At 70.4% G+C, this 53,514-nt stretch carries 57 protein-coding genes and 1 tRNA gene (2 of these 58 cut by a window edge); 32 read left to right on the top strand and 26 right to left on the bottom strand.

All coding sequences use genetic code 11. The features are described from left to right. From GN153_RS01910 to GN153_RS01920, 3 genes are all read right to left on the bottom strand, one after another. Positions 1–911 carry the 5' portion of a hypothetical protein gene (locus GN153_RS01910; protein WP_159899216.1) on the bottom strand. It extends 178 nt beyond the left edge of the window, so the window shows 911 of its 1,089 coding nt (coding positions 1–911); it begins with the start codon at positions 909–911; its stop codon lies beyond the left edge, outside the window. Positions 912–1,013: 102 nt separating this feature from the next. After that, positions 1,014–1,496: a Rieske (2Fe-2S) protein gene (locus tag GN153_RS01915; protein ID WP_159899218.1), complete on the bottom strand. Its 483-nt coding sequence runs from the start codon at positions 1,494–1,496 to the stop codon at positions 1,014–1,016. Next, a complete protein-coding gene (locus GN153_RS01920; RefSeq protein ID WP_159899220.1) occupies positions 1,493–2,563 on the bottom strand; it encodes an amidohydrolase family protein in 1,071 nt (356 codons plus the stop codon). The genes GN153_RS01915 and GN153_RS01920 overlap by 4 nt, the downstream gene beginning before the upstream one ends. Positions 2,564–2,646: 83 nt before the next feature. Here GN153_RS01920 and GN153_RS01925 point away from each other — a divergent pair, with 83 nt between their 5' ends. From GN153_RS01925 to GN153_RS01935, 3 genes are all read left to right on the top strand, one after another. After that, on the top strand, positions 2,647–4,353 hold the full coding sequence (locus GN153_RS01925; protein ID WP_159899222.1) for a CoA-transferase: 1,707 nt from the start codon (positions 2,647–2,649) through the stop codon (positions 4,351–4,353). 129 nt (positions 4,354–4,482) lie between these two features. After that, positions 4,483–4,992: an HTH domain-containing protein gene (locus GN153_RS01930; protein WP_159899224.1), complete on the top strand. Its 510-nt coding sequence runs from the start codon at positions 4,483–4,485 to the stop codon at positions 4,990–4,992. Positions 4,993–5,083: 91 nt separating this feature from the next. Then, positions 5,084–5,365, top strand: coding sequence for a hypothetical protein (locus GN153_RS01935; protein ID WP_159899226.1), 282 nt, complete (start codon positions 5,084–5,086; stop codon positions 5,363–5,365). Between the two features lie 99 nt (positions 5,366–5,464). On the opposite strand, the gene GN153_RS01940 is transcribed toward GN153_RS01935, so the two are convergent. The 5 genes from GN153_RS01940 to katG all read right to left on the bottom strand — a co-directional run bounded on the left by GN153_RS01940 (position 5,465) and on the right by katG (position 10,823). Next, a complete protein-coding gene (locus tag GN153_RS01940; RefSeq protein WP_159899228.1) occupies positions 5,465–6,616 on the bottom strand; it encodes a DUF3179 domain-containing protein in 1,152 nt (383 codons plus the stop codon). 126 nt (positions 6,617–6,742) lie between these two features. Further along, positions 6,743–7,432 carry a cytochrome c biogenesis CcdA family protein gene (locus GN153_RS01945; protein ID WP_159899230.1) on the bottom strand — a complete coding sequence of 230 codons (690 nt, stop codon included), beginning with the start codon at positions 7,430–7,432 and terminating at the stop codon, positions 6,743–6,745. A gap of 2 nt (positions 7,433–7,434) precedes the next feature. Next, positions 7,435–8,010 (bottom strand): TlpA family protein disulfide reductase, encoded by a 576-nt coding sequence (locus tag GN153_RS01950; RefSeq protein WP_159899232.1) that lies wholly within the window; start codon positions 8,008–8,010, stop codon positions 7,435–7,437. Positions 8,011–8,097: 87 nt separating this feature from the next. Continuing rightward, the gene (locus tag GN153_RS01955) at positions 8,098–8,595 is read right to left on the bottom strand and encodes a metallophosphoesterase (RefSeq protein ID WP_159899234.1); all 498 of its coding nucleotides are present in this window, start codon (positions 8,593–8,595) and stop codon (positions 8,098–8,100) included. Between the two features lie 86 nt (positions 8,596–8,681). Continuing rightward, positions 8,682–10,823: a catalase/peroxidase HPI gene (gene katG / locus GN153_RS01960; RefSeq protein WP_159899236.1), complete on the bottom strand. Its 2,142-nt coding sequence runs from the start codon at positions 10,821–10,823 to the stop codon at positions 8,682–8,684. Between the two features lie 197 nt (positions 10,824–11,020). On the opposite strand from katG, the gene GN153_RS01965 reads away from it, so the two are divergent. After that, entirely contained in the window at positions 11,021–12,076 is a 1,056-nt protein-coding gene (locus tag GN153_RS01965; protein ID WP_159899238.1) for a type II glyceraldehyde-3-phosphate dehydrogenase, read from the top strand. Here the strand turns inward: GN153_RS01965 and GN153_RS01970 are convergent. Then, entirely contained in the window at positions 12,073–12,348 is a 276-nt protein-coding gene (locus GN153_RS01970; RefSeq protein ID WP_159899240.1) for a hypothetical protein, read from the bottom strand. The two genes, GN153_RS01965 and GN153_RS01970, sit on opposite strands and share 4 nt — an antisense overlap. 68 nt (positions 12,349–12,416) lie before the next feature. Next, positions 12,417–13,649: a phosphoglycerate kinase gene (locus GN153_RS01975; protein ID WP_159899242.1), complete on the bottom strand. Its 1,233-nt coding sequence runs from the start codon at positions 13,647–13,649 to the stop codon at positions 12,417–12,419. Positions 13,650–13,834: 185 nt separating this feature from the next. Here GN153_RS01975 and GN153_RS01980 point away from each other — a divergent pair, with 185 nt between their 5' ends. After that, positions 13,835–14,248: an Hsp20/alpha crystallin family protein gene (locus tag GN153_RS01980; protein ID WP_159899244.1), complete on the top strand. Its 414-nt coding sequence runs from the start codon at positions 13,835–13,837 to the stop codon at positions 14,246–14,248. Between the two features lie 29 nt (positions 14,249–14,277). Here GN153_RS01980 and GN153_RS01985 read toward each other — a convergent pair whose 3' ends face one another. After that, complete coding sequence (locus GN153_RS01985) at positions 14,278–15,144, bottom strand: ATP-grasp domain-containing protein (RefSeq protein WP_159899246.1); 867 nt, start codon at positions 15,142–15,144, stop codon at positions 14,278–14,280. A 121-nt stretch (positions 15,145–15,265) separates the two neighbouring features. Between GN153_RS01985 and GN153_RS01990 the strand changes: the two genes are divergently transcribed. Next, on the top strand, positions 15,266–15,949 hold the full coding sequence (locus tag GN153_RS01990) for a class I SAM-dependent methyltransferase (protein ID WP_159899248.1): 684 nt from the start codon (positions 15,266–15,268) through the stop codon (positions 15,947–15,949). A gap of 289 nt (positions 15,950–16,238) precedes the next feature. Here GN153_RS01990 and GN153_RS01995 read toward each other — a convergent pair whose 3' ends face one another. Next, positions 16,239–16,769, bottom strand: a complete 531-nt coding sequence (locus GN153_RS01995) for a 50S ribosomal protein L16 (RefSeq protein ID WP_159899250.1) — start codon at positions 16,767–16,769, stop codon at positions 16,239–16,241. Between the two features lie 173 nt (positions 16,770–16,942). Between GN153_RS01995 and GN153_RS02000 the strand changes: the two genes are divergently transcribed. From GN153_RS02000 to GN153_RS02005, 3 genes are all read left to right on the top strand, one after another. Beyond that, the gene (locus GN153_RS02000) at positions 16,943–17,950 is read left to right on the top strand and encodes a glutathione S-transferase family protein (RefSeq protein WP_159899252.1); all 1,008 of its coding nucleotides are present in this window, start codon (positions 16,943–16,945) and stop codon (positions 17,948–17,950) included. Positions 17,951–17,974: 24 nt separating this feature from the next. Continuing rightward, positions 17,975–18,142: a hypothetical protein gene (locus tag GN153_RS17415; RefSeq protein ID WP_201287789.1), complete on the top strand. Its 168-nt coding sequence runs from the start codon at positions 17,975–17,977 to the stop codon at positions 18,140–18,142. 70 nt (positions 18,143–18,212) lie between these two features. Further along, positions 18,213–18,962 (top strand): DUF429 domain-containing protein, encoded by a 750-nt coding sequence (locus GN153_RS02005; RefSeq protein ID WP_159899254.1) that lies wholly within the window; start codon positions 18,213–18,215, stop codon positions 18,960–18,962. 48 nt (positions 18,963–19,010) lie between these two features. Here the strand turns inward: GN153_RS02005 and GN153_RS02010 are convergent, their stop codons facing one another. Further along, positions 19,011–19,406, bottom strand: a complete 396-nt coding sequence (locus tag GN153_RS02010) for a pyridoxamine 5'-phosphate oxidase family protein (protein WP_159899256.1) — start codon at positions 19,404–19,406, stop codon at positions 19,011–19,013. A 123-nt stretch (positions 19,407–19,529) separates the two neighbouring features. On the opposite strand from GN153_RS02010, the gene GN153_RS02015 reads away from it, so the two are divergent. Continuing rightward, positions 19,530–19,892 (top strand): hypothetical protein, encoded by a 363-nt coding sequence (locus GN153_RS02015; RefSeq protein ID WP_159899258.1) that lies wholly within the window; start codon positions 19,530–19,532, stop codon positions 19,890–19,892. A 50-nt stretch (positions 19,893–19,942) separates the two neighbouring features. On the opposite strand, the gene GN153_RS02020 is transcribed toward GN153_RS02015, so the two are convergent. Continuing rightward, positions 19,943–21,268 carry an amidase gene (locus tag GN153_RS02020; RefSeq protein ID WP_159899260.1) on the bottom strand — a complete coding sequence of 442 codons (1,326 nt, stop codon included), beginning with the start codon at positions 21,266–21,268 and terminating at the stop codon, positions 19,943–19,945. 105 nt (positions 21,269–21,373) lie between these two features. On the opposite strand from GN153_RS02020, the gene GN153_RS02025 reads away from it, so the two are divergent. Next, the gene (locus GN153_RS02025; protein WP_159899262.1) at positions 21,374–21,517 is read left to right on the top strand and encodes a hypothetical protein; all 144 of its coding nucleotides are present in this window, start codon (positions 21,374–21,376) and stop codon (positions 21,515–21,517) included. 52 nt (positions 21,518–21,569) lie between these two features. Here GN153_RS02025 and GN153_RS02030 read toward each other — a convergent pair whose 3' ends face one another. Together GN153_RS02030 and GN153_RS02035 are read right to left on the bottom strand one after the other, a co-directional pair. Beyond that, complete coding sequence (locus GN153_RS02030; RefSeq protein ID WP_159899264.1) at positions 21,570–22,181, bottom strand: universal stress protein; 612 nt, start codon at positions 22,179–22,181, stop codon at positions 21,570–21,572. Positions 22,182–22,286: 105 nt separating this feature from the next. Then, positions 22,287–23,018, bottom strand: coding sequence for a GNAT family N-acetyltransferase (locus GN153_RS02035; RefSeq protein ID WP_159899266.1), 732 nt, complete (start codon positions 23,016–23,018; stop codon positions 22,287–22,289). A 345-nt stretch (positions 23,019–23,363) separates the two neighbouring features. On the opposite strand from GN153_RS02035, the gene GN153_RS02040 reads away from it, so the two are divergent. The 5 genes from GN153_RS02040 to GN153_RS02060 all read left to right on the top strand — a co-directional run bounded on the left by GN153_RS02040 (position 23,364) and on the right by GN153_RS02060 (position 27,700). After that, positions 23,364–25,688: a transglutaminase TgpA family protein gene (locus GN153_RS02040; protein ID WP_159899268.1), complete on the top strand. Its 2,325-nt coding sequence runs from the start codon at positions 23,364–23,366 to the stop codon at positions 25,686–25,688. Between the two features lie 121 nt (positions 25,689–25,809). Next, the gene (locus GN153_RS02045) at positions 25,810–26,007 is read left to right on the top strand and encodes a DUF7557 family protein (RefSeq protein ID WP_159899270.1); all 198 of its coding nucleotides are present in this window, start codon (positions 25,810–25,812) and stop codon (positions 26,005–26,007) included. Beyond that, positions 26,004–26,393, top strand: coding sequence for a PIN domain-containing protein (locus GN153_RS02050; RefSeq protein WP_159899272.1), 390 nt, complete (start codon positions 26,004–26,006; stop codon positions 26,391–26,393). The genes GN153_RS02045 and GN153_RS02050 overlap by 4 nt, the downstream gene beginning before the upstream one ends. 259 nt (positions 26,394–26,652) lie before the next feature. Then, complete coding sequence (locus GN153_RS02055) at positions 26,653–27,150, top strand: type IV pilin (protein WP_159899274.1); 498 nt, start codon at positions 26,653–26,655, stop codon at positions 27,148–27,150. A 124-nt stretch (positions 27,151–27,274) separates the two neighbouring features. Further along, the gene (locus GN153_RS02060; RefSeq protein WP_159899276.1) at positions 27,275–27,700 is read left to right on the top strand and encodes a GNAT family N-acetyltransferase; all 426 of its coding nucleotides are present in this window, start codon (positions 27,275–27,277) and stop codon (positions 27,698–27,700) included. A gap of 488 nt (positions 27,701–28,188) precedes the next feature. Here the strand turns inward: GN153_RS02060 and GN153_RS02065 are convergent, their stop codons facing one another. Further along, positions 28,189–28,476, bottom strand: coding sequence for a ribbon-helix-helix domain-containing protein (locus GN153_RS02065; protein WP_159899278.1), 288 nt, complete (start codon positions 28,474–28,476; stop codon positions 28,189–28,191). 162 nt (positions 28,477–28,638) lie between these two features. Here GN153_RS02065 and GN153_RS02070 point away from each other — a divergent pair, with 162 nt between their 5' ends. Continuing rightward, the gene (locus GN153_RS02070; protein WP_159899280.1) at positions 28,639–29,955 is read left to right on the top strand and encodes a pyridoxal phosphate-dependent decarboxylase family protein; all 1,317 of its coding nucleotides are present in this window, start codon (positions 28,639–28,641) and stop codon (positions 29,953–29,955) included. A gap of 57 nt (positions 29,956–30,012) precedes the next feature. Here GN153_RS02070 and GN153_RS02075 read toward each other — a convergent pair whose 3' ends face one another. After that, positions 30,013–30,180, bottom strand: a complete 168-nt coding sequence (locus tag GN153_RS02075) for a hypothetical protein (protein WP_159899282.1) — start codon at positions 30,178–30,180, stop codon at positions 30,013–30,015. 100 nt (positions 30,181–30,280) lie between these two features. Next, positions 30,281–30,721: a CBS domain-containing protein gene (locus GN153_RS02080; RefSeq protein ID WP_159899284.1), complete on the bottom strand. Its 441-nt coding sequence runs from the start codon at positions 30,719–30,721 to the stop codon at positions 30,281–30,283. 221 nt (positions 30,722–30,942) lie between these two features. On the opposite strand from GN153_RS02080, the gene GN153_RS02085 reads away from it, so the two are divergent. Then, positions 30,943–31,689: a zinc-ribbon domain-containing protein gene (locus tag GN153_RS02085; RefSeq protein WP_159899286.1), complete on the top strand. Its 747-nt coding sequence runs from the start codon at positions 30,943–30,945 to the stop codon at positions 31,687–31,689. An 83-nt stretch (positions 31,690–31,772) separates the two neighbouring features. On the opposite strand, the gene GN153_RS02090 is transcribed toward GN153_RS02085, so the two are convergent. Together GN153_RS02090 and GN153_RS02095 are read right to left on the bottom strand one after the other, a co-directional pair. Continuing rightward, a complete protein-coding gene (locus GN153_RS02090) occupies positions 31,773–33,410 on the bottom strand; it encodes a potassium channel family protein (RefSeq protein ID WP_159899288.1) in 1,638 nt (545 codons plus the stop codon). A gap of 283 nt (positions 33,411–33,693) precedes the next feature. Continuing rightward, positions 33,694–33,767 (bottom strand) — tRNA-Phe (locus tag GN153_RS02095). A 103-nt stretch (positions 33,768–33,870) separates the two neighbouring features. Here GN153_RS02095 and GN153_RS02100 point away from each other — a divergent pair. Then, entirely contained in the window at positions 33,871–34,893 is a 1,023-nt protein-coding gene (locus tag GN153_RS02100; RefSeq protein ID WP_159899290.1) for an NADP-dependent oxidoreductase, read from the top strand. A gap of 96 nt (positions 34,894–34,989) precedes the next feature. After that, positions 34,990–36,015, top strand: coding sequence for an NADP-dependent oxidoreductase (locus tag GN153_RS02105; RefSeq protein WP_159899292.1), 1,026 nt, complete (start codon positions 34,990–34,992; stop codon positions 36,013–36,015). A gap of 64 nt (positions 36,016–36,079) precedes the next feature. On the opposite strand, the gene GN153_RS02110 is transcribed toward GN153_RS02105, so the two are convergent. Beyond that, the gene (locus tag GN153_RS02110; RefSeq protein WP_159899294.1) at positions 36,080–37,162 is read right to left on the bottom strand and encodes a geranylgeranyl reductase family protein; all 1,083 of its coding nucleotides are present in this window, start codon (positions 37,160–37,162) and stop codon (positions 36,080–36,082) included. A gap of 177 nt (positions 37,163–37,339) precedes the next feature. Between GN153_RS02110 and GN153_RS02115 the strand changes: the two genes are divergently transcribed. The 11 genes from GN153_RS02115 (at position 37,340) to GN153_RS17615 (ending at position 48,173) form a co-directional block, all read left to right on the top strand. Next, positions 37,340–37,618, top strand: a complete 279-nt coding sequence (locus GN153_RS02115; protein WP_159899296.1) for an NADH-quinone oxidoreductase subunit J — start codon at positions 37,340–37,342, stop codon at positions 37,616–37,618. Next, positions 37,615–37,917 (top strand): hypothetical protein, encoded by a 303-nt coding sequence (locus tag GN153_RS02120; protein ID WP_159899298.1) that lies wholly within the window; start codon positions 37,615–37,617, stop codon positions 37,915–37,917. The genes GN153_RS02115 and GN153_RS02120 overlap by 4 nt, the downstream gene beginning before the upstream one ends. Further along, a complete protein-coding gene (nuoK, locus tag GN153_RS02125) occupies positions 37,918–38,223 on the top strand; it encodes an NADH-quinone oxidoreductase subunit NuoK (protein WP_159899300.1) in 306 nt (101 codons plus the stop codon). Between the two features lies 1 nt (position 38,224). Beyond that, positions 38,225–40,276, top strand: coding sequence for an NADH-quinone oxidoreductase subunit L (nuoL, locus tag GN153_RS02130; RefSeq protein ID WP_159899302.1), 2,052 nt, complete (start codon positions 38,225–38,227; stop codon positions 40,274–40,276). Further along, on the top strand, positions 40,276–41,802 hold the full coding sequence (locus GN153_RS02135; protein ID WP_159899304.1) for a complex I subunit 4 family protein: 1,527 nt from the start codon (positions 40,276–40,278) through the stop codon (positions 41,800–41,802). Before nuoL ends, GN153_RS02135 begins: the two co-directional genes overlap by 1 nt. After that, entirely contained in the window at positions 41,802–43,289 is a 1,488-nt protein-coding gene (locus tag GN153_RS02140) for an NADH-quinone oxidoreductase subunit N (RefSeq protein WP_159899306.1), read from the top strand. The genes GN153_RS02135 and GN153_RS02140 overlap by 1 nt, the downstream gene beginning before the upstream one ends. A gap of 46 nt (positions 43,290–43,335) precedes the next feature. Further along, positions 43,336–44,397 (top strand): hypothetical protein, encoded by a 1,062-nt coding sequence (locus tag GN153_RS02145; RefSeq protein ID WP_159899308.1) that lies wholly within the window; start codon positions 43,336–43,338, stop codon positions 44,395–44,397. 75 nt (positions 44,398–44,472) lie between these two features. Next, positions 44,473–45,450 (top strand): phosphomevalonate decarboxylase MvaD, encoded by a 978-nt coding sequence (mvaD, locus tag GN153_RS02150; RefSeq protein WP_159899768.1) that lies wholly within the window; start codon positions 44,473–44,475, stop codon positions 45,448–45,450. Between the two features lie 61 nt (positions 45,451–45,511). Next, positions 45,512–46,624 carry an NAD(P)/FAD-dependent oxidoreductase gene (locus tag GN153_RS02155; RefSeq protein ID WP_159899310.1) on the top strand — a complete coding sequence of 371 codons (1,113 nt, stop codon included), beginning with the start codon at positions 45,512–45,514 and terminating at the stop codon, positions 46,622–46,624. An 86-nt stretch (positions 46,625–46,710) separates the two neighbouring features. After that, a complete protein-coding gene (locus GN153_RS02160) occupies positions 46,711–47,937 on the top strand; it encodes an acyl-CoA dehydrogenase family protein (RefSeq protein WP_159899770.1) in 1,227 nt (408 codons plus the stop codon). 104 nt (positions 47,938–48,041) lie between these two features. After that, complete coding sequence (locus GN153_RS17615; protein WP_236544733.1) at positions 48,042–48,173, top strand: zinc ribbon-containing protein; 132 nt, start codon at positions 48,042–48,044, stop codon at positions 48,171–48,173. 104 nt (positions 48,174–48,277) lie between these two features. Here GN153_RS17615 and GN153_RS02165 read toward each other — a convergent pair whose 3' ends face one another. Continuing rightward, positions 48,278–50,098 (bottom strand): L-aspartate oxidase, encoded by a 1,821-nt coding sequence (locus GN153_RS02165; protein ID WP_159899312.1) that lies wholly within the window; start codon positions 50,096–50,098, stop codon positions 48,278–48,280. Between the two features lie 165 nt (positions 50,099–50,263). Further along, the gene (locus GN153_RS02170; protein WP_159899314.1) at positions 50,264–51,352 is read right to left on the bottom strand and encodes a DoxX family protein; all 1,089 of its coding nucleotides are present in this window, start codon (positions 51,350–51,352) and stop codon (positions 50,264–50,266) included. Positions 51,353–51,479: 127 nt separating this feature from the next. Between GN153_RS02170 and GN153_RS02175 the strand changes: the two genes are divergently transcribed. After that, positions 51,480–52,283 (top strand): creatininase family protein, encoded by an 804-nt coding sequence (locus tag GN153_RS02175; protein ID WP_159899316.1) that lies wholly within the window; start codon positions 51,480–51,482, stop codon positions 52,281–52,283. A gap of 24 nt (positions 52,284–52,307) precedes the next feature. Here the strand turns inward: GN153_RS02175 and GN153_RS02180 are convergent, their stop codons facing one another. Together GN153_RS02180 and GN153_RS02185 are read right to left on the bottom strand one after the other, a co-directional pair. Then, on the bottom strand, positions 52,308–53,084 hold the full coding sequence (locus GN153_RS02180; protein ID WP_159899318.1) for an ABC transporter permease: 777 nt from the start codon (positions 53,082–53,084) through the stop codon (positions 52,308–52,310). A 2-nt stretch (positions 53,085–53,086) separates the two neighbouring features. Continuing rightward, on the bottom strand, positions 53,087–53,514 hold the 3' portion of the coding sequence (locus tag GN153_RS02185; protein ID WP_159899320.1) for an ATP-binding cassette domain-containing protein. Its footprint extends 601 nt past the window's final position; 428 of the gene's 1,029 nt are visible here — the last part of the coding sequence; its start codon lies beyond the right edge, outside the window; the stop codon is at positions 53,087–53,089.

Consider the following 53,514-nt stretch of genomic DNA (forward strand, 5'->3'; position numbering starts at 1 on the left):
GCCTCCAGCGTCCGCAACCGCCGTGTGGCCTGGTCCCCCGACTCGTACAGCTCGACCGCCATGATGTATTCGCCGTCCGGCCCGGCGTACCTGCCAACGGCACCGGACTGGAAGCCGTCGGCGCTGGCGTCGACGTCGTCGACTGTCTGCCGGGCGAACCGCTCCGTATCGGGCGCCAGCACCTCCTCGGGAGCACCCGTCGGCTCGGCACACGGTCCCGACCCGCCGCCCTCCGGCGTCGGTGTCTCCGTCTCGGCCGCCGGCTCCGCCTCGACGAGCAACTCGAGTTCGGTAGCGCAGGACCGGCTGACCCCGGGGGAGGCCGCAGCGAGCTCCCGGATACGCCCCTCCCGGCCGGGCGGACCGCCGACGAGGACGACGTACCGCCCGATGCTGGCGCCGACGGCGGTGACTTCCTCCGTCGAGGAGATGAGGCTGGCGGCGTTTTCGAACCGCCGGGTGGCCCGGTCCTCGTCGTCGTAGCGTTCGAGCGCGATGTTGTACTCCTCGCCATCGGCGGTGTAGGTGGCGCTGACGCCGGACTCGAGCCCCTCGACGCCGGCCTGGGTGTCCCGGACGGTCTCCCGGGTCAGCGGTCCCGCCTCCGGGGGGAGCAACTCCCGGGGTGTACCGGAGGGCTCGGTACACGCCCCCGACCCGCCGCCGTCCGGCCGCTCGGTCGCCGTCTCGGTTTCTGTCTCCGCGGGTGTCGGCGTCGCGTCCGCTTCGGCCCCGGTCCCGGCGTCCGTCGCCGTCTCCGTCCCGAACAGACCGCCGCCGTCGTCCGTCGAAGCGTTGCCGCCCCCGCCCAGCGCGCTCTCCAGGTCGGAACACCCCGCGAGACCGGCGGCACCGCCGACGACAGCCAGCCGGAGATACTCCCGGCGAGTCGTCCCCTGTTCCCGTGCCATGCCGCGGACATGTGCGACTGGTATTATAAAGACGGTGAAAGGCACGGGATTTCGGACGGTGGGACACGGGCAGGCTCCCGGCACTCCGGGACAGGGGGGTGTTCAGACGTACACCACCACGACGTCGTGCTCGACCTCGACGTCGTAGGTGTCGACCGGGGGTTCCTCGCCCGCCAGTTCGGTCCCGTACTCGCAGGTCTGTGAACACCCGCCGGTGTCCGGCTGCGACGGCTCGACCGCCACGTCGTAGGTTCCGGCCCGGACGTGGGGGTTGAACACCGACTCCCCGGTCTCGAGGTCGAACTTCCAGCCGTGCCAGGGACACCGGAGTACCCTGTTCTCGCGGGTGAGCTCGTACTCCCCGACCGCGGGGGCTGTCACCTCGCCGGTGAGCTGGCCCTCACAGAGCGGGGCGAGCTGGTGGGGACACGCGTTCGCGATGGCGAAGAGGTCACCCTCGACGTTGAAGACACCGACCTCGCGGCCGTCGACCGCCACGACGGTTCGTGACCCGGGCGGGAACTCGGTGGCCGGGCAGACCTCGACACGCTCCCGGTCGCGGCCTGTCCCCTCGCCGGCGGTCATAGCCCGTACAGCTCCGCGGCGTTCTCCCGGAAGATGCGACGCTCGAGGTCCCCGGGGAGCGACGGGAACGCGAGGCGGGGGTCGTCGGCGTCCCAGTGGGGGTAATCGGAGGCGAACATCACCGTCTCGCGGGCGTCGACCATGTCGAACATCTGGCGGAGGTGGTCGGGGTCGTCGGGCTCCGGGAGCGGCTGCGTCGTGACGCGGACGTGGTCGGTTATGTACTCGCTCGGCGGGCGCTCCAGCCAGGGTGTCTGTTCGCGGAGGCCCCGCCAGTCCTTGTCCAGACGCCACCGGAGGTACGGCAGCCAGGAGAACCCTCCCTCGGTCAACACCAGGTCGAGGTCGAACTCCTCGAAAACGCCCTCGAGGAGCATACTCGTCAGCTGTCCCATCAGGCTCGTACTCGTGAGCGCGTGGCGCTCGAAGTAACTCGACGGATAGCCCGCCGGTGTGTGGGGCGGGCTCGTCCCCATCCCCTCCGGCCCGATGTGGAGCGCGACCGGCAGGTCGTGTCTGGCTGCCGCCTCGTAGATGGGCCAGTGCTCGCGGCGGCCGTAGGGGGTCCTGCCGACGCTCGACATCTGGACCTGGACGATGTCGGGGTGGTCGCCCAGCCGGTCGATCTCGTCGGCCGCACGCCGGGGTGCCTGGGGCGGGACCACGAGCCCGCCCTTGAAGCAGTCGTCGCGCTCGAGCCAGCGCTCGACCAGCCAGTCGTTCTGTGCGCTGGCCAGCGCGGCGGCGTAGTCCTCGTTGGGCGTCACTCCGAGCGTGAGCATCCCCGTCGCGTTGAGGACGACGTACTCCACGTCGTAGGGCTCGATGTGTTGCTCGAGCATCAAGTCGGGGTCGGAGCCGGCCGGGCCGCCGGCCGCGTTGGCGTCGTCGCGCATCAGCCCGACTGGACTCGGCCACGGGTTCGTCGGCACGTCGATCCCCCGTCCCTGCCAGTGGGCGGGGAGATGCTGGACGACCTCCCCGGGGTCGGCCCACATCTGGTGGACGTCACAGTCGATGAGCGAGAGGTCCGTCGTCCCGCGCCCCGGAGTGGTGTGTGAACTCATACCGGCCCTACCGGCGAGGTAGTCATTAAACTGGCCCCGGCCTGCACCAACCTACAAGAGCACCGGGGGTGTCAGTCGCTGGCATGGACGTCACCACCGACCTGTCGACCGCAGTCGACGAGCACATCGAGCCGGGCGACACGCTCCACTTCCGGGGCGGCTACCAGTTCTCCTACGCGACCGTCCACGAGCTGGTCAGACAGTGCTGGAACTCCGGCGTCGAGGAGGACTTCACGCTGGTGGCCATCGGCGCGGGCACCTGGGCCGGCCCGCTCGTGCTGGCCGACGCCGTCGACCGGCTGGAAGTCGCCTTCGCGGGCCTCGGCTACCCCGCGCCGGGCCCACACGCCGTGCTCCGCGAGCGGGCCGCCGGGGGCGAGCTGGAGGTCGAGAGCTGGACGTACCTCACGGTCATCGAGCGGCTGCGCGCCGCGGCACTCGACCACCCCTTCGTCCCGACGAACTCTCTCGAGGGGAGTTCGGTCGGGCCGGCCGAGAAGACCGCGACGGTCGAGAGCCCCTTCAGCGACGACGAGAGTCTCGTCATCCCGCCGCTGTCCCCCGACGTCTCGGTCGTCCACGGGGTCGCCGGCGACCGCGACGGGAACATCGTCGTCTCACCGATCCAGTCGGAGGGACACTGGGGGGCTTACGCTGCCGACACCGTCATCGCGACCGTCGAAGAGGTCGTCGATGGCGACACGATACGGGAGTACGGCGACCAGACCGGCGTCCCGAGCTACGCCGTCGACGCCGTCGTCGAGGCGCCCTTCGGCGCCCACCCCGGCCCAGTCTTCAACCCCCACGGCGTCGGCGACGTCTCGGGCTACGGCTACGACAGGGAGTTCTACATGGACTTCCGGGAGGCCAGCGGGAGCGCCGACGCCCTCGAGGCGTGGACCGAGCAGTGGGTTCTGGGAACCGACTGGGCGGGGTACCTGGAGCGGCTCGGGACCGACCGGCTGCGCGGGCTGTCGACCCAGACCTGGCCGACGGGGAGCCAGCGGACCGCGCTGGACAGCCCCGACGTTCCCGACACCGACGCCGAGCCGCCGGCCGAGCGCGAGCGGATGGTCGTCTGGACGGCCCGGGAGATCGCCGACCGCATCGCGGCCGGCGGCCACGAGGTGGTCTTCGGCGGCATCGGCGTCTCACATCTGGCTTCCTGGCTCTACCGCGACCTCTGCGAGCGGGAGGGTATCGAGCCCCGCCCCCTGCTCGTCGAGTCGGGCACCTACGACTTCGAGGTGCCCCGCAACGACGCCTACATCTTCACCCCGCGGGCGCTGCCGACCGCGAAGGTCGTCGACACCTCGACGTTCGCGCTCGGGCTGGTGATGAGCACGGCCCGGAACCTCTCGGTGCTGACCGGTGCCCAGGTCGACCGCCGGGGCAACGTCAACTCGACACAGCTGGCCGGCCAGCACTTCGTGGGCTCCGGCGGGGCCAACGACGCGCTCTCGAACTCCGACGAGGTGGTCCTCGCGGTGGAGGCCAGCCCGCACCGCCTGGTCGACGAGGTGGAGTACGTCACCGGCCCCGGCCGGAACGTGACAACGGTGGTCACCCAGTACGGCACCCTCCGGAAGGTCGACGGCGAACTCGAGGTCGATGCGGTTCACGTCCCGCCCGGCACCTCGGCCGACGAGCGCCTGGCGGCCCTCGAGGAGGCAGTCGGCTGGGACGTCGACCGGGCCGGGACGGTCGACGAACGCGGCTGGAGCGAGCGCGACTCGGAACTGGTCGACGTGCTCCGGTCGGTCGACCCGCGCGGCGACTTCAGGGTGTAGCCGCTGCAGAAATCAGATACCCGAATCCACGAATTGATGCGGCACTTAGTATACGATTTACCAGCTATATTCGCGAAAGCAATTCGTTTATTTACTTCGAGCGTGGTTTCTTTCCAAGAGGAACCAACTGTGGCAGAGAAGACAGCCGACCCGGAGACGGGTCGGAGACGTGGGGAACGAACCGGCCCCGCGCCCGCCGCGTGTGAGGTCTCCCTGTACCTGCGGGCGTCGCCGACGGCGGTGGGAAAGCGCCGACAGGAGCGGGTGGAAGAACGGCTCACGGCGCTCGCCGACGACGGCGGGGTCGGGTCGCTGTCGGTCGAGCGGTGGCCGGGACAGCTCCGGGTCGGACCCGACGAGGACCCCGAAGCCGCGGCCCGCTACGAGGAACTCGCCGCCGCCGCCGACGAGGCCGGCGCCCGGCTGGCACCCTTCTTCGAGGACCGGGGCGGCATCGACGGGTTCATCGAGAGCTACGCCGACACCCGGGTGCTCACCTTCCCCGTGATCGCCGTCGTCCTCAAGCACGACGGCGAGGTCGTCGGGCTGTACCCCTGTCGCCGCGACGGCGTCCACGACCGCGTCGAAGAGGCCGTGGACGCCCTTGACGCGGGCGAGAGTGCCGCCAACCTCCGGTGAGGCGGCGACTCCCGGCAGCCGGATGCCGGCGACCGGTGCCGGCCCTGTCGCTACGCACAAGTAGGAGGACTCTGTAGCCCCGGGTGAACCCATGTCAGAGAAGACAGCGACCGACCCCGACGTCGACGTCCACGGCTCGGAAGAGCAGGTAGACCAGCTCGGTACGGAGTTCACTGACGCGCTCGGTGTCTCCTGGATCTACTGGTTCGGCGGGGTCCTCATGGCCGCGGCCGCGTGGTACGAGATCACGAACAACGTCAGCCCCTCGTTCGTCGGGGAGCTCGTCTTCGGAGTCTCGGCGATCCTCCTTTTCGTTCTCGCGGCGATCAAGTTCCTCGGCCGCTGGGCCGCCGTCGACATCATCCAGCTGTAGCCCGGCCGCCGCCGGCTCGCCGCCGTCCGGACGTCGTGGCCGGTCACCGCCGCCTGGGCCCGGAATTCCGCCCGAGAACGGGTGGACGCCTGCCACATCTCACTCCCCGTAGATGTCCGTCTCGGGGTGGAAGTTCGACCACCCCTCCCAGAACATCGGCGGCTCGTCGTTGGCCCGCTCTAGCGTCGTCCCCTCGTGTGGCCCGTCGACCGCTCGCCCGGTCGCCCGCTCCCAGCGCGAGCCGCCGGCCGCCAGCAGCTCCCCGTCGGCCGCCTCGAACTCCGTGGTCGTCCCGCCGACCCGGCGGACGTATGCCGCCATGCCCCCGGCCGGAGTCGTCGTCACGACCACCGGGAGGCCGCCGACCCGGTCGTTGACGACGCCCGCGTTCCGGACGTCGTCGAAGGGGTAGGCCCGGGCGGCCCCGCCGTGTCGCACGCTGACGACGAACGTCCGGCTGTAGAGGCCGTCCTCGGTCTCGTGGTCGTAGCCGATCAGCTGCCCCTCCGAGCTCGACCGCGGATTGAAGTAGTTCCGCGTCGCCTCCCGGCCCCTGACGGTGTTCGAGTGCGGCGGCGGGAGCAGGACTTCGGTTCCGGGGTTGCGGTCCCGCCACTCCCCCCAGGAGGTAAACGCCGAGGGGAGAAGCGACAGCCGGTCGCCGGTCCGCGGGCCCTGGATGGCCGCCGCGAGCAACTGGCTCCACAGCGACCCCGTCGCCCGGTCGTACATGACCAGGTCGTTGCGCCAGAGCTTCCCGGAGACGCCGAAGACGGTCGGCTCGCCGCCGACGGTCCGCTCGGCGACGATGCTGCTGCCACAGAGCGGGCAGTAGGTGACCAGCAGCGGGCCACCGAGGTCGCCGTTGACCACCTCGTGCCAGTTCAGCACGCGGAGCGGGTACGCCCGGGCCGTCCCGCCGCGCTCGACGCCGACGACCGGCGCGTCGTCGGGCAACAGCGGCCGGTCGACGCCCTCGGGCGCGTCGAGGCCCGACCAGTCGGGGGCGAAGGCCGGCTCGACGATGGCGGCGATGCGGTCCTTCGGGAGCGGCTGGCGCAGCTCCGAGCCCGAGACCGGCAGGTCGACGTCGCGGACGGTTGCGGTCGGCGTCGCAGTGGCCGTCGCGTCGACAGGCCCGCCGTCCGGCTGGCCCCCGCTGTTCGCGGGCGTCCCGTCGTCGCCCCCGGCACAGCCGGCCAGGACCGTCGCCCCGGCCGCGAGCGTCGCGAGGAGCCGGCGCCGTCGCATACCGGGTTCGTGGCACCGAGCGAACAAAAGTGTAGACGGCGGGTGCACGGGACCCGCACGACCGGGCCCGCGCGGCCGTCAGTGTGGGCAGCTGACGGGATAGCGGTGGGGAGCGGACGCGGCCGGTCAGGCGAGCCCGAGCAGCCGGAGCCCGTCGAACTCGAACAGGAACAGGTACACCTGCGCCAGGCCGGCGACCGCGAGCAGGAGGCCGGCGACGCGTTCGATCCGGCCGGTGTGGGCAGAGAGCCGCCGGAGCAGCGCCCCCCGGCCGAGGCCGGCGGCGACCGAGACCGCGACCATCACGAGGCTCATGCCCGCGACGTAGGCCAGAAGCGTCCACAGGCCGAGCACGGGGTCGACCGCGAGCGCCCCGGCCACTACGGAGAAGGAGAGCAGGGCGGTGCAGCCGGCGGCGGCCACGGCGTACACCACGCCGAAGAGCACGAAGCCCAGTGCCGAGCGGCGGCGCTCGGGCAGCGGGATCCGCACCGACGGCGACCGTCCGAGCGCCATCGCCCCGCCCAGCACCACGAGCAGCGGCCCGACCAGCAGTTCGACGAGGACGATATCCCGGAGCGCGGCCGTCCCGACGGCGAGGACGACCCCGCCGAGGGTCGCGTAGACCAGCCAGAAGCCCGCACTGACGAGCAGGCCGACACCGGCGGCTCGGGTGGCGGTCCCCAGCCGGGAGTTCGCGGACTCCGCGTTCCCCAGAAAGTAGGCAAGATAGCCGGGGAGCAAGGGGTACGCGCAGGGGGCGAAAAACGTCGACCCGCCGAGGACGAGCGCGAACCAGAGCTGTGCAGCGGCCATGGTCACCCGACTACCCGCTCGACCTGTTCGAGGAGCGTCTCTCGCCCCGCCAGCCCGGTGTGTCGCCAGGTGACGGTGCCGTCCGGCAAGACGACCAGCAGCGTCGGCACGCCCGTCACGGAGTGCTCGCGGACCGCGCGGCTCCGCGGGTCGGTCGCGACGGGCCAGGTCCCGTCGTGTCGCCGCCAGAACTCCCTGACGGCCGTCTCGTCGGCCTCGCTGGTGACCGACACCATGTGCAGCTCCTCGGGGGTGAACGTCGACCGGACCTCCCGGAGCGTCTCCATCTGGGGGACGCACGGGGCACACCAGGTGGCGAAGAAATCAAGCAGCGCAGGCCGGTCCGGCGGCCGGAGCGCGACCTGCCCGCCCGGCGACCCGCCGACGGCGACCGTCTCCAGCCTGATGACGTCCCGGCCGCCGGTGGCTCCGGCCGTCGAGGGGTCGCCGCTCCCCTCCGCCCCGCTACCGGGCAGCGACGTGCAGCCGGCGAGTCCGACCGCTCCCGCGGCGGCGATCCCCCGGAGAAGCTGCCGCCGGGCGCGACCGGTCGGTGTGGCGTCGCCGCGCTCTCCCATGTGCGAACAGTGGGCACAGACCAGTGAAAAGCTGCTGCCGGTTGGACGCCACGTCGCACAACCGCCGGGAGCGCGGCGCGCGACCGCCTATCCGAGGTCGTGGAAGTCGACCTCGCCGGCCTCGGTGTCGAGGACGACCGCCGCCGGGGGCTCGCCGCCCGCGGGGTCCAGCGGGATCCCGCCGGGATTGACGTGGACGGTTCCGTTCCGGCGCTCGTGGACCTGTTCGTGCGTGTGCCCGCGCAGGACGTAGTCGTAGGTCCCGGCGTCGACGAGCGCGCCGACGACGGCCTCGCTGGTGCCGTGGTAGACGGCGACGTGAGCGCTCTCCAGTTCGAGTTCGCCCATCTCGCCGAGGTAGACGCCGAAGTCGTCGACCAGCGATTGCAGGGCCCACTCGCCGTCGTTGTTCCCCCGGACGGCGTAGAACTCGAACGCGTCGGTGTCGAACAGCCGCGCGGTGAAGGGGGCGACGATGTCGCCACAGTGGACGACGATATCCACGTCCTCGGCGAGAAAGCGGTCGACTGCGGCCTGTGCGATGTCGAGGTTGTCGTGCGTGTCCGAGACGATACCGACCTGCATACCCCAGGTTTCGGGCGGCGGGGGTTTAACTGTGCCCGGCGGCGGTCGGGGAGACGTCCCCGTACCGTCCGGGGCCGGGTCCCGGGCTACTCCAAGTCGAAGCGGTCCAGCGTCATCACCTTGTGCCAGGCGTCGACGAAGTCCTCGACGAACTCCTCCTCGCCGTCCTCCGCGGCGTAGACTTCGGCGATGGCGCGCAGCCGGGAGTTCGAGCCGAAGATGAGGTCGAACCGGGTTCCTTCCCAGACGGCTTCGCCCGTCTCCCGGTCGTACCCCTCGTAGACGCCGTCACCGGCCTCCTCCCACTCGTAGCGCATGTCGAGCAGGTTCACGAAGAAGTCGTTGGTCAGCGCCCCCGGCTCGTCGGTGAGGACGCCGCGGTCGGAGTCGCCGTAGGTCGCGCCGAGCGCGCGCAGGCCGCCGACCAGTGCCGTCATCTCCTCGGGCGTCAGGTCGAGCAGGTCGGCCCTGTCGACGAGGTGCTCCTCGGGTTTGCGGTCGAACTCCTCGAAGTCGTCGCCGATGTAGTTGCGGAACCCGTCGGCCACCGGCTTGAGCGCCTGGAAGGACTCCTCGTCGGTCCACTCCTGCTCGGCGTCGACCCGACCCGGCTCGAAGGGCACCTCGACGTCGTAGCCGGCCTCGGCTGCCGCCTGCTCGACCGCCGCGTTGCCGCCCAGGACGATCAGGTCCGCCAGCGAGACGGCCGTCCCGTCCGAGCGGGAGTCGTTGAACTCCGCCTTGACCCCCTCGAGGGTCTCCAGGACGGTCTCCAGCTGCTCGGGCTCGTTGACCTCCCAGCTGCGCTGGGGCTCCAGGCGGATGCGTGCGCCGTTGGCGCCGCCGCGCTTGTCGCTGTCGCGGTAGGTCGAGGCCGCCGCCCAGGCGGTCTTGACGAGCTGGGCGCGGGACAGCTCCGAGCCCAGCAGCTCCTCCTTCAGTAGCTCCGCTTCCTCCTCGCCGATGGGGGCGAAGTCGCGGTCCGGCAGCGGGTCCTGCCAGATCATCGTCTCCTCGGGCACCTCGGGGCCGAGGAACCGCTCGGGCGGGCCCATGTCGCGGTGGATCAGCTTGTACCAGGCCTTCGCGAAGGCGTCCATGAACGCCTTCGGGTTGCCCTGGAACTCCTCGACGACCTCCCGGTAGTCCGGGTCCCGCTTGAGGGCGATGTCGGTCGTGAGCATCATCGGCGTCTGCTCGCCGTCACTGTGGGCGGCCGGCGCGGCGTCGACCGCGTCCTCGTCGACGGGGCGCCACTGCCAGGCGCCGCCGGGGCCCTTCTCGGGCTCCCACTCGTGGTTGAGCAGGTTGTCGAGGTAGGAGGTGTCCCACATCGTCGGCGTGGCGTTCCAGGGGCCCTCGATGCCGCTGGTGATGGTGTCGTCGCCCTTCCCGGAGCCGTAGTCGCTCTCCCAGCCCAGCCCCATGTCCTCGATGGGGGCGGCCGCGGGCTCGGGGCCGACGTGCTCGTCGGGGTCGTCGGCGCCGTGGACCTTCCCGAACGTGTGGCCGCCGGCGATGAGGGCGGCCGTCTCGCGGTCGTTCATCGCCATGCGGTCGAACGAGGTCCGGATCCGCTGGGCAGACCACTCCGGGTCCGGTTCCCCTTCCGGCCCCTCGGGGTTCACGTAGATGAGCCCCATGACGGTCGCGCCGAGCTGGTCCATGAGGTCGTCGTCCTCGTCGAAGCGGTCCCAGGACTCCATCTCCTCTTCGGGCCCCCAGTCGGCGGCCGCGTCGGGCTCGAACGCGTCCTCGCGCCCGCCGGCGAAGCCGAAGGTCTCGAAGCCCATCGACTCCATGGCGACGTTGCCGGCGAGCACGATGAGGTCGGCCCACGACAGGTTCCTGCCGTACTTCTGTTTGACCGGCCAGAGCAGCCGGCGAGCCTTGTCGAGGTTGGCGTTGTCCGGCCAGCTGCCGATCGGCTCGAACCGCTGGGTGCCGCCGGATGCCCCGCCGCGGCCGTCGGTGGTGCGGTAGGTTCCGGCGCTGTGCCACGCCATTCGGATAAAGAGCGGCCCGTAGTGGCCGTAGTCCGCCGGCCACCACTCCTGTGAGTCCGTCATGAGCTCCTCGAGGTCCTGCTTGACCGCCTCGAGGTCGAGGGACTCGAACGCCTCCGCGTAGTCGAAGTCCTCCTCGGTCGGTCCGGCGCTGCGGGCGTTCTGGTCGAGCGGCTCCAGGTCCAGCAGCTCCGGCCACCACTCCTGGTTTGTCTTACTCATCGGTATCCGGTTGTTCCCTCGCGATGTTAAGATTGTCTGTCGGCAGCAACTTTTGGCGTCGTGCCAAGCGGTCTGCCGTTTCGCGGAGGACCCCCGGCCGGACCGAACCCGCCGGCGCGCGGCCGAACGAAACCGTGTCCCGCTCCGGTGACGCGCGACCACAACCCCTATTGCCGGAGCTATCGAACGCCCGACCAATGATCCGCGTGGGCATCAACGGGTACGGCACCATCGGCAAGCGCGTCGCCGACGCCGTCCGCCGGCAGCCGGACATGGAGGCCGTCGGCGTCGCCAAGACCCGGCCGAACTTCGAGGCACAAACTGCGGTCGAGAAGGGATTCGACCTCTACGCGGCCGTCGAGGAGCGCAAGCCGCTGTTCGGCGAGGCGGGGATCGACCTGGCCGGGGACGTCGAGGAACTCGTCGCGGCAAGCGACGTTGTCGTCGACGCCTGCCCCTCCGGGGTCGGCGAGCAGAACGCCGAGATGTACCGCGCACACGACACCCCCGCGCTCCTGCAGGGCGGGGAGGACGCCGGCGCCGTCGACGCCAGCTTCAACGCCCGCGCCAACTACGACGAGGTCGAGGGGACCGACCTGGTGCGCGTGGTCTCCTGCAACACGACGGGGCTCTCGCGGCTGGTCGCCCCCCTGGAAGAGGAGTACGGCATCGAGAAGGTTCGCGCGACCCTCGTGCGACGGGGCGGCGACCCCGCTCAGTCGGGCCGGGGACCGATCAACGACATCCTCCCCAACCCCGTCACCCTCCCGTCCCATCACGGCCCGGACGTCAACACCATCTTTCCCGACCTCGCCATCGACACGCTCGGGCTGAAAGTGCCCGCGACGCTGATGCACACCCACTCGGTCAACGTCACCCTCGAGAGCGAGCCCGACGCCGACGAGGTCCGCGAGCTGCTGGAGAGTGAGTCCCGCACCTTCCTCATCCCCGAGTGGCTGGACATCGACGGCGCGGGCAAGCTCAAGGAGTTCGCACAGGACCGCGGGCGCCCGCGAGCGGACATCTGGGAGAACTGCATCTGGGGGGAGTCGGTCAGCATGGAGGGACGAGACCTCTATCTCTTCCAGGCGATCCACCAGGAGTCGGACGTCGTCCCCGAGAACGTCGACGCCATCCGGGCCGTGCTCGGCGAAGCCGGCCGCGAGGAGAGCACGACCAGGACGGACGAGGCGATGGGCATCAGCGAGGGGATGGTCCCCGGGACGGCCCCGCGGGCCAGCGCCGACGACTAGGCCTGCGCGCGCTCGACGCCCAGCGTGACCGCACCCGAGAGGGCGACGACCAGCAACAGAAACCCGACCGCGAGCGTGGCAACCACGCCGAGCAGGTGGAATATCGGGTCCGGTACGCCGGTGGTGTACGCCCCGTAACTGTCCACGCCATTCAGGAGGGCGAGCGTGCCGCCGGTCGCCGCGAGCGCGTAGGTCACCGTCGCCAGCGAGACGAGCGCGGGGCCGCTGTTCTCCGCAGTACCGGCCGCCGAATCGGGCTGTTCTGCCGCCATACCCGGGACGTCGACCGGCCCTGTGAAAAAAGCCCGCGAGAGGCAAACCGCGGTTTGTGCTTTGTCGGCTACGCCTGCGTCTCCGGCTCCCCGTCGACCTGGCGGAGCGCCTCGACGCCAGCCAGCGGCTCGCCGGTGAGGGCGTTGATGTAGGCACCGCCGGCGATGGAGACGTGCGAGAAGTCGGCCTCGTCCATCCCGTACATCTCGATGGCGCGGGAGGTGTCACCGCCGCCGACGACCGAGAAGCAGTCACACCGGGCGACCGCTTCCAGCACGCGGACCGTCCCGTCGCTGAACCGCTCGTCCTCGAAGACGCCGAGCGCGCCCTTGACGAACACCGCCTCGGAGTTGGCAGCGATGTCGGCGTAGCGCTCGATGGTGTCGGTACCGACGTCGAGGTAGTCGTCGTCCTTGTTCTTGACGTCGGCGACGGTGTCCTCGTGGCGCCGGCCGTCGTCGCCCTCGTAGGCCAGGTCCGTCGGGAAGACGAGTTCGCTGGGGTGGGCCTCGATCAGGCGCTGGATCCGCTCGCGGTTCTGTTCGTACTGTGTGTCGTACAGGTCCATGTCGCCGATGTCGCGGCCGACCTCGTACCCCACCGCGCGCAGGAAGAGTTCGCCGGCGATCCCGCCCAGAAGGAAGTTGTCGACCTTGTCCTCGAGGGCGGTCATCACCTCGATGACGTCGGTGGCTTTCTTCCCGCCGGCGACCATCGTCACCTCGCCCTCGAAGTCGCGGGTGGCGATCGCGGAGTTGGCCTCGTACTCGGCGACCATCACGCGGCCGGCGTATGCCTCCATCACAGTCGGCAGGCCGACGATGGAGGCGTGGCTGCGGTGGGCCGTCGAGTAGGCGTCGCCGACGTAGGCGTCGAACTCCGGGGCCAGCGTCCGCACGAGGTCGCTCTCGGCGTGTTCCTCGGGGGGCTTTTCCGGGAGTTCGTCCTCCGTCATCCGGACGTTCTCGAGCACGACGACGTCGCCGCCTTCCAGGTCCCGGATGGCCGCGAGCGCCTCCGCGCCGTAGGTGTCGGGGACGTACTCGACCGGGTGGTCGACGTGACCGGCGAGGATGTCGGCGTGCTGTTCGAGCGGGAGGAACGTGTCGCGGCCGGGACGGCCCTGGTGGGCGAGGACGGCGACTCCGTGGTCGGCGTCGACGAGGTCGCGGACGGTCCTGGCGTGCCGGGAGAACCGACGGTTGTCCCGCACCCGGCCGTCCTCGACCGGGGAGTTCAGGTCCAGCCGGACGACGACCCGCTGGCCCCCCGCGAGGTCGTCCAGCGTCCTGTAGTTCATCGGTCCGAACATCGACGACCAGGGGTTTAGTACCCGGCGATGTTCGACGGGCCGTAGCGGGTGGCTACCCCCTGTCAGGGGGGTGCTGACAGGCCGGGCCGGGCCGCTTGAACTGCCGGCCCGGCAGCGCCGAGCGGCGGGCCGTCGCCGAAGCCTTTTCCCGGATTCCGCCCCTACGCTCGTGTATGCGAGACGACCGCGACGACCGGGACGACCCGTTCGACGAGTTCTTCGAGGAGATCGAGCGCATGATGAACGAGATGATGGGCGGGAACGCCGACTTCCGCGTCCAGCAGGGCGGCCCCTCCGGAACCGGCGCCGACCGCGGCGGGCACGACGCCCACCTCGACGTCCACGAGACCGACGAGGAGGTGCGCGTCGTCGCCGACATCCCCGGCGTCGAGAAGGAGGACATCGACCTCCGGTGTGACGGCGAGACGCTCACGCTCCGGGCCAGCGGCGAGACCCGCGAGTACGAGGAGCGGGTCTCGCTGCCGACCGCCGTCGACGAACACTCCGCGAGCGCCACCTACAACAACGGCATTCTGGAGGTCACCTTCGACCCCGCCGAGGAGACCTCCACCAGCATCGATATCTGACCCGCCCGGGGGCGCGGCGAGCCGTACCGTTATGGTGACTCCGCCGCCGTCCGTTTGACGAGCCCCGCGAGTTCGTCGTAGAAGCCGTCCTCGTACTTCGTCGCCGCGTCGACCGTCGGGCGGGCGTTGGTCTCGTTGACGACCGCCCGCTCGTCGGTGACCAGAAGGTCGACGCCGAGCCAGTCGATACCCATCGCGTCGGCGGCGTCCTCGGCCAGCTCGCGAAGCTCGGGGGCGAGGTCGACGCCGGTCGCCTCGGCCCCGCGGTGGACGTTGTGTTTCCACTGCCCGGCCGCCAGCGCTCCGTCGGGCAGTCGGCGTTCCACGGCGCCGACGTACTCCCCGTCGACGAGCATCGCCCGGTAGTCCCGCGCGTCGGGGAGGTACTCCTGGACGAGAAAGGACTTGTCGCCGGTGGCCTGGTAGTCGTGGACCAGGTCGAGGTAGTCACAGACGCCCAGGAAGGAGTCCAGGTCGGTCGCCTTCGCCACTCCGATCCCCCGGGTGGCGGCGTTTGGCTTGACCACGACGGGCGGGTCGAACCGCTCGAAGGCCGCCGCGAGGTCGGCCTCGCTCACGGGGTCGGAGACGACGACGGACTCGGGGACCGGCAGCCCCGCTCCCTGCAGGCGGGCAAGCGCCTCGCCCTTGTGTCGCGAGCGGAGGACGGCCTCGCGGCCGTTGACCCACGGCACGTCGAGCAGTTCGCTGGCCACGCCGCCCTCGGCCATCCGCGGGGGGAAGACGAAGCCACAGTCGAACTCGCCCAGGTCCGCGTCCAGGGGGAGCGTGCGTTCGGCAGTCTGGACGTACGCCACGTCGACCCCGCGCTCGGCGAGGGGGTCGGCGACCCGCTCGCGGGTCTCGGCGTCGGTGGCGACCGCAAGCCGGAGCATACCCGGACGTGGGCGGCGACCGGAATAAGTCCCCGCGGTCCCGGCGGCGCTGTTCGGAGGGCCCCCGTGGCCTCCGGCGTGACACACAGCCGTTTAGCCCCCCGGGTGCGGATCCGGGAGCATGAACGCCGCACGCGAGTTCGATGCCTGGGCCGCCGACGGCCGCGACCGGGGGATGGAAGACCGGCACTGGCACACCGCAAAGCACGCGCTGGCGCGGATGCCCGTCGAGGCCGGCGAGACGGTGTTGGACCTGGGCACGGGGTCGGGCTACGCGCTGCGGGCGCTGCGCGAGACCGCCGACATCGGTCGCGGCTACGGGCTGGACGCCTCCCCGGAGATGCTGCGCAACGCCCGGTCGTACACCGATGACCCCGCGGTCGGCTTCCTCCGGGGCGATTTCGGCTCGCTTCCGCTGGCCGGGAACAGCGTCGACCACGTGTGGTCGATGGAGGCCTTCTACTACGCGCAGGACCCGGGCCGAACCCTGCGGGAGGTCCGTCGTGTGCTCCGGCCCGGCGGGACCTTCTACTGCGCGGTCAACTACTTCGAGGAGAACGAACACAGCCACGGCTGGCAGGACAACATCGACGTGGAGATGGTCCGCTGGAGCGGCCCGGAGTACCGCGAAGCCTTCCGGGAGGCCGGGCTGTCCGTCGCCGCCCAGGACACCATCCCAGACGAGGAGACGGAGATCCCGCCCGCCGAGGCGTTCCCCACCGAGGACTGGGAGACCCGCGAGGCGATGGTCGAGCGCTACCGGGAGTACGGGACGCTCCTGACGGTGGGCGTCGCGCCGGAGTGACCCTCTACGCCTGGACACGACTGTACCGGGAGAGCTCCGGCCGAGCACGGGAGAACATGAGCTCCGGCCGAGCACGGGAGACATGAGCTCCGGCCGAGCGCGCGTGTTCTCGCGCGCTCACGGGGAAGGGCAGGTGCGCGGAGAGCGACGGGCGCGCCGTCGCGCTCGGGCTCCGTCCCGAGCGCAGCGGTGCAGACTCTGAGGGTGCCGCGCCGACCGGCGCGGCTCCTGATGTGGCGCCTGGCGGATAACTAAGGGCGAACGGGTCGCGCCAGCGGCCCGTGAGGGCTTAGGCGATGAGCAGTTCCTGCCCGCGCTCGACCTTGACCCGGCAGGAGGGGGTGATCTTGTTGTACGCCCGGCGGAAGGCTTCCTTGACGGCGTCGGCCTGGTCGACGTCGCAGTAGGCGGTAAAGAGGCGCTCGCCGGCCTGGACCCGGGCCGCGGTGCCGACGATCTTCCCGAAGGACTGGCGCATGCCGTCGGAGACACGGTCCGCGCCCGCGCCGGTGGCCTGCTTGTTCTCCCGGATGACCTGGTGGGGGAACTTCCGGAGCACCATCTTGTAGTTTTCCTCGCCGAGCTCCTGGATCAGGTACCGGTTGGCCGACAGGCGGGAGGCCTCCATCGAGCCGTGGCGGAGCTGGACGGACTCCTCGACGAGAAGCGATATCTGGACGGGATAGTCGTCGCCCTCGGTCTGTTTGTCACCCATCTGGTGCTGTGCGATCTTCGAGCCGGGAATGCCGGTGATGTACTCCCGGCGCGTGTAGGCGGGCTTGTCGATGTCTCGGTACATCGACGCTGGCTTGTCCGACATAGTCCTTGCCCGTACCTGGCCGAGCCGACAATTAAGCGCTTCGAAGGTGAGCCGGGCAGTTTCGACGGCCCCGGGAGGGGGCCTCCGCGTCGCGCGAGTCACCGCCAGGGGTGGTGACGTGAATGTTATTTCACGTCGTGCTTATGCCACTGGAGCCCCTGTTTTCGGCCGCCATGAACATGCTCGTAGACGGCGAGTGGGTGACCGACGCCTACCAGGAGACCGACGACGACGGCGAGTTCCAGCGCCAGGAGACGATGTTCCGGGACCGAGTCGAGGACGACCCCGACGCCCGCTTCCGGCCCGAGGCCGGCCGCTATCACCTGTATGTCAGCTACGCCTGCCCGTGGGCCCACCGGACGCTGCTCGTGCGGGCGCTGAAGGGGCTGGAGGACGCCATCACCGTCGACGTGGTCGGCCCCTACCGCGACGAGGGCGGCTGGCAGTTCACCCCCGAGAAGGAGGGCTGTACCCCCGACACCCTCAACGGCAGCGACTACCTCCGGGAGGTCTACCAGGCCGCCGACGACGACGTGACGGGGCGGGTGACCGTTCCCGTACTCTGGGACAAACAGGAGGGGACCATCGTCAACAACGAGTCCAAGGAGATCCTCCGGATGCTCGACACCGAGTTCGGCGAGGTCGCGACCCGGGACGTCGACCTCTACCCCGAGGGCTACCGCGAGGAGGTCGACCGGGTCATCGAAGCGATCTACGAGCCGATCAACAACGGCGTCTACCGGTGTGGCTTCGCCAACAGCCAGGGGGCCTACGACGAGGCCGCCGAGGAGCTGTTCGGCGCACTCGACCACTGGGATTCGGTGCTCGAAGACCAGCGCTATCTCGCCGGCGACCGGCTGACCGAGGCGGACATCTGCATGTTCACCACGCTGGTCCGGTTCGACGAGGTCTACCACACACACTTCATGTGCAACCACAAGCTCGTCCGGGAGTACGACAACCTCTGGCCGTATCTGCGTGACCTTTACCAGACTCCCGGCGTCGCCGAGACGGTGCACATGGACCATATCACGGAACACTACTACACCACCCACCCCGACGTCAGCCCCAAGCGGATCGTTCCGGTGGGGCCGGATCCGGACTTCGAGGCGCCTCACGACCGGGACGAGCTGCCGGGCGAGCCGCCGGCGGCGCTTGGCGAGCCGGCCGCGGCCGACTGAGGGGCCGAAGTTCCGACACGTGACATGACCGGGCCCGACGACACCTACACCTGTGACGCCTGTGGGTCGACGACCGACCGCTCGGAGGCACTCCGCCGGGAGACGATGGGCGGGCTCGACCCGGACCGCTGGCAGACGCTGTGCTGTCCCGACTGCGGTGCGCGGCTGAAGACTGTCCTCGTCGGGGAGTAGCCCGGCCGTCTGCTCATCCTCGTCGCCTGTGACCGCGGGACGTTTTTGTGCCGGCGGTCGAAGAGGTGGTATGGCCGGTGAGTTCTACGTCGGTGTGGACTGGAGTTCGGGGTCGTGGTTCGCCGTCGTCTTCGACCGCGAGGGGTTCGACCACGCCGGCGTCTTCGAGGAGGTGGGCGCGCTCTGGGAGCGGTACGAGGACCGCGCCGAGCGGGTGTTCATCGACATGCCGGTCGGGCTCGTCGAGGAGGGCGACCCGGTCCGGGCGTGTGACCGCCAGGCCCGCGCCGTGCTGGGGCCGCGCAGCCGGTCGGTGTTCACGCCGCCGGTCCGCGAGGCCACCCGCAAGCGCCGGTACCCCGCGGCCAAGCGGGTCAACGAGCGCAAGGCCGACCGCGGGCTCTCGAAGCAGGCGTTCAACATCTCGGACGGCATCGCGGCCGTCGACCAGTTACTCCAGAACGTCCCCGAGGCCCGGGCGGCCTTCCGGGAGTGTCACCCGGAGGTGTGTTTCCGGGCGCTCGCCGGCGAGCCGCTCGCTCACTCCAAGCGGAAGGCGGGGGGGTACGCCGAGCGGATGCGGGCGCTGGCGGGCTTCGACAGCGAGGCCGCCCCCACCGTCCAGGCTGCCGCCGAGGCCGCCGGCGGGGCCGAGGTAGCCGTCGATGACGTCCTCGACGCGGTCGCGCTGGCGTACACGGCCCGTCCGGGGCCGGGCGAGCTGTTCACGCTCCCGCCCGAGCCGCCGACCGACGCCGCCGGCCTCCCGATGGAGATGGTCTACCGCGCCCCGGAACCGCTGGACCCCGGCGTGGAGTGAGTTCGGACGGCGGGCGCCGCCGCGGCGCGCGCCCGCCCCGAGGGCCAGTCAGTTCTCCCGCAGCGTCGCCGACCCGACCTCGACGTCGACCAGCGCCCCCTGCGGGTCGCCGTCGGCGTCGCGGTAGGCCGCGCCGCCGTCGTCGAGATACTGCTCGAACAGCCGGTCGGCGACCTCCCGGCGGAGTTCCCCGTCCTCGCGGACCGTCGCCGTCCCGCGGACGAGGGCGAGCCACGCGGCCTCCTCGCCCTCGATAGCGAGCGCGACGCGAGGGTTGCGCCGGACGTTGGCCAGCTTCCGGCCCTGCGTGAAGAAGTAGACGCGGCCGTCGTCGTAGAGGTACCAGACCGGCGCGACGTGCGGGCGGTCGTCGACCGCGGTGGCGAGAAACGCGGAGTACGGCTGGCCGGCGACCCGGTCGACGACCTCGTCGGGGACGCTCATGCTTCCTCTCGCGTTCCGTCCGACATGAGCCTGCCGCTGCGGGTCGACCTCGAAGCGGTGCCGGCCACGGGCCCGTCCCTCGCACCCCCGGGAGTTTTGTGCTCCCGTGCCCCACATTCGAGCATGAGTGACGAACTCGAGACCCGGACGCTGGCGGACTGTGTGGTCCTGCTGGCGCTCGCGGAACTCTCGGCCGGCGGCGACACTCCGGCCCACACCGGCGAGGTGTGCCGCGCGTGCAACGAGACAGTCGAGGAGGTCGACGGCGACGTGCTCGGCTCGGTCTCGGAGGCGGAGGTCAACCGCGCCCTGAACCGGCTGGAGGCCGACGGTCACGTCGTCGCCGAACCCAGCGACGGAACCTCGGCGGTCGGGAAGGGCCGCCCCCAGTTCGTCCTCGAAGACGACCTGCCGGCAGTCGTCGACGCCCTCTCCCGGGACGACCGGGTCGCCGACCTCGCCGGCGAACTCGAGGAGTCGCTGTAGGCCCCGTCTCGCTCCGGTCGCGCCGCCGCCGGCGGGCGCCCAGTCCGCCGCTACACGGTCCCCAGGGCGTCGGCGAGCCCGGCGACCCGCGCAAGCAGCCGCTCGTCGCTCCCGAACCGGCCGACACACTGGAGCCCGACCGGCAGCCCGTCGACCCGGCCCGCCGGGACCGTCACCGCCGGCAGCCCGGCGTAGGTCCAGGGTCTGTTCATCACGCTGTCTCCCGTGGTCGCGATGCTCCCGGGTGCGGGTCCGGGGGCGGCCGGACAGACCCAGAGGTCCACGCCCGCCGCGTCCATCCGCCCGTGAACCCGCTCGCGCGTCCGCTCGCGGCCCGCCCGTGTCCCGGCGAGTCGCTCGTCGCTCACGCTCAGTCCCTCCCGTATCGTCTCGGCGGTCGTCGTCCGGTAGAAGGGTTCGTACTCCGCGAACCACGCCTCGTGCTCGCGGGCGACCTCCCCGGTCGTGAGGTCGAGATGCTGGCGGTCGACCCGCTCGTACGCTTCGAAGGGCCGTGCTCGAACGACCTCGTAGCCGGCGTCGGCGAGGGCAGCCACTTGCTCGCGGAACGCGGCGAGTCCCTCGGGGTCGGCCCGGTCGAGGTAGGGTCCCTCGGGGACGCCGAGCGTGGGGCGCCCGCCGGTGTCGCCGCTGCGGTCCCCGGGGCCGCCGGCGCGCTCCCAGCCGTCACAGAGGGCGCTGGCGGCCAGCCGGGCCCCGGCCACGTCCTGTGTGAACAGCCCGACGTGGTCGACGCTCGCCGACCGCGTGAGCACGCCGTCGGTCGGGACCCGGTCGAAGCTCGGTTTGAACCCCACTATCCCGCAGAAGGCCGCAGGCCGGACGACGGAGCCGCCGGTCTGGGTCCCGAGCGCCAGCGGAGTCATTCCGGCGGCGACCGCCGCTGCGGAGCCGCTGGAGGAGCCGCCCGGCGTGTGGTCGGTGTTGTGTGGATTGCGGGTCAGCCCGGGCGCGAAGCCGGCGAACTCCGTGGTGACGGTCTTGCCCAGCACCACCGCGCCGGCCTCGCGGAGCCGCTCGACGACGGCGGCCTCCGGGGCGCCGTCGCCGCCGAACAGCTCCGGCGGGAGCGCCGACCCGGCCCGGGTCGTGAAGCCGTCGACGTGGACGATGTCCTTCACGCCGACCGGGACGCCGAACAGCGGCGGGCGCCCGTCGGGGTCGTAGCTGTCGGCCACTCCCTCGGCCGCCGACTGCACCCGCCCGCGGCGGTCACACTCCTCGTAAAACGCCCGTATCTCGGGGTCGCGCTCGTCGACGCGGTCACACAGCCGCCCGGCGTACGCGACGGGGTCGTGCTCGCCGGCCCGGAGCGCGGCCGCGACCTCCGCCAGCGGGGTCTCGGTGACAGTCATAGCCGGGCTTCGTCCCGCCCCCATCTAACTCCCCGGGGCGACAGGGCGAGACGCGAGGCGTGCCGTGACCACAACGCTCAGGTGGGTCGCGCCGCAGACTGAGGTATGCGCTACTACGCGTCAGTGCCGGACTGGGAGGAGTTTCAGGAGCGCGAGACGGACGACGACCCGGGGGACCCGTCGTTCCTGCGCGAGGAGTCGACGACCGACACGGACATCCTGACCGACGGCGGGGCCGACGGGGACTGACGGCGCAGCCGGCCGGCCCGCCCCGATGGTGCCGCGGCGGTCGTCCTGTCAATTACCGCGAGACGACGCTCGTGCGCTGTGTCACCGGGTCGACGTAGACCACGAGCGTCCGGTCGCCGGTCGCCGCCTCGACGACCCAGACGTTTCGCTGTCGTTCGGTCCCGGTGACGTCGGCGTCGTAGCCCGCCTCCTCGAGGGCGTCGGCGGCGAGTTCCGCAGCGTGGTCGGCGTCGTCGACGGTCTCGTCGGTCTCGGGGAGCCGGACGGTCATCACCGGGCAGTTGGCGTGTCTGACCAGCCGCTCGGCGACGCTCCCGATGACGCGGCGCTCGACCCCCGAGCGGCCGTGGGTGCCGGCGACGATGACGTTGGCGCCGACCTCCCCGGCGTAGTCGAGGATCGTCCCCGCGGGGTCGCCCTCCCGGATCTCCGTGATAGTCTCGACGTCGTGTGATTCCGCGAGCTTGGCCACCCGGTCGACCGCGCGCCGGCCGCGGTCGCGGAGCTCGTCGCCGCCACCGGGCAGCAGCGACCTGGTGTCGTCGTTGACGACATAGAGGGTGTACAGCGTCGCGTCGTACTGCTCGGCGAGGTCGATCGCCTGGAGCGCGACGTGGGTCGTGCCGGCGCTGCCGTCGGTCGGGACCAGGATCCGCTCGTACATACCTGCTGGTTCGACTGGTGGCGGTATAACCGCACTGTTCGGTTCCCGCGGCCTGGGAACGCTCGGCCGCCGCCGGCAGCCGCGGCCCACCAAGCTGGGGGGCGCTCAGAACGTGTAGGCCATCATCACCTCGTCGACCAGCTCGTCGCCGATGGTGTAGTGGTCCCGGCGGACGCCCTCGGTCTCCCAGCCGTGCGATTCCAGGAACGCCAGCGCGCCGTCGTTGGTCGCGGGGACGCTGTTGTACACCTTCTGGTAGCCGTTGGCCTCAGCCCAGTCGAGCGCCCGGCCCAAAAGCTGGCTCCCGATCCCGTTGCCCCGGCAGGACCCGCGGACGCCGACGGTCAGCTTGGCGGTGTTCTGCATCTTGTCGACCTGGGGGAGGCTGAGGTGGGTCCAGCCCACCACCTCGCCGTCGACGGTCGCGACGAAGAAGACGCGGGATTCGACGGTGTTGTGCCGGGTGACGGTATCCTCATAGAGCAGCCGCTCGGCGACGCTCTCGGCGACGACGTAGGTCCGCTCCGAGGTGACGTCGCGGATCGTCTCGACCAGCCCCTCGAAATCCTCCTGGCGGGCCGGCCGGATGGTGTAGGTCACGTCGGGACCGACGTACTCCTCGACCGAGCCCGCGTTGAGATCGATCCTGAGCGTTCCGCCGTCGTCGTCCAGGTAGCCCTTCGTCATCAGCCACTCGAGTTCCTCCTCGAACTCCCGGGGCGGAATGTCCAGCGCCGTCCGGGTCCGGTGGCGCGCAGCCGTCCCGTGGCGCTCGACGTACTGGTAGATCTGCTTGCTGGCCTCGCTTTTGAACGTGGGCCGGTCGAGGGTGTCCATGCACTGAATAGAGCGAGCGGTTAGATATGCTTGGGGGCAGGCCCCGGGCTGTCGCCGCCGGACGCGGCGCGCCCGGGATTCGCGTCCGCTGCCGGCGGTAGAAACCTCCTACTCCGGTGAACGGTAAGCCGGGATTATATACGCGTTCGACGTAGGTCAGGTGCCGCCGTCGGGCGGCACAGCCTCTGACATTCCGGCGACGACCGCCGCGTTGTCGCGTGCTTCTTCATGGACACCGCCGGGGCGGGACGGAGCCCTCGGGCGGCCTCCGCCCCGCCCTGCCGTTGCACCTGCCCCGCTGCCGGCGGGAGCTACTTGTGAGTGCGGCCCCTACGCCGGAGAACTGTGGGAACGGAGGAGGCCGCGCCCGGGGAACACGCCGAGACCGGAACCGGGGAGCGTGGCGTCCGGCGCCGGCAGACGAGCGGCGCCGACTGGCTCCCCGCGCCCGACCCGTACCGCCTGCTCGCCACCGCCGGCGTCGGGCTGGTGGTCGCGGCGTACGTCCGGGTGCTCCACGGCGTCGCGCGGGTCGCCGGCGACCCGACGGCGCTGCTCGCGGTGGTGGCGGCCGCAGTCCTCGCGGGGACGCTTTTCGCCCGGTACCCGTCCCGCCGGCTGGCCGCGCTCGCGGCCGGCGTCGCGCTCGCCGGGGGTGGCTACGCCTACCTCCAGTCGCTGCCCCCGGAGTGGACGCCGGCCGCCGTCGCCGTCTCCAGCCTGGGGATGGCACTCGCCTTCGCGACCGGCGGGTCGGTGCTGGAGGTGGTCAACGCCGGCGTCTGGCTGCTCGTGGCGACGCCGGTGCCGACCTTCCTCGCGTGGTACCTGGCCGTCCGCGGGGCGTTCGTCCGCGCGACGGTCGTCGCCGGGAGCGTGCTGGGGCTGCTGGTGCTCACCGGCGACGCCGGGGTCGCGACGACGACCCTCGGTGTGGTGGGCGCGCTCGCAGCGGTCGGGTTCGGGGACATCGCCGCCGGAGCCGACGCCGCCGGCGTCGACCGGGCGCGCCGGACGCTACTGATGGAACTCGGCGGGGTGGTCGCGGTCACGCAGGTCCTGACGGTCGTGCCCGACGGGGAGGGCGAACCGGTGTCGGTCCTCGGCGGGCCGGACGACGACACGCTGGAGGCGACCCTCACCCGGGCCGGCGACGAGGTGACCGTCTCCGGCAGCCTCTCGCTGTCCGCGCGGGTCCGCTTTGTCGTCACCGCCGACGAGCCGGCGTACTGGCGGGTGGGTGCCTACGACCGGTACACCGGACGGGGCTGGGAGCGGACCGGCGAGGACCGCGCCTACGCGGGCCGGCTCCCCGCACCGGAGGGTCCGAGCCGGGACTTGGCCCAGCAGGTCAGGGTCGAGTCGGAGCTGTCGGTCCTGCCGGCGGCCTGGAAACCCCGGTCGGTGGCGGGCGTCGACGGCGTGCGGGTCGAGGGCGGTGACGGGCTGGCTCCCGACCAGTCGCTGTCGCCGGGAGACACCTACGCCGTCCGGAGCAGCGTCCCCGCGGCGAGCCCGGCGGTGCTGCGGGCCGGCGGCGGGGAGTATCCCGGGCCAGTGCTGGAGGCGTACACGCAGGTGCCCGAGGGCACACCCGACCGCGTGGGCCAGCGCGCGCGGCAGGTGACGGCCACGGTGTCGGCCCCCTACGACGCCGCCCGGACCGTCGAGGCGTGGCTGGCGGAGAGCAAGGAGTACTCGCTCGACGTCGACCGGCCCGAAGGGGACATCGCCGACGCCTTCATCTTCGAGATGGAGGCGGGCTACTGCACCTACTACGCGACGGCGATGGTGACGATGCTCCGGACGCTCGACATCCCAGCCCGCTTCGTCGTGGGCTACACCCCCGGCCAGTCCGTCGGGGACCGGTGGGTCGTCCGGGGGCTCGACGCCCACGCCTGGGTGGAGGTGTACGTCCGCGGACAGGGGTGGGTCCGCTTCGACCCGACGCCCGCGGCCCCGCGCCGGCGCGCCGAGCGCGAGCGGCTGGCCATGGCCCGCGAGCGCGGGGACGGCGGGGTCGACGCCGCCGGGAGCGGCGGGGAGCCGCTGGAGCTGGCGACGCCCGCGCCGACACCGACCCCCGTTACCGACGACGCGCCGGGCGGGCCGGACGGCGAGTCGACTCCGGACGCGGACGCGCCCGACTTCGGGTCCGAAACGCCGCCCGGAGCGCCGGGCGCCGGCGAGGTGGGACTCGACGCCGGCGACGGCGGGAGCGGGACGGCAACCGACCCCGGGCTGACCTTCGAGGGGCCAGCGACGGGTGCGGGGCCGGGGTCGGATGCGGGCTCGGAGCGGGGGTCGGGGTTGCCCTCCCCCGAGCAGGTCGGGCTGGGGGCGGTGCTTCTGGCCGGGCTGGGAGCGGGCGCGCGGTCGACGGGCGTGGGCGAGCGGGCCTGGCGGGCGGTCTGGCTGCGCGTCCAGCCCCGGGCCGACCCCGAGACGGACGTCGAGCGGGCCTACGAGCGCCTGGAGTACGTGCTGACCCGGCGGCGGGAGCCACGGCGGACCGGCGAGACCGTCGGCCAGTACCTCGAGCGCGTGGGCGACCCCCGGGCCCGCCGCGTCGGGGCCCTCTACGAGCGGGCCCGCTACGGCGAGGGGGTCGGGCAGGAGGAGGCCGACGAGGCCGTCGCGCTGGTCCGGGAAGTCGTGCGCGACTCCTGATACACTACAGTCGGCGAGGCACGCCCGGGGAGGCTCCGGGCGCCAGTCTACGAGTGGTCCCCGAGCGAGGCTCACGACGCCGCCCGAAACTTATTAAGCGATAAATTCATTCTAAATTTACATGAGCCGAACGTCAATCCCGGTCGACGAGGCCACGAAGGACCGGCTCGACGAACTGAAACGCGACGACGAGACCTGGGACGAGTTCCTATGCCGGGTGACGTCCGACGAGGAGCCGATCGAAGCGGGGGCCTGGTCGGACGAGACCGCCGACCGGGCCAAGGAGAAGATCCGCGAGTCACGAGAGAACTGGGGATGACTTTTCTCGACAGTTCGGTCATCATCGAGTATCTGCGCGACGACCCGGTAGTTATCGACTACCTCGACGAGCGCCGGCCCTGGTGGACGTCGACGGTCTGTGTGTTCGAGGTACTCAACGGGCCGGCAGGGGCGGCGGACTTCGATCCCGTCGAGGTCCGCCAGCAGTTCGGTGGCGTCGAAGCGCTAGGGTTCACCGAACAGATCGCCCTGGAGGCAGCGCGGCTGCAGCACGCGGCCGTTCGCGACGGGAGCGAACTGTCCGCCCGCGACGCGATGATCGCGGCGACGGCCCGCTCGACCGGGGACGAGTACGTAGTCTCCGACGGTGACTTCGAGACCGACCCGCTGGAAGCCCACATGACCGTCACGAACCTGGCGGACTGAACGGAATTCTCCCGAAATCATGAACGGGTGCTTCTCCCAGGATCCGCCGCTTTCGGGCGGTCCGGCTGGCATAACCCCCCGCCGATTACAGATTCTGAAAATTGCCCCGCGCGCTTAAGTATACAGCGGGGTAATTACTGCTTAAGCACTCACGCAACGGGGCTCGGGCGGCGGCGCGGCACCCTTCAGTGTACCCTGGCGGTGCACCGCAAGGGGGTGCTTGCGGCAGTCCGGTTCTGTTGCGAGTGCGTTCACAACCATGGAACTGATACAGACACTCCGGGCGACGATATCGGGCGACGACGACCGCGGGGTGAGCCCCGTTATCGGGGTCATCCTGATGGTCGCGATCACGGTCATCCTGGCCGCAGTTATTGCGACGTTCGTGCTCGGGCTAGGCCCGGGCGGGGCAGCACCGACAGTGAACTTCGATAGCGACTTTGAATCTGGATCAATTGGTGGATCTTCAACGGGGGCTCTCACGGTTAGCGTGACAGGTGGTGACTCGGTACCATACGATCAGCTGTCATTCAGTGGTGATGTAGATGGTGTCGTTGATGATGCTGGCACTTACCAACAGGGAGATACCCAGTGGGTTGCTGGGAACGCCACCGGCAGTGCTGACGGCGAGTCAGCCATTTCAGCGGGTGACGAAATGACCGTTGGTGTGAGCACCACCCCATACGAGGTCAACGTAGTCTGGGAATCCGAAGACGGCGGCACAACACAGACGCTGACGACCTTCGAAGGCGAGTAATTTCTACTCACCCTCCGACATTTTCGTGCGCGAATGAACCGTCAGCATCAGTGTTCTTGAAGTATACAAGAACATCGAGACCTGCGGTACGAGTAGTTTTACCACAACCCACCGTACTCCCACCATGCTCACACCTGACATCCGCGAACTGACCACCAAACAAGAGTCCCGCGAAGCCTTCCCGGTCATGCGCCAGCTTCGGGACCACCTGACCGAGTCGGAGTACCTCGACTACCTCGCTGAGATGCGCGAGGAGGGGTATCACCTGTTCGGGCTGTACGACGACGGGCTGGTCACCGTCGCGGGCGTGGCGCTCCGGACGAACTTCTACAACGGCCGGCACCTGTTCGTCTACGACCTGGTCACCCGCGAGTCCCGCCGCTCGGAGGGCCACGGCGCGGCGATGATGGAATTTCTGGACGAGTGGGCCGAAGAACGGGGCTGTGAGAGCATCACCCTGGAGTCGGGGCTCTGGCGCGAGGACGCCCATCGGTTCTACGAGGACCTGGACATGGAGAAGTTCTGCTATACATTTAAGAAGGAGTTCTAGGGGAGGGGTTGTGTGCTCGCGCTGGAACGGCTGACGAGGGCCGGAAAGCCCCCGCGCTGTCGGCGGCTGCGACTCGCTGCGCTCCAGTAGGTGCTTGCGTCGTCTCGCTCGCCGACAGCGCGGCCCCTTTCATTCCCACCCGGCGCCACACCCCTCCCCAGCCGATTCGCTCCCTCTCTGCGGTCGGTCGCTCATCCCTCGCACAGTATTGTCGCGGCACAAGGCCGCGACAGCGCGCGCCACATACTTAACATTCCACACGGGCGGGACTGAAAGGGGCCGTCGCGCTCCGGGAGCCCCGGCGACGCAAGCACCACAACGAGCGTAGCGAGTGAGGAGCGCAGCGAGCCGCGGGACCGGAGCGCGACGGGGGCTTTCGATGTCACTGCCGTTCTGTTCTCGACTGCAGTGCCGTAGAGGAAGTGAACTTTCCACACGGTTCGTCGTCAAAATCCCGGCGTGCAGTGTCCGTGAGTTTCCAGTCCCACTCACTCATCACTATCGCGTGGGGTGTCACCGAGACCGTAGTCGGCCTTCACATCGTCGCTACCGTGGGTGCGTCCTTCACGGATCTCCGCTTCGCTGGTGAGCATCGCCCTCAGGTCTGCACGGTTAAATTCGGGGTGTTTGAGCGCATCTCGAAGGACAAATCGGATGAACTCGCTTCGACTGTTGAATCCCTGTTCTTCCCACGTCGCGTCGATATCCTCCAGAAACGTCTCGGTCATCCGGATATTTACTGTCGTCTTGTCGGGTGGGGACTCCGCTTCTGTCATGTTTTGTGTTGAAATTGTGTATGAATAAGCGTTACGGCAGTCGGGACTTCGTACTGAACGACCGCGGTCGTAACGGACCGGGTATGCAAACTCTTTCGAGACCTCCTACAGGCGCGACACGGGGTTTTATTCTCCCTTCGATGTCCATGCTAGAGGATACCAATGAAAATCCCAGAAACAGGCCGCGACGGCGAGGAAGTCCTCGCGGAGATGGAAGCCCGCCGCGAGGATGACGCCGACTGGCAGTCGGGGCGGACCTGGAGCCTCGTCTATCACGTCGACGAGCCCCACAAGCAGTTCAAGGACGAGGCCCACGCGCTGTACTCCACACAGAACGCCCTCTCGCCCTCGGCGTTCCCCTCGCTGGTGGGCTTCGAGAACGAGGTCGTCGGGATGCTCGCGGACTGGCTGGGCGGGGACGAGGGGACCGTCGGCAACATGAGTTCGGGCGGGACCGAGAGCATCCTGCTGGCGGTCAAGACCGCCCGGGACTGGGCCCGCGCCGAGCGGGGGGTCGACCGTCCCCACGTCGTCCTGCCCGAGACCGCCCACCCTGCGTTCTCGAAGGGTGTCCACTACTTCGGGCTCGAGGAGACCCGCGTCCCCTGCGGCGAGGACTGGCGCGCGGACCCCGAGGCGATGGCCGAGGCCGTCCGCGAGGAGACCGCGCTGGTGGTCGCCTCGGCGCCCTCCTACCCCCACGGCGTGGTCGACCCCGTCGAGGAGGTCGCGGCCGTCGCCAGGGAAGCGGGGGCGATGTGTCACGTCGACGCCTGTATCGGGGGGATCATGCTCGCCTCGCTGCGCGACCTGGGCCGGGACGTCCCCCCCTTCGACCTCTCTGTCGAGGGCGTCACCTCGCTGTCGGTCGACCCCCACAAGTACGGCTACACGGCCAAGGGTGCCTCGGCGCTTCTGTGGGCCGACGACGACCACCGCGAGCACCAGTACTTCGCCTTCGACGGCTGGCCGGGCGGGGTCTACGCCGGACCGACGATGGCCGGCACGCGCCCGGGCGGTCCCATCGCCGCCGCGTGGGGCGTGATGCAGAAGCTGGGCCACGAGGGGTACCTCGACCTCGCGGCGACGACGATGGAGACCACCGAGGCGCTGCTCGACGGGGTGGCCGACATCGACGGGCTCGGCGTCGTCGCCGAGCCCGACATGACGATCTTCGCGGTGGAGTCGACGGACCCGGAGCTGGACGCCTACGGGGTCCACGCCGAGATGACCGAGCGGGATTGGGGGCTCGGCCGTCAGCAGCGCCCCGAGAGCATCCACGCGAGCGTGATGTACCACCACCGCGACTGCGTCGAGGACTTCCTCGCGGACCTGCGGGAATCGGTGGCCGTCGCCCGCGAGGCCGACGGCGGGGACGACCGCGCGCCGATGTACGGGATGAACGCCGAGATGGCCGAGGACGGCGACTACGCCAACCTGGCGAAGACGATGCTCAACGACGCCGTCTACCGCCCCTGACCGGGCGCGGCCTGCCTCTCCGGTCCCGGTGCGGTCCGGCCGGCCAGCCCCCGGCAGTCACCGCGGCCAGTTGCAGTTCCCACAGCGCTCGCCCGAGTCGCGGTCCACGCGGTCGCGGATCTGTGCCCAGGTCCCCTCCACGACCTCCCCGTCGGGCTCGGCCCCGCAGCCGCGCGCCCCGACCAGGTGCCACGTTCCGCTCTGTCCGTTCTTGATGGCCTCCATACCGGCCGGTCGACCTGTTCCCCCGAGAACCTGACGGGTGCGGCCCCCGGTGGCACGCGGCGGCACGCATCCCCGGGGCGCGCGCTGTCGTGCTCTCCGCTCAGCCCCGCGGGGAGAGGTCCTCGCAGGGCGTCCCGGCCACGACGACTCCGGCGAGGTCCCTGAGTTCCTCCGCCAGCAACACGAGTAGGTCGTCCAGCGCGACGATCCCCACGAGCGCGCCCACGTCGTCGACGACCGGGAGCCGTCTGACCGCGGCCCGCGCCATCAGTTCGGTGGTCTCGATGACGCTGGCGTCCTCGTGGACCGTCTCCGGGTTCGAAGTCATGATCTCCCCGACAGTCACCTCCCCCGGGTCGCGGTGGGGTTCGAGGACTCCCATCACGAGGTCGCGGTCGGTGACGACCCCCACCGGGCGCCCCTCCTCCTCGACGACAGCACACCCGATGCCGTGCTCTTTCAGCAGTGCGGTCAGCTCGTCGGCCGACTGGTCGCGCCGTATCGTGACCACGTCACGCTGTGCGAACTCGATCACTGTCATGTGTTATCACACGTAGACTGCGGGCGGCGGGAGGCATTAAACTGTGTGGCGGGACCCAGGAAGCGTGCTGTATCCGTCGATGACTGTCGACTCCCGCCGCCAGGGTCGACGCGTCGCGAGGTCCGTCCCCGGGATGTTCCGGAAACCGGGGCGGATCCCATCCCCGGCCACTGTTGTGAACGGAACAATGCTTATGACTTACTCACCAGTTCGTCCCGACGATGAACTGTCCGAACTGCAGGGCAGCGGTTGCGGGCGACGCCCGGTTCTGCCCGGAGTGCGGGGCGGCTCTCGGGGAGCCCGCAGGAAGCCAGGGTGGGGACCAGAAAGGGGGCGACACGTCGGGGGGACAGCCGGACCAGGATCGACGTCAGCCGGCGTCGGGGCCGGCCGACGCCGAGCGCACCCGGCCCGCGGCCGACGCCCGTCCGGACCAGCAGAGCCAGCAGCCCGGCGCAGAGGTCCAGCGGGGGCAGACCCCGTCGGCACAGCCACGGCAGGCTGCCCCCGAAGGCGGCCGGGACGGTGGGGGATCGGGCGGAGTCTCCCGGCGGGCGCTGCTGGCCGGCAGTGCCGGCGTGCTCGGGGTCGCCGCCGCAGGCGGGTGGTATCTCTTCCTCCGGGAGGCCGGCCCGGTCGCGGCTGCCCGGCAAAGCTGGGAGGCCTGGACCGACGGCAACTTCGACGCCTACGAGCAGGTGGTCCACTCGGATTCGCCGTTGCGGGAGAACTGGCCACAGGACTTCGGGGAGAACTTCGGCCCCCGCGAGGGGACGGAGCTGACGATGGAGTCCCGGGAGCTACTCGAGCAGGGGGAGACCGAAGCCGTGGTCCGCGAGGTGTACGTCTGGGACCCGCCCGACGGGAGTCCGCGGAGGGTGACCGACCGTCTCACGCTCCGGACCGAGGAGGGGGCCTGGAAGCTCTGGGACGTCCGGAACACGGGCGACCAGCCGGTCGAGGGCTGACCCCGGCGCCGCCGAGCCCGCGTGTCGAGTGGAGGCCGGCCCCTTCCCGACGCGGCGTCTACCGGTCCCGCGGCTGGCGGCAGTCACCCCCCGAAGACCCGGTCGAACTCGGTGGTGCTCTCGTCGGTGCCGGCGACGACGACCTCGTCGCCCTCCCGGAGCTCGAACGTCGCGGGGTCGAAGTCGGTGACCGTCTCCCCCTCTCTGACGACGGCCACGACCGTGCTCCCGGTTCTCGACCGGACGTCAGCGTCGGCGACCGTCGTCCCGGCCAGTCCCGCCGCCGGGAGGCGGACGACGCTTATCTGCTTGCTGTAGGAGAGCACGTCCTCGTCCTCGAAGACCGTCGAGACCAGCATCCGCCCGCTGGTCGTGGCCAGCGACTGGACGTAGTCCGCGCCCGCGCGGTAGAGTTTCTGGATGTTCTCCTCCTCGTTCGCCCGCACGACGACCTGGACGTCGGGGTTCAGCTCCTTGGCGATCAGCGTCGACAGCGTCGCCGCGGTGTCGTCACCAACCATCAGCAACAGCGCCGACGCCTCCTCGATCCCGGCGGCCGCCAGCACGTCGGGGTCGCGGGCGTCCCCGACCACGTCGACACCCGGCTTCTCCTCCGCATCGAGGACGGTCACGTCCGAACTGGTCCCGGTGAGCGCGTCGTGGGCGGCCTGTCCCGAGTCGCCGTGCCCGGCGACGATGACCCGCTGTGGGGAGAGCGGGCGGACCGTCGAGGCGGTGGCCTCACGCAGCTCCGCCAGCCGGTCGGGGTCGCCGGCCGCGAGCAGCCGCGTCCCCGCCCCGAGGTCGGTGTCGGGGTCGACCGGCGCCTCGAACTCGCTGCCGACCCACGCCCCGAGGACGTTCACCCCGAACCGCTCGCGGAGCCGGGCCTCCCCGAAGGTGTGTCGGCAGAGCTCGCTGCCCTCCTCGACGGTGAGTTCGACGAGTTCGAAGGCGTCGCCGATGACGACGCCCTCGTCGACGCTTGTCGTCACCGCCGTGGGGAGCTCGGCAGCCAGACTCTCGCCCAGCAACTGTCGCGGGGACAGCACCGCGTCGGCGCCGGCCACACGGTGGTACTGTGCGAGTTCGGCGTCCTCGACGAGAGTCACCACCTGCACCTCCGGGGCGACGTCGAGCGCCGCGAGCACGATGCTCGCGTTCGCGTCGTCGTCGGCGTCCGCGACGACCGCACGCGCGGCCCCGACGCCCGCACGTTCCAGCGCGTCCGTCGATTCGGGGTCGCCGTGGATGACGTCGTAGCCGTCCTCGTGGAGGCGCTGGGCCCGCCCCTCGTCGGCCTCGACGAGGACGTACGGCTGGTCTCTCGCCTCCAGTTCGGCGATGAACGCGTCGGTCCGCGGGGTGTGTGCACAGACGACGACGTGGTCTTCCCTGTCGGGGAGGGTCGCGGGGGCCGTCGGCGAGAGCGTCTTCCGAAGCCAGGGCACCGCGAAGACGTCGACGGCGGTGAGGATGAGCCCGATGCCCGTGACCTGCATCAGGATGACGAGGACGTTCATCTGCGGGGTCTGCCAGGGGGCGTCTTCGCCGTAGCCGGTCGTCGTGAAACTCTGGACGACGACCTCCAGCGAGCGATACAACGGCTGTGGCTGCCCCTCCCAGACCGCCATCCCGGCGCTGTACGCAAGCGTCAGGACGACAGTCGCTGCGGCCACCAGCGCGAGATAGTAGACCGTCCGGCGTTCGAGAAGCGGCATACGGGGACGTGACCCGGACCCGTATTTACTTCCGGGGGTGAGGACTCGGACGCCCGGATACGGGCCCCGGCGGACGCTCTCCGGGTCGACCGTGAGCGACGCGAAGGGGACTCGGGCAGGTGCGGAACGCTCTCGAATGTCGATCGTCTAGAAACCGGATGCCGCCTCCCGGATTGTGAACCACGGGAAGACGATCGCCTCGCTTCGCTCGGCGCTGCGACTCCCCTGGTTCAAATCGCGGTCGGGAGCATTTTCACTGCTCACTTCGTTCGCGGAAAAGGAATGCCGCCTCCCGGATTTGAACCGGGGACAGCTCGATCTTCAGTCGAGTGCTCTCCCAGTCTGAGCTAAGGCGGCGCACTCGGGGAGTCGGACAGTGCGGAAAAAAGGGTTACGAACCGCGGCCGAGCGGCGTGCCGCGACCGGAACGACCTTCCGACACCCCGTCGAAGGCGGGTGCATGTCAGACTCAGACACGAACCGCGTGTTCCTGCTGGCCGAGCGACCGACCGGGCGACCCGACGAGGACACCTTCGAACTGGCCGAACGCGAGGTCCCCGAGCCGGGGCCGGGGGAGGCGCTGGTCCGCACACTCTACATGTCAGTCGACCCGTACATGCGCGGCCGGATGCGGGCGGCGGACTCCTACGCCGAGTCCTGGGACGTCGGCGACCCGCTCCGGGCCGGTGTCGTCGGCGAGGTCGTCGAGAGCAACGGCGCCGGCTTCGAGCCCGGCGACGTCGTCACCGGCGACATGCAGTGGGCCGACTACGCGACCGTGGCGGGTCCCGAACTCACCCAGGTCGACCCCGACCGCGCACCCATCTCGACGTACCTGGGCGTGCTCGGGATGCCCGGCAACACCGCCTACTTCGGGGTACAGGACGTGACCGAACCGAAGGCCGGCGAGACGTTCGTCGTCACTGGGGCTGCCGGAGCCGTCGGGTCCGTGGCCGGCCAGATCGCGAAGCTGAACGGGGCCCGCGTGGTCGGCTTCGCGGGCTCGGACGAGAAAGTCGAGTTCCTGGAGGAGATCGGTTTCGACGTCGGGATCAACTACAAGACGACCGACGACTACGGCGCCGCGCTGGACGAGGCCGCGCCGGACGGCATCGACGCGTACTTCGACAACGTGGGCGGGGAGATCACCGACGCGGTCTTCCCCAGACTCAACGTCGACGCCCGGGTTGGTGTCTGCGGGCAGATCGCGCTGTACAACGCCACGGAGGTCCCCACTGGACCGCGGAAGCTGGCGATGCTCATCGAGAGCCGCGCCACGGTCGAGGGCTTTCTGGTCAGTGACTTCAGCGAGCGCTTCGACCAGTCGGTCCCCCAACTGGGAGAGTGGGTCCAGTCCGGCGACCTCCAGTACCGCGAGACGGTCACCGAGGGCCTGGAGAACGCCCCGGACGCCTTCCTCGGCCTCTTCGACGGCGACAACATCGGCAAACAGCTCGTGAAAGTGAGCGAGTACAGCGGCTGACGCGGCGTACGGGACGCCACGTCACGCTGGACCCGGATCCCGCCCCGCCGTCGTCACGCCCGAACCCTCTTGCCGTGGCCCGTCGAAGGCGGGTGCATGTCAGACTCAGACACGAACCGCGTGTTCCTGCTGGCCGAGCGACCGACCGGGCGACCCGACGAGGACACCTTCGATCTGGCCGAACGCGAGATCCCCGAGCCGGGGCCGGGGGAGGCGCTGGTCCGCACGCTGTATCTGTCCGTCGACCCGGGGATGCGCGGCCGGATGCGAGCGGGCGAGTCCTACGCCGAACCCTGGGGGGTCGGCGACCCGCTCCAGGCCCGTGCCGTGGGCGAGGTCGTCGAGAGCAACGGCGCCGGCTTCGAGCCCGGCGACGTCGTCGCCGGCCGCTTCCAGTGGGCCGATTACACGACCGTCCGCGGGGCCGACCTCACTGCGGTCGACCCCGACGTCGCTCCCATCTCCACGTACGTCGGTGTCCTCGGCGCGCCGGGACTCACAGCCTATTTCGGAGTGCAGGACGTGACCGAACCGAAGGCCGGCGAGACGTTCGTCGTCACGGGAGCCGCGGGCGCGGTGGGCTCGGTCGCGGGGCAGATCGCCAAACTCGACGGCGCCCGCGTGGTCGGCTTTGCCGGCTCCGACGAGAAAGTCGAGTTTCTCGAGGAGGATCTCGGCTTCGACGCCGGGATCAACTACAAGACGACCGACGACTACGGCGCCGCGCTGGACGAGGCCGCCCCCGGTGGTGTGGACGCGTACTTCGACAACGTGGGCGGGGAGATCACCGACGCGGTCTTCCCGCGGCTGAACGTCGACGCCCGGGTGGGTGTCTGCGGGCAGATCGCGCTGTACAACGCCACGGAGGTCCCCACGGGGCCCCGGAAACTGACGACGCTCATCGAGACGCGCGCCACGGTTGAGGGCTTTCTCGTCTACGACTACAGCCAGCGGTTCGAGGAGGCCACCCGAAAGCTCGGCGAGTGGGTCCAGTCCGGCGACCTCCAGTACCGCGAGACGGTCACCGAGGGCCTGGAGAACGCCCCGGACGCCTTCCTGGGACTGTTCGACGGGGAGAACATCGGCAAGCAACTCGTGAAGGTGGGCGACCGCCGGGCGTAGTGTCGCGCTCGCCGTGGTCGGTGGCGGACTGGCCTTCCGGCTCCCCTGGCCGATCGACCTGCGGCTATCGCAACAGCGCCGCCAGCTGCTCCCGGGAGAACAGCGAGGTCGGCCGGTCCATGTGGACGCCGATCTCCCCTTCGAACACCGCCATCCCCGCCCGCTGGAGGGGTTCGGGCAGCGAGTAGGCCGCCCGGACGGCGTGGCCCAGCCGGATCTCCCGGCGCAGGTCGGCGCGCCAGGCCCGCTCGTAGTCGCCGAGCGTCCCGGGGTCGGTCGGGTCGACCTCGCGGGCGGCGTGGTCCGCGGCAGTCATCCCGTACCTGATGCCGCCGCCGGTGAACGGCTTGGTCTGGGCGGCGGCGTCTCCGACCAGGAAGGAACGCCGGCCGGTCACCCGCCGGGGCGGGCCGACGGGGATCAGCCCCGAACACCGCCGCTCGGTCTCGACGCCGTACGCTCGGGTAAAGGCCTCGAAGCGCTCGCGGGCGTCGGCGCTGTCCGCGGCCACGCCCAGACCGTACTCGACGCCGGCGTCTCCCCGGGGGATCCGCCACGCGAAAAAGCGGGGGACGGTCAGGTGGACGTCGACGAAGTCGCCGCCGTCGGGTTCCTCGGCGAACCCGAGCACGCCGTGCAGGAGCTCGTCGGGTTCGGGCAGGCCGAGTTCGCGGCGCACGCGGGAGGTGGGGCCGTCACAGCCCGCGACCATCCGGGCGCGGTGGGTCTCCAGTCCGTCCGGGCCGCGCACCTCGACGGTGACGCCGTCGCGGTCCTCGCCCACCCCGACGACGGTGTGGCCCTCACGGACCTCCGCGCCCGCCTCGCGCGCCGCGTCCGCGAGCGCGCGGTCGAGTCCGACTCTGTCGATGACGTTCGAGACGACCGAGTCCTTGTGAAAGCGGTAGGCGTCGCTGTCGGGGCCGCCGGTGTGAAACCGGGCGCCGTAGACCTCGTTCTGGAGGAGGCGCTCGCGGGCTCCTGGGGGAGTGAACTCCCAGATGTCGGTGCTGACGTGGCCGGAGCAGGCGAGCGGTTTCCCGACCTCGCCCTGCTCGAAGGCGACGACGTCGTGCCCGGCCTCGGCGGCCCGGCGGGCAAAGCGCGAGCCGGCGGGGCCGGCCCCGACCACGACGAAATCGTGCATACGACGACTGCGGGCTGACGGGGCAAATGACTCACGGTCCTCCACACCCCACCCGCCGCGGCTGACGCCGGCTCGCGCCCTCACCGGTCGCGTCCGGTCCCGGTCACTCCCCGTTAGTGGCTCGCGCGGGAGAGCAAAAGAGGAATCTTGAAAAGTGCCCCGCGTAGAAGTCCGAGTATGGCTACGTTCGTATCGTTGGAGGCAATCGCGTTCGCGCTGTTCGCCGTCGTGACCCTGGGAAGCAGCGTCGGCGTGGTCCTGGTGCGGGACATCTGGCACGCGGCGCTGCTTCTGGGCGTTGCGCTGGTGAGTGTCGCGGCGCACTACATCATGCTCAACGCCGGGTTCGTCGCCGCGATGCAGATCCTGGTGTACATCGGCGGCGTGCTCATCCTGATCACGTTCGCGGTGATGCTCACCCGCGAGGAGGGCGTCGACGCGGAGGTGACCCCATGACGACCCGCCCGCGCCTGGCGGAGTTCGACCGGAGCGTCGTCACGGGGCTGGCGGCCGTCGTGCTCTTCGGGCTGATGGCTGCGGTCTTCCTGACCGCGCAGTTCGACCAGCCCGACGGCTTCCCGGCGGGGCTCAGCGTCGTCAAGAGCATCGGCTTCGCCATGTTCGACATCTCCGCCGAGGACGTCATCGTCGGCGAGGGCTTCCTGGCGGCGTTTCTGATCATCGCCATCGTCCTTGACGCCGCACTCGACGGCTCGCTGATGCTCGCCGAGCGCGACGAGGGGGGTGAGGAGTAGATGGCCATCCAGCCGGAGTTCTACCTCCTGCTCTCGGCCGGCGTCTTCTGTGCCGGGCTGTTCGGCGTGCTCGCCCGCAGCAGCGCCCTGATGTTCCTGATGTCCGTCGAACTCATGCTCAACGCTGCCAACATCAACTTCGTCGCGTTCTCGTTTTACTACGGCAACGTTACCGGGCAGGTGTTCAGCCTGTTCGTGATAGGGCTTGCCGCCGCCGAGGTGGCCGTCGGGATCGGCATCATCCTCGTCCTGTACCGCAACTTCGGCGACATCGACGTGACCGAACCGGTCACGATGAGGTGGTAACATGGCGGCCTTTGACTACGCGCCGGCCATCGCCGTCTTCCCGCTGGTCGCGTTCGCCCTCGCGCTGTTCGGGGGCAGGTACCTGCCCAAGCGTGGCGCCATCGCCGGCATCGCCGCCACCGGCGCCTCGCTCGTGCTCTCGCTGTGGATGGTGCTGACGCTCGCCACCGGTGCCGACCCCCACCAGCAGACACTCTACACGTTCGTCGCCGGTGCCGAAGGGGTCGCGAGCGTCGACCTCTCCTTCGGCATCTTCATCGACCAGCTCTCGGCGCTGATGCTGGTCATCGTCTCGCTCATCTCGCTGCTGGTGCATGTCTTCTCTCTCGGCTACATGAACGACGAGGGCGAGACCGGCCTGCCCCGGTACTACGCCGGCCTCGGCCTGTTCACGTTCTCGATGCTCGCGTTCGTCTTCTCCGACAACCTCCTGATGAGCTTCATGTTCTTCGAGCTCGTCGGCCTGTGCTCGTATCTGCTGATCGGCTTCTGGTTCCGCGAGGACGCTCCATCCAGTGCCGCGAAGAAGGCCTTCCTCGTGACGCGCTTTGGCGACTACTTCTTCCTGATCGGCGTGGTTGCGGTGTTCGCCACCTTCGGGACCACCGCCTTCGTGGGCGAGGACTCCTTCATCGCGATGGCCGAGCAGGCCATGCCCGGCTCCGAGGCCGCGGTGCCCGGCGTCGTGAGCGACTGGCTGGGCGTCGTCGGCCTCAGCGCGTCCCAGTGGTTCACCGTCGTCGGCCTGCTCGTGCTCGGTGGGGTCATCGGCAAGTCCGCCCAGTTCCCGCTGCACACCTGGCTGCCCGACGCCATGGAGGGCCCGACGCCGGTCTCGGCGCTCATCCACGCGGCGACGATGGTCGCGGCTGGCGTTTACCTCGTGGCGCGGATGTACGGCTTCTATGCCCTCTCGCCGACTGCGCTCGGGATCATCGCACTCATCGGCGGCTTCACCGCCCTCTTTGCGGCGACGATGGCGCTCGTCAAACAGGAGCTCAAGCAGGTGCTCGCCTACTCCACCATCTCCCAGTACGGCTACATGATGCTCGCGCTGGGCGGCGGGGGGTACGTCGCGGCGGTCTTCCACCTGACGACCCACGCCGCGTTCAAGGCCCTGCTGTTCCTCGGTGCGGGGTCGGTGATCATCGCCATGCACCACAACGAGAACATGTGGGACATGGGCGGCCTGAAAGACCGGATGCGCGTGACCTACCTCACCTTCCTCGCCGGCTCGCTTGCGCTGGCTGGCATCTTCCCCTTTGCCGGCTTCTGGTCGAAAGACGAGGTGCTCTACGAGACGCTCATCCACGGCCTCGGGAGCACCAGCGGGACGCTCCTGTTGCTCGGGTACGCCTTCGGGCTGCTCGCCGTGGTGTTCACCGCCTTCTACACCTTCCGGATGGTCTTCCTGACCTTCCACGGCGACGCCCGGACGGACACCGCCGAGGACCCCGAGCCGGTCCGCTGGAACGTGAAGGTGCCCCTGGCGGTGCTGGGCGTGTTCGCCACCGTCCTCGGCGTCATCAACCTCGGCGCCATCAAGAACTTCATCGGCGAGTCGAACCTCTTCCTCCACGAGTGGCTGTTCCACGGCGCCGAGGGGCTCAACGGCGAACACTACGAACAGCTGTTACACGACTTCGCGGGGTACACCGCCGCCGACCTCGGGCCGGTCGGCCCGGGCGCGGTCTCGCTCGCGCTCGCGCTGGTCGGCGTCGGCCTCGCGTATCGCCTGTACGGCGGCGCGGACCCCGACCCGCACATGACGAACCTCGGCTCCATCCGGACGCTACTCATGAACAACTACTATCTCGACGAGTTCCAGGTGTGGCTCGCGACGGGCGTGACGGCTCCGGTCGCCCGCGCGGCGGACACGTTCGACCAGGGCATCATCGACGGCGTCGTCAACGGCGTCTCGAGCGTCAGTCTGTTCTCGAGTGACCGGTTCCGGCGCATCCAGACCGGCGTCGTCACCAACTACGCCGCGTTGCTCACGCTCGGGCTGACGCTGCTGGTGCTGGTCTTCGCCCTCGCAGGGGGGTGGTTCTGATGGTGCTGATCGAGGGGATCCTCGCGGTCACGCTCGTGAGCGCCTTCGTCGTCTTCTTCGCGCCCGACCGCTACGCGGGCAAGCTGGCGACGGGGCTGAGCCTCATTCCGGTAGCCGGCAGCCTCTACATGTACGCCAACTTCGCCGGCAGCGGCAACGCCCTGCTCGGCGACGACCTGGCCTACGAGACCATGACCACGTGGTTCGAGGTCGGCGGCTACGCGCTCAACTGGCACGTCGGCGTCGACGGGATCAGCCTCCCGCTTCTGGTGTTGACGACCGTCCTCACGACGCTGGCGCTGGTCTCCTCCTGGACCCCCATCGACGACCGGGAGTCGCAGTTCTACGGCCTCATGCTGCTGATGGAGGTCGCGCTCATCGGCGTCTTTACCGCACTGGACTTCTTCGTCTGGTTCGTCTTCTGGGAGGGCGTCCTGATCCCGATGTACTTCCTCATCGGCATCTGGGGCGGCCCGCGCCGGAAGTACGCCGCCATCAAGTTCCTGGTCTACACCAACGTCGCCTCCCTGATCATGTTCATCGGGCTGTTCGCGCTGGTCTTCGGGCTGGGCGACTCGCTCACATCGCTGGACATCCCGGCCATCGCCCAGGGCGTGCGCGGGGGTGAACTCGGTGCCCTCGCGGGGATCCAGCCGGACACGCTGAAGCTGGTCGCCTTCCTCGCGATGTTCGCCGGCTTCGCGGTCAAGGTGCCCGTCGTCCCCTTCCACACCTGGCTGCCCGACGCCCACGTCGAGGCACCCACGCCGGTGTCGGTCGTGCTGGCCGGCGTCCTGCTGAAGATGGGGACCTACGCCCTGCTGCGGTTCAACTTCACCATGCTGGCGGACGTGGCCCGCGCCCTCGCCCTGCCCATCGCCGCGCTGGGTGTGGTCTCGGTCATCTACGGCGCCATGCTCGCGCTCGCCCAGCGGGACCTCAAGCGGATCGTCGCCTACTCCTCTATCTCCTCGATGGGCTACGTCATTCTCGGGCTGGTCGCCTTCACCCCACACGGCATGGGCGGGGCGACCTTCCAGATGATCTCCCACGGCCTCATCTCCGGGCTGATGTTCATGGCAGTCGGCGTCATCTACAACGCCACCCACACCCGGATGGTCGGGGACATGTCCGGGATGGCGGACCGGATGCCCTGGACGGTCGGCATCTTCGTGGCCGCCGCCTTCGGCTACATGGGGCTGCCGCTGATGTCCGGCTTCGCCGCGGAGGTGCTGGTCTTCATCGGCTCCTTCCAGTCCACCGTCATCCCCTTCGCGACGGTGCTGACCGCACTCGCGATGTTCGGCATCGTCGTCGTCGCGGGCTACCTGCTGTGGGCGATGCAGCGCACCCTCTTCGGGCCCTACTCCCTGGAGACCGACTACGATGTGGGGCGCGCACCGTTCCACGACGTCGCACCGCTCGCGGTCCTGCTGGTGCTCGTCATCGCGCTGGGGGTCGCGCCGGACCTGTTCTACGCGATGATACAGGACGCGGTTGACCCGCTCCTGGGAGGTGGTGTCTGATGACCCAGCTCCCCCTCTGGACCGCGATCGCCCCGGCCGCCATCCTGGCGGTGACGGCGCTGCTGTTGCTGGTGGTCGACGCGGTCGACCCCGACACCGACAGCAGCAACCTGCTCGCGGGGCTGGCCGTCCTCGGGACGCTCGCCTCCATCGGTGTCACCGGCTGGTACCTCCTCTCGGGGACGGGCCAGCCCCCGACCGACCCGATCACGCTGTTCCGGGGCGCGCTCGTGGTCGACGGGATGAGCCTGTTCTTCACGGCGCTGGTGGGCAGCGTCGTGGTGCTGATCGTCCTCGCCAGCTACGACTACCTCGCCGACCACCCCTACCAGGCCGAGTACTACACCCTCGTGATGCTGGCGGCGACGGGGATGTCGCTGATGGCCTCCGCCAACTCGCTGGCGACGGCCTTCATCAGCCTCGAGCTCGCCAGCCTGCCCTCCTACGCGCTGGTCGCTTCCCTCAAGCACAACCGCGGCAGCGTCGAGGCCGGGCTGAAGTACTTCCTGATCGGCGCGCTCTCCTCGGCGGTGTTCGCCTACGGGATCTCGCTGGTCTACGCCGCCAGCGGGAGCCTCCGCTTCGCGGACGTGGCTACGGCCGCCGCCGGGACGCCGCTCGTGGGCATCCTCGGGCTGGGGATCGTCTTCGTGGCGGGCGGCTTCGCGTTCAAGACCGCAAGCGTCCCGTTCCACTTCTGGGCACCCGAAGCGTACGAGGGGGCACCCTCGCCCGTTTCGGCCTTCCTCTCGTCGGCGTCGAAGGCCGCCGGGTTCGTCCTCCTCTTCCGGGTGTTCGTGGAGGCGTTCCCGCAGACCGCGGTCGCGGGCGCCATCGACTGGGCCGTGGCCTTCCAGGTGCTTGCGGTCGTCACGATGACCGTCGGCAACTTCGCCGCCGCCACCCAGGACAAGGTCAAGCGGATGCTGGCGTACTCCTCGATCGGCCACGCCGGCTACGTCCTCATCGCCGTCGCGGCCCTGACCGGCGACGCCAACCAGAGCTTCGTCCTCGGGTCGGGGATGGCTCACCTGCTGGTCTACGGCTTCATGAACACCGGCGCGTTCCTGTTCATCGCGCTCACGGAGTACTGGGACGTCGGCCGGACCTTCGAGGACTTCAACGGCCTCGCGAAACAGGCTCCCTTCGCGTGTGCGGCGATGACCATCTTCCTGTTCTCGCTCGCTGGCCTGCCCTTCGGCGGCGGCTTCCTCTCGAAGTTCTACCTCCTGATGGCCTCGGTCAACGGCGGCGTGGCCATCCTCGCGGTCGCGCTCGTCGTCAACAGCGCGCTGTCGCTGTACTACTACACCCGGGTCGTCCGGGCGATGTGGATCGAGGAGCCCAACGGCGACCTCGAGGTCGAGGGCTACCCCACGGGGCTGTACGCGGCCATCGCGGTCGCGGCGGTGATGACCGTCCTCCTGCTGCCGGCCTTCGGGCCGGTCGCGGAGATCGCCAACACCGCCGCCTCCGCCCTCGTCTAGTGAGCGACCGCGACCTGTCCGTCCCGGCCCCGCTCTCCCCGCCCCGATGACCCCCTCACTCGGCGACCGCCTCCGTGCTGCGCTTCTCGACTCCGGCCGCGCCTGGCCGCTCGTCTTCCTCCTGGCCGGCGTCGGACTCGGCGTCGGCCGGTACAACGACCTGGTCTGGGGGAACGCGGCCGTCAACCCCGACATGCGCCGGATGTTCCGGCCGATAGCCGAGGGGGTGGCTGCGGGCGGACAGCTCTACGGGCCGGGGCTGGCCGACAACAAGCCCCCCGGGTGGCAGCTTGTCAACGTCGCCGCCGAACTGACCGGCGAGTACACCCTCGCGATGCTGCTGGTCGTCGGCCTCGCCAACGGGCTGGCGGCGACGCTTCTGTACCGCTGGCTCGACCGCGCCGGCCCCCGCTTCGTCGCGGTCGCCGCCGCAACGCTGTTCCTGCTCGCGCTCCCGCTGCTGGGCGGGAACACGGTCAACAGCCGCCCGCTCGCGGTCCCCTTCCTCCTGGCGGCTCTCGCCGCGTCCAGGCCCGTGCTGCGCGGCGCGGCCGTCGCCGTCGCCGCCCTGGTCAACGCCTACGCCGGGACCTTCGTCCCCCTGCTCCTGTGGCTGGTCTGGCGCGGCTCCCCGCAGCCACGGCGCGACGCCGTCACGTACCTCGCTGGCGGGGCCGCCGTCGCCGCCTTCGCCTTCGGCGCCGTCGCCGCGGGCTGGGGATTCGACGCGATGCTCGCGGCGCTGCACTGGAGCTACGGGGTCCCGCTCGCCGACGGCGTCGCGACCGGAGCGGTCCACCCCGCCGCGGTCGCGCCGGGCTCGTATCTGACCGCGACCTGGCTCCTGACCGAGCCCGCGACCTGGGCCGGTTACGTCACCAGCGTCGTCTGGCAGCTGTTCCCGCTGCTCGCGCTCGCCGCCCTGGGCGTGTTCGCCCGCGACCGGCTCCCGTGGCCGCCCGCGCTGGCGGGCGTGCTCGCGCTCGCGCTCGCCACCGGGCTCGTCCCGTTTCTGGTGCGCGCCTACGAGCAGTACTGGCAGCTCGTCCTTCCCTTTCTGGCGGCCTTCGCCGCCGGCGGGCTGGCGGTCCTGCTGGACGCCGAGTGACGCCGGCGCGTTCGCAACTGCCAAGTGGACCCCCCGGAACCTACGCGTATGAGCGGCGCCACGGGGTCGACGGAGATGAAGGCCACCGCGCGGGCCCACCCGATCCAGGGGCTCGTGAAGTACCACGGGATGCGCGACGAACAGTTACGGTTCCCTTACCACGACTCGATCAGCCTCTGTACCGCCCCCAGCGCCACCACCACGACGGCCGCCTTCGAGCCCGACCGCGCCGGGGACCGCTACGTCGTCGACGGCGAGGTCGTCGAGGGGCGGGGCGCAGAGCGGATCCGGGCGGTCGTCGACCGGGTGCGCGAGCTCGCGGGGTTCGACCACCGCGTCCGCTTCGAGTCCGAGAACTCCTTTCCCACCAACATCGGCTTCGGCTCCTCCTCGTCGGGGTTCGCGGCGGCCGCGGTGGCGCTGGTCGAGGCCGCCGGGCTCGACATGACCCGCCCGGAAGTCTCGGCGGTGGCCCGGCGGGGCTCTTCCTCGGCCGCCCGGGCGGTCACCGGCGGCTTCTCGCACCTGCGTGCGGGTGCGAACGACGAAGACTGCCGCTCCGAGCGCATCCCGGTCCCCGACGACTTCGCCGAGGACGTTCGCGTCGTGGCGGCGATGGTGCCCGCTTACAAGGAGACCGAACAGGCCCACCGGGAGGCCGCCGAGAGCCACATGTTCCAGGCCCGGCTCGCGCACATTCACGACCAGGTCGTCGACATGCGCGACGCGCTCCGGGACGGCGACTTCGACCGCGTCTTCGAGCTTGCCGAACACGACTCCCTGTCGCTGGCGGCGGCGACGATGACCGGCCCCGCGGGCTGGGTCTACTGGCAGCCGCGGACCATCGAGGTGTTCAACACGGTTCGCGAACTCCGCGAGGACGGGGTCCCGGTCTACTTCTCGGTGGACACCGGCGCGAGCGTCTACGTCAACACCACGGCAGAGCACGTCGACCGCGTGGAGAGCGCCGTCGCCGACTGCGGCGTCGACACCCGCGTCTGGGAGGTCGGCGGCCCCGCGCGCGTGCTCGACCCCGACGAGGCGCTGTTCTGAGCCTCCTCGCGGCCCGCCGCCGAGCCGGCGCCCCTTTGTCCGTCCAGCCCCACGATAGGGTATGCACGTCGCCGTCCTGGGCGCCGGCTACGCCGGCGTCGCACTCGCGCGGAAACTCGAGGACCGCCTCCCCGACGCCGACCTCACCGTCGTCGACGAGCGCGACACCCACCTCGTCCAGCACCTCGTCCACCGGGCGGTCCGCTACCCCGGGGTCGCCGACGAGCTGACCGTCCCGTTCGGGGAGCTGCTCGACCGCGCGACCCACCGGCAGGCCCGCGTCACCGGCCTCGACCCCGACGCCGGCCGCGCCGAACTCTCCGACGGCGACCTGGAGTTCGATATCGGCGCGGTCGCACTCGGCGCCCGGACGAACTTCTACGGGATCCCCGGACTCGAGGCAAATTCGACGCCGCTCAAGCGGCTGGAACACGCCGAGCGGATCCGCGAGCGATTCTTGGAGGTCTGTGCCGACGGCGGGCGGACCGTCGTCGGCGGTGCCGGGCTCTCGGGGGTCCAGGTGGCGGGCGAACTCGCCGCCCTCGCCGACGAGGAAGGCAGCGACGCCGAGGTGACGCTGCTCGAACAGGAGCCGACCGTCGCGCCCAGCTTTCCCGACCGGTTCCGGCGGGCCGTCCGCGAGGAACTGGACGACGCTGGCGTCGACGTCCGGACGGGCCGGACCGTGACGGGCGTCGACGAGGACGCCGTCACGTTCGAGGGCCACGGGGAGCTGACCCACGACCAGATCGTCTGGACCGGCGGGATCACCGGCAGCGAGCCGCTGGGCGAGCGTCCGGTCGTCCGCGCGACCCTGCGGCTGGGGGACAGCACCTTCGCGGTGGGTGACGCCGCTCGCGTCGTCGACGAGGACGGCGAGGCGGTGCCGGCGAGCGCGCAGACCGCCGTCCGGGAGGCCGACGTGGCCGCAACCAACATCGACCGGCTGGTCGCTCACCGCCGGGACGGCGACGGCTTCGAGCCCCGGCTGGCCCGCTACGGCTACACCTCGCTCGGCTGGCTGGTCAGCGTCGGCGACGGCGCGGTCGCGCAGGTCGGCCCGACGGTTCTCCGTGGGCGCGCGGCCGAGACGGCCAAAGAGACCGTCGCGGCTGGCTATCTCGGGAGCCTGGGAGCCGTCGACCGGGCGATGGCCTACGTTCAGGAACACTGACGACGGACACAGCGACGGGGACGGCCGCCGCGCGTCGACCCGGGCCCTACACTTATTCCACCCGGCCGTCTCTGTCGTGGGTGATGATACCGCACCACGACTCCGACCGTGCGCTCGAGGTCACAGAACAGGTCAGGGAGTTCATCGACGAGGAGGTCCTGCCGGTCGAGCGGGCGCTCCCGCCGGGCGAGGAAGTGCCGGAGGACCTCGTCGAAGACCTCCGTACCGAGGCCCGCGAGCGGGGGATCTACGCCCCCCAGATGCCGGAGGACCTGGGCGGGCTCGGGCTCGACCTGCGGGACGCGCTGCCGGTCTACGAGCAGTCGGGCCGCAGCTACCTCGCCCAGCCCGCGATGCGGGTGGACGCGCCCGACGAGGGGACGATGCACCTGCTGGAACGGCTCGCCACCGACGCCCAGCGCGAGGAGTGGCTCCGCCCGCTGGTCGACGCCGAGGTCAGCTCCGCCTTCGCGATGACCGAGCCGATGCAGGGCGGCGGCGCGGACCCGACGATGGTCAAGACCCGCGCCGAGCGCGACGGCGACGGGTGGGTCATCGACGGCCACAAGTGGTGGATCACCAACGGCAGCGAGGCCGCCTTCTTCGTGGTGATGGCCCGGACCGACCCCGACGTCCACCCCTACGAGGGCTCCTCGATGTTCATCGTCCCCGCGGACACGCCGGGGATCGAGGTGGTCCGCGACCTCCCACATCTCGGCGAGGCCACCCTCGGGACGGTCCACTCGGAGGTCCTCTTCGAGAACGTCCGCGTCCCCGAGGAGAACCTGCTGGGCGAGGAGGGAGAGGGATTCGCCCACGCCCAGAAGCGGATGGTCCCGGCCCGGCTCACCCAGTGTATGCGCCACTCCGGGAAGGCCCGCCGGGCGCTTGACGTCGCTGAAGCGTTCATGAGCGAGCGGGAGGTCTTTGGCGACACGGTCGCCGAGAAGCAGGCCCCGCGGTTCGACATCGCCGACGCCGAGACGAAGCTGCGGGCCGCGCGCCTGCTGGCCCGCGACGCCGCTCGCGCCCACGCCGCCGGCAGCGACGCCCGCGTCGAAGCGTCGATGGCCAAGTACTTCACCACCAACGTCTCCCAGGAGGTCGTCGACACTGCCCTCCAGGTCTGTGGCGCGAACGGGATCGGGATGGACCTGCCGCTCTCGCAGCTGTTCGCCGACGCGCGGATCATCCGCATCGCCGACGGCCCCGACGAGGTCCAGAAGCGAGTGATCGCCCGCGACGCCTTCGAGAACGTCGACGAGCGGGAGGTCGAACACCTCTCGCGCTTTGGCGACCCCCGTCGCCCCTGACCGCCCGCACACCGGACGGGCCGGCGGGGCGTCGCTGTCGGGGGACCGCTCCGACCCTCGCAGAAACCATAATGATTAATAATGCCCGCGATAGAGAGGGTATCATGACACGGTGCCCCCAGTGTGGCACGCGGATGAACTACAACGACGAGACCACGAAGCTGACGGAGTACGCCTGTCCGCGCTGCCACGCCACCGAGATCGTCAAAAAGCAGTCCTACCACAGCACTGCGTGAGGATGGCCGCCCGCTCCTTTCCCCTCCAGCCAGTACGCGGGCGCTTGCCCGCCACGCTTCTCGACTGAGTCACACCGTTTTCCGGAGGTTCGCCCGCCGTCGAGTCACTCGAGCTGGTGGTAGTCCAGCTCGTGGTCGGCGTCGAGGGCTTCCTGGACTGCCTCGCTGGGCGTCCCGACCGACTCCGTCGTGAGTCGCATCCCGCCGACGCTGCCGCGCTCGACGACGATGTTTCGCTTCCAGTCGGGGTCGGTCCCGGGATAATCCGTCCGGGCGTGGGCGCCCCGGGATTCGGTCCGCTCCTGTGCACCCCGGAGGAGTGCCTCGGCGACAACGAGCCCGAAGCCCAGGTCCAGCGCGTACTCGAAGGACTTGCTTGTGGGCCCGCCGACCGCGAGGTCACTCGCCTTGCGGCGCAGCTCCTGTAGCTCCTCCAGCCCGGCCGCCAGGCCGGCCTCGGTGCGCAGCAGTCCGGCATGCTCCCAGAGCAGCTCCCGGAGCTCGTCGAGCAGCGCCTCGGGCTCGTGGCTCCCGTCGCTGCCGGCCAGCCGCCCCAGGTCCGCGAAGTGGTGCCGGGCGCGGTCGTGGAGCCGGTCCGACTCCGGGGCTTCGTCGTCGGACCCGCCCGCGTCGTCGGCGAGCCGCCGGGCGACCGCTTGCCCGGTCACCTGGCCGAAGGCGATGGTCTCGGCCAGGGAGTTGCCGCCCAGTCTGTTTGCCCCGTGGACGCCGGCCATCGTCTCGCCGATGGCGTACAGGCCGTCGATGTCGGTCTCGCCCTCGTCGTCGACGCGGACGCCGCCCATCCCGTAGTGGGCCGTCGGTGCGACCTCGACGGGCTCCTCGGCCATGTCCACCCCCAGGTCCGCGAACCGCTCGTACATCCGCGGGAGCCGCTCCTGGATGAACTCCCGCTCGCGGTGCGAGATGTCGAGGTAGACGCCGCCGTTCTCAGTTCCGCGGCCCTCCCTGACTTCCCGGGCGATGGCCCGGGCGACCACGTCCCGGGCGTCGAGTTCCATCTGGTCCGGGGAGTACCGCTCCATGAACCGCTCGCCCTCGGCGTTGAACAGGCGGCCGCCCTCGCCGCGGACGGCCTCGGTGACCAGGCGCCCGTCCCACTCCTCCCCGTAGCGGTCGCCGACCATCCCGGTCGGGTGGAACTGGACGAACTCGACGTCCATCAGCCGCGCCCCCGCGAGGTACGCCAGCGCGGGGCCGTCACCGGTGTTCTCGTCGTCCCGCGAGGAGTGACGGCGGTAGAGGCTCGTGTACCCGCCGGCCGCGAGCACGACCGTCTCCGCGTCGAAGACGACGTACTCTCCGGTGTCCATGTCGTAGCCAGCCGCGCCCAGCGCTCGCCCGCCCTCGGTCAGCAGCCGGGAGATGAAGACGTTCTCCCGGTACGGGACCGACAGCCCCTGGGCCCGCTCGACGAGCGTGTTCAGCAGTGACTCGCCCGTGTGGTCGCCCGCGAACGCAGTCCGCCGGAACGACTGCGCACCGAAGTACCGCTGGTCGGGTTCGCCGTCGTCGGTCCGGCTGAAGGCCATCCCCCAGTCGTCGAGTTCCCGGAGCAGCCCGGGCATCCGCTCGGTTACCGTCTCGACCTTCCCGGGGTCGTTGAGGAAGTGCCCTTCCTTCAGCGTGTCTGCGGCGTGGACCGTCCAGTCGTCCTCGGGGTCGTGGGTGCCCAGCGCTCCGTTGATCCCGCCGCGGGCCCAGGTCGTGTGGGCGTCCCCGTGGCCCCGCTTCCCGATGACGAGTATCTCCTCGGGGTCGACACCCTGCTCGACCAACTCGACCGCCGTGCGTGCGCCGGCGGCCCCGGCCCCGACGACCAGCACGCCGAGGTCGACGGTCTCATACTCGTCCGGTGCCGCCACGCCCGGCTCACCGTCCGCTGCTCGCGGAGGAATTTCCATACCCATTGTTGGGTCTCTACGCGTTTAACTCCCTCGCCGACGAAGCCGAGAGGAAAGGCGTTTGAGACTCTCTATTGCGAAAATACAGGTAGAAAAACGGTGAAAAATAGGCGTAGCGGGGCGCTTTCGCGGCCGGTGACTGTCGGCTGCCCGGTTGCCGGTCGGTCAGTCGGCGCGCTGGCCGTCCGGTGGCCCCAGGCCGGGGTCGAAGCGGCGACGCAGCGCCGGGACCAGCCAGGAATCGAGCGAGAAGCGGCCGCTCCCGGTGACCATCAGCGCCGAGGAGAGCCCGAAGAGGGTGATGTGGGCGAGCACGGGGTCGTCGGGCAGGCCAAAGAGCGTGGTCGTCAGCAGGACGAAGCCGGCGACGGCGGCCCCGCGGGTGAAGGTGCCGGTGAGGAAGGCCAGCCCGACGCCGGCCTCGACGAGCCCAGCGCCGAACACCCACAGCTCCGGAGAGACCGGCACGACCGCGGTGAGGTCGTACTTGGCGACGACCGCGGCGGCCTCGCCGGGCTGGAGCCACTTCTGTGCGACGCCGAGGTAGACGAAGTTCAGGCCCAGAAACACCCGCAACAGGAGCGGGGTGACCGACCTGTCGACCCCGGCGCGGGCGAGCAGTTCCCCCGGCGTCGCGACGCCGCGAAAGCGGCTGGCGACGGTGCCGTCGGTGACGACCATCCGCCGGAGCATCATGTCGGCGCTGGGCTGGCCGGGTCCGACGACGAGGATGGCGAGGAAGCCGGCGACGTACTCGCTGGCAAGCAGCATCTCAGGGAAGTGCGTTCCCAGCCCCCAGAGATAGGCAAGCAGGCCGAGGGTGGCGACGGCACGGGTCGCCAGCCCGAACAGAAGCAGGAAGCCGACCCCGACCTGGAGCAGGCGGGCGTCGGCGGCGACGCTCGGGGAGAACAGATAGCCCGCGAAGCCAGCCCCGACCAGCGGCAGCCCGACCGAGAGCCGGAGCATCCAGGGGAGATACGGCCGGTAGGACTGCAGGGTCCGGCGCGCGACCGCGACATCGGGCAGCGAGCCAAAGCGGAGATAGCCCGCCACCAGCGCGAGCACGGCGAGCCCGCCGGCCCCGAGGACAGCGACGTCGGCGGGCGAGGTGAACACTGTCCGGAACAGCTTCGCCGCCGACCCCTCCGCGCCCGGCTCGACGACGTAGTCGACGTGGGCTGCTGCCGGACCGCTCGCTCCCAACAGCAGCGCCAGCCCGGATACGACGCCACCGACTGCCCGTCCAGCCATGCTCTTCCTTTGGGCTGCGGGGCGAATAAGCCTGCCTTCGGGCCGGAAGGCCCGCCATCGAACCCGCCGGTCCCGCCCACTGCGAGCGGATGGACAGCTTATTGGGCCGCCGCGTCCACCCGCAGGTATGTACCTGGCCGACCACGCCTGGCCGGACCTGGGCGCGTACTTCGAGGAGGAGTCGCTCGCGCTGGTGCCGGTCGGGTCGACAGAACAGCACGGCCCCCACCTCCCGGAGAGCACCGACCACCGCATCGCGCAGGCGCTGGCCCGGGAGGCGGCCGACCGGACGGGCTATCTCTGCACCCCTACTGTCAACGTGGGCGTCAGCCCGCACCACCGCCAGTTCCACGGGACGATGTGGGTCGACGCCCCCCAGTTCCGGGACTACATGGAGAGTCTCACCCGCAACCTCACATACCAGGGGATCGACCGCGTCGTCTACGTCAACGCCCACGGCGGCAACGTCGACCACCTCCGGGAGGTCGGCCGCCGGCTGCACATGGACGAGGTCGCCTACGCCGTCGAGTGGATGTGGGACGAGTCGATCCCCGACCTGGTCGACGAGGTCTTCGAGCACAACGGCCCCCACGGCGGCCCCAAGGAGACGGCGATGATGATGCACATCGACCGCGATATCGTCCACGAGGACCGCCTGGAGGCGGCCCGCGACGGCGGGCTCATCCGGACCGAGGAGGGCAGCTACCGGACCCACGGCGCCCGCACGTTCTACGACGCCGCCGACAACACCGGCAACGGCGTGCTCGGCGACCAGACCGACGCCACCCCCGAGAAGGGCGAGCGCCTGTTCGAGGCCGCGACCGACCAGCTCGTCAAGCTCTGTGAGTGGCTCGACGACCAGCCCTTCGAGGACCTGATGCCGGAGCCACACGTCCGCGAGCGCGAACGCGGCCCCGCGGACTTCCTCTGACGCCCCCGCGACCCCGCCGGCCGCTCACGCCGCTTCAACGCGCTCGAACAGCGCCGCGCCCGCGGCGACCATCACGGCCGCGCCGACGATGAGGGCCCCGAAGTCGACCGCAAGCGGGTACGTCGAAGTGCCCACGAGGACCCCCCGGAGCGCGTCGACGCCGTAGGTCAGCGGGTTCAGCAGGCCGAGATACCGGACGGCGGTCGGGAGCTGGTCCAGCGGGTACAGCGCCCCCGAGAGGAAAAAGAGTGGGAGGATGGCGAACTGGACGAGGATTCCAAAGCCCTGGGAGTCCCGGAACTGCGAGGCCAGGGCGATCCCGAAGCCGACGAACGTCACTGCCAGGAGGCCGAGCACCACGAGCGCCAGCGGTGCGAGCAGCGGCCGGCGGATTTCGAACCCGAGGGGGACCGAGAGCACGAGGATGAGGAGGCTCTGGACGAGCGCGGTCGTCGAGCCGCCGGCGACCCGGCCGAGCACGATGGAGGTCCGGCTGACCGGCGCGACGAGGATCTCCTTGAGGAAGCCGACGTCCCGGTCCGCGAGGATCGCCAGGCCAGCGAAGGACGCACCGAAAAGCAGCGTGAAGCCGACGATCCCCGGGACGATGTACTGGAGGTAGTCGACCCCCTCGGGGATGCCGGGAATGGCCGCGCCGCTGAAGCCGGTCCCCAGAAAGACCAGGAAGAGCAGCGGCGTCAGCAGGGCACCGACCACCTGCGAGGGTGTCCGGACGAAGCGGGTGACGTCCCGCACCCAGAGCGCGTACACCCCCCGCGGGTCGACCGGGAGACGGGACACGGTCACTTCCCCCCGTCCGGGCTGCTGGTCCCGGGCGCTCCCCACCCCTCGTCGCCCGGCCCGCCGCCGGCCGCCGGTTCGGCGAGGCCGCTGTCCCCGCCGGTCCGGACCTCCCGCCCGGTCAGGTCGAGAAAGACGGTCTCCAGGCTGGGTGCCCGGCGGTCGACGGAAGTGATGGTGACGCCGCTCTCGTCGGCCAGCCGGACCACGTCCGCGACCCGGCGGGCGCCGTCGTCGACGGTGACGCTCAGACCGTCGGTCGTGGCCTCGACGCCGGCCACCCAGTCGACCCCGCGCAGCCGGTCGGCCAGCGCGGCGGTGTCGTCGGCGGCTCCGACGGCGACCACGTCCCCGCCCAGACTCGCCTTGAGCCGGGCGGGGCTGTCCAGCGCGACCACGCTCCCGTCGTCGACGATGGCCACCCGGTCAC

Origin of the sequence: Salinirussus salinus, from assembly GCF_009831455.1 — an archaeon.
GTDB lineage: Archaea > Halobacteriota > Halobacteria > Halobacteriales > Haloarculaceae > Salinirussus > Salinirussus salinus.

What these genes read in the sequence shown, in the direction of transcription:
- GN153_RS01995 (WP_159899250.1), bottom strand. Translation starts at nt 16,769, where the DNA reads ATGTCGGACAAGCCAGCGTCGATGTACCGAGACATCGACAAGCCCGCC.
- GN153_RS02030 (WP_159899264.1), bottom strand. Translation starts at nt 22,181, where the DNA reads ATGTACGAGCGGATCCTGGTCCCGACCGACGGCAGCGCCGGCACGACC.
- GN153_RS01985 (WP_159899246.1), bottom strand. Translation starts at nt 15,144, where the DNA reads ATGCTCCGGCTTGCGGTCGCCACCGACGCCGAGACCCGCGAGCGGGTC.
- GN153_RS01990 (WP_159899248.1), top strand. Translation starts at nt 15,266, where the DNA reads ATGAACGCCGCACGCGAGTTCGATGCCTGGGCCGCCGACGGCCGCGAC.
- GN153_RS01965 (WP_159899238.1), top strand. Translation starts at nt 11,021, where the DNA reads ATGATCCGCGTGGGCATCAACGGGTACGGCACCATCGGCAAGCGCGTC.
- GN153_RS02025 (WP_159899262.1), top strand. Translation starts at nt 21,374, where the DNA reads ATGCGCTACTACGCGTCAGTGCCGGACTGGGAGGAGTTTCAGGAGCGC.
- GN153_RS02135 (WP_159899304.1), top strand. Translation starts at nt 40,276, where the DNA reads ATGGTGCTGATCGAGGGGATCCTCGCGGTCACGCTCGTGAGCGCCTTC.
- GN153_RS02035 (WP_159899266.1), bottom strand. Translation starts at nt 23,018, where the DNA reads ATGGACACCCTCGACCGGCCCACGTTCAAAAGCGAGGCCAGCAAGCAG.
- GN153_RS02115 (WP_159899296.1), top strand. Translation starts at nt 37,340, where the DNA reads ATGGCTACGTTCGTATCGTTGGAGGCAATCGCGTTCGCGCTGTTCGCC.
- GN153_RS02010 (WP_159899256.1), bottom strand. Translation starts at nt 19,406, where the DNA reads ATGAGCGTCCCCGACGAGGTCGTCGACCGGGTCGCCGGCCAGCCGTAC.
- GN153_RS01950 (WP_159899232.1), bottom strand. Translation starts at nt 8,010, where the DNA reads ATGGGAGAGCGCGGCGACGCCACACCGACCGGTCGCGCCCGGCGGCAG.
- nuoL (WP_159899302.1), top strand. Translation starts at nt 38,225, where the DNA reads ATGGCGGCCTTTGACTACGCGCCGGCCATCGCCGTCTTCCCGCTGGTC.
- GN153_RS02050 (WP_159899272.1), top strand. Translation starts at nt 26,004, where the DNA reads ATGACTTTTCTCGACAGTTCGGTCATCATCGAGTATCTGCGCGACGAC.
- GN153_RS01955 (WP_159899234.1), bottom strand. Translation starts at nt 8,595, where the DNA reads ATGCAGGTCGGTATCGTCTCGGACACGCACGACAACCTCGACATCGCA.
- GN153_RS02045 (WP_159899270.1), top strand. Translation starts at nt 25,810, where the DNA reads ATGAGCCGAACGTCAATCCCGGTCGACGAGGCCACGAAGGACCGGCTC.
- GN153_RS02100 (WP_159899290.1), top strand. Translation starts at nt 33,871, where the DNA reads ATGTCAGACTCAGACACGAACCGCGTGTTCCTGCTGGCCGAGCGACCG.
- GN153_RS02120 (WP_159899298.1), top strand. Translation starts at nt 37,615, where the DNA reads ATGACGACCCGCCCGCGCCTGGCGGAGTTCGACCGGAGCGTCGTCACG.
- GN153_RS02170 (WP_159899314.1), bottom strand. Translation starts at nt 51,352, where the DNA reads ATGGCTGGACGGGCAGTCGGTGGCGTCGTATCCGGGCTGGCGCTGCTG.
- GN153_RS01925 (WP_159899222.1), top strand. Translation starts at nt 2,647, where the DNA reads ATGGACGTCACCACCGACCTGTCGACCGCAGTCGACGAGCACATCGAG.
- GN153_RS02080 (WP_159899284.1), bottom strand. Translation starts at nt 30,721, where the DNA reads ATGACAGTGATCGAGTTCGCACAGCGTGACGTGGTCACGATACGGCGC.
- GN153_RS02060 (WP_159899276.1), top strand. Translation starts at nt 27,275, where the DNA reads ATGCTCACACCTGACATCCGCGAACTGACCACCAAACAAGAGTCCCGC.
- GN153_RS02085 (WP_159899286.1), top strand. Translation starts at nt 30,943, where the DNA reads ATGAACTGTCCGAACTGCAGGGCAGCGGTTGCGGGCGACGCCCGGTTC.
- katG (WP_159899236.1), bottom strand. Translation starts at nt 10,823, where the DNA reads ATGAGTAAGACAAACCAGGAGTGGTGGCCGGAGCTGCTGGACCTGGAG.
- GN153_RS17615 (WP_236544733.1), top strand. Translation starts at nt 48,042, where the DNA reads ATGACACGGTGCCCCCAGTGTGGCACGCGGATGAACTACAACGACGAG.
- GN153_RS02015 (WP_159899258.1), top strand. Translation starts at nt 19,530, where the DNA reads ATGAGTGACGAACTCGAGACCCGGACGCTGGCGGACTGTGTGGTCCTG.
- GN153_RS02165 (WP_159899312.1), bottom strand. Translation starts at nt 50,098, where the DNA reads ATGGAAATTCCTCCGCGAGCAGCGGACGGTGAGCCGGGCGTGGCGGCA.
- GN153_RS01915 (WP_159899218.1), bottom strand. Translation starts at nt 1,496, where the DNA reads ATGACCGCCGGCGAGGGGACAGGCCGCGACCGGGAGCGTGTCGAGGTC.
- GN153_RS02155 (WP_159899310.1), top strand. Translation starts at nt 45,512, where the DNA reads ATGCACGTCGCCGTCCTGGGCGCCGGCTACGCCGGCGTCGCACTCGCG.
- GN153_RS02055 (WP_159899274.1), top strand. Translation starts at nt 26,653, where the DNA reads ATGGAACTGATACAGACACTCCGGGCGACGATATCGGGCGACGACGAC.
- GN153_RS02110 (WP_159899294.1), bottom strand. Translation starts at nt 37,162, where the DNA reads ATGCACGATTTCGTCGTGGTCGGGGCCGGCCCCGCCGGCTCGCGCTTT.
- GN153_RS02105 (WP_159899292.1), top strand. Translation starts at nt 34,990, where the DNA reads ATGTCAGACTCAGACACGAACCGCGTGTTCCTGCTGGCCGAGCGACCG.
- GN153_RS02175 (WP_159899316.1), top strand. Translation starts at nt 51,480, where the DNA reads ATGTACCTGGCCGACCACGCCTGGCCGGACCTGGGCGCGTACTTCGAG.
- GN153_RS02145 (WP_159899308.1), top strand. Translation starts at nt 43,336, where the DNA reads ATGACCCCCTCACTCGGCGACCGCCTCCGTGCTGCGCTTCTCGACTCC.
- nuoK (WP_159899300.1), top strand. Translation starts at nt 37,918, where the DNA reads ATGGCCATCCAGCCGGAGTTCTACCTCCTGCTCTCGGCCGGCGTCTTC.
- GN153_RS01945 (WP_159899230.1), bottom strand. Translation starts at nt 7,432, where the DNA reads ATGGCCGCTGCACAGCTCTGGTTCGCGCTCGTCCTCGGCGGGTCGACG.
- mvaD (WP_159899768.1), top strand. Translation starts at nt 44,473, where the DNA reads ATGAAGGCCACCGCGCGGGCCCACCCGATCCAGGGGCTCGTGAAGTAC.
- GN153_RS02020 (WP_159899260.1), bottom strand. Translation starts at nt 21,268, where the DNA reads ATGACTGTCACCGAGACCCCGCTGGCGGAGGTCGCGGCCGCGCTCCGG.
- GN153_RS02005 (WP_159899254.1), top strand. Translation starts at nt 18,213, where the DNA reads ATGGCCGGTGAGTTCTACGTCGGTGTGGACTGGAGTTCGGGGTCGTGG.
- GN153_RS02075 (WP_159899282.1), bottom strand. Translation starts at nt 30,180, where the DNA reads ATGGAGGCCATCAAGAACGGACAGAGCGGAACGTGGCACCTGGTCGGG.
- GN153_RS02065 (WP_159899278.1), bottom strand. Translation starts at nt 28,476, where the DNA reads ATGACAGAAGCGGAGTCCCCACCCGACAAGACGACAGTAAATATCCGG.
- GN153_RS02070 (WP_159899280.1), top strand. Translation starts at nt 28,639, where the DNA reads ATGAAAATCCCAGAAACAGGCCGCGACGGCGAGGAAGTCCTCGCGGAG.
- GN153_RS01920 (WP_159899220.1), bottom strand. Translation starts at nt 2,563, where the DNA reads ATGAGTTCACACACCACTCCGGGGCGCGGGACGACGGACCTCTCGCTC.
- GN153_RS01970 (WP_159899240.1), bottom strand. Translation starts at nt 12,348, where the DNA reads ATGGCGGCAGAACAGCCCGATTCGGCGGCCGGTACTGCGGAGAACAGC.
- GN153_RS01935 (WP_159899226.1), top strand. Translation starts at nt 5,084, where the DNA reads ATGTCAGAGAAGACAGCGACCGACCCCGACGTCGACGTCCACGGCTCG.
- GN153_RS02090 (WP_159899288.1), bottom strand. Translation starts at nt 33,410, where the DNA reads ATGCCGCTTCTCGAACGCCGGACGGTCTACTATCTCGCGCTGGTGGCC.
- GN153_RS02000 (WP_159899252.1), top strand. Translation starts at nt 16,943, where the DNA reads ATGAACATGCTCGTAGACGGCGAGTGGGTGACCGACGCCTACCAGGAG.
- GN153_RS02140 (WP_159899306.1), top strand. Translation starts at nt 41,802, where the DNA reads ATGACCCAGCTCCCCCTCTGGACCGCGATCGCCCCGGCCGCCATCCTG.
- GN153_RS01980 (WP_159899244.1), top strand. Translation starts at nt 13,835, where the DNA reads ATGCGAGACGACCGCGACGACCGGGACGACCCGTTCGACGAGTTCTTC.
- GN153_RS01940 (WP_159899228.1), bottom strand. Translation starts at nt 6,616, where the DNA reads ATGCGACGGCGCCGGCTCCTCGCGACGCTCGCGGCCGGGGCGACGGTC.
- GN153_RS17415 (WP_201287789.1), top strand. Translation starts at nt 17,975, where the DNA reads ATGACCGGGCCCGACGACACCTACACCTGTGACGCCTGTGGGTCGACG.
- GN153_RS01975 (WP_159899242.1), bottom strand. Translation starts at nt 13,649, where the DNA reads ATGAACTACAGGACGCTGGACGACCTCGCGGGGGGCCAGCGGGTCGTC.